Here is a 55,389-nt window from a genome sequence, read left to right on the forward strand (position 1 = left end):
CACATAGAGCCAATGCCAGAGCTGCTGTACACGCATCTTTTGCTGGCGTTCAGGCACAATGCCGGCGCCAACCAGCGCTTCGCCCATCTCCGCGCGGGTGAGGCCGACCAAGGATTGCTTGACGGGCGCTGCCGAGCGCGCGCGCAGCGCGTCGCGGGCCGTGTCGGTTGTGAGATCGAGCGAGAGAGCCATGTTACCGGGTTCGAAGCTGTTCGGCCCCCTATGCGGACCTTTGCGGCGCACATATCACGAGATCGCCGCGCCGTCACCTCGGCTGCATATGGCAACGCCGCCGGCGTTTCGCCAGCGGCTCGTTACGCTAGGACCAATCCGATGCCGTGCCTTACTTGCAGTTGGCGATGGAGGTCAGGGCCGCCGAAATGCCTTTCAGGGAGAAGGTGTAGTTGGTCGGATTGCCGCGCCCGGACTTCGCCGCCACCTTCATGTCGGCGCCGGCCTTCATGGCTGCGATCAGAACGGGCTCCTCGGCAGCGTTTTCCACCCAGGCCGACTTGCCGCGCGTGAACATCGAGAACGACTTGTCGCCGACGGTGACCGAAACCTTGGAATTCGCCTGGAAATCGTAGGAGGCGATGAATTGCGGCTCATAGGAAACGGACTGGCCGGGCCGCTGGCTGACGAAGAAGAAGATGTCGCCGTGATCGAGACTCGAGGGTTGCTTGTCGGTCGGCACGGTCAGCACGTAGCAAACCTTGCCGGTGTTGGCCTGGTAGCTGTAGGTGCCCCATGCGTTGTGCTGGCCTATCTTCGTGGCCGACTGGGCCAGCGAGGGCATGGCGCTCGCGACCAGCATCAGGCTCGAAAAAAGGGCAATCGATCCACGCATCGGCTTCGTTCCTGTCATTCGTATGTATTTGGCGTATGTGTTTCGGCGCATGTATTTGCAATGTGCGGCGGGCGGGCCCGAAGCGACCAACCCGTTTGGTTCATTTTGATTTAATCTGGGTTACCAAACCGTGAATGATCCTCGCAAAGAAGATCATTTGCACCGATCCTATCCGCCACCTGCCTTCGATCCGTCGCCGGATACTCACGCTTCGTCCCTGAAGCGAGTTGAAAACCACGAAAAAGGCGACATTTTGTCAGGCCTTAGCACGCAGACTGTCCTCCGGACACACGGAGTTGCAGGTGCGAGGGCTCAGGCGATATCGTCAAGCGCCTTTCTGGCGGCGAGGCGATGGGCAGGGGTGACATGGGCGCGCACGGCCGCGATCGCAGTCGTCAGCACCGCAATATCGTCGGTGAAGCCAAGGCCCAGGATGATATCGGGTATGGCGTCGGTCGGCAGCACGAAATAGGCCAGCGCCCCGAAGAGGATTCCCTTGGTCCGCAGCGGCGTCCGCCGGTCGAGCGCGCAATAATAGGCGGCGACGACCTCCTCCATGAAGGGGATGTGACGTGCGGCGCGCTTGGCGGTGTGCCAGAACTTTTCGCGCACGCTCGTTTCGTCACGTTCGAAACGATGGTTTTTTTCGTCATGCTCGAAATGACGATCGAACTTGCCGGTATTGGGCATTCGTTGTCTCCTCTGCGCGCAAATGTGGTATTGCAGGCGAGCGGCTGCAAGATATTCCTGGCTGCATCACCACGGCGCCGGATCGATGATCGAAAAATCCCAGAAATCCATCCTATTTGTCTGTCTCGGCAATATCTGCCGCTCGCCCCTGGCCGAAGGCGTGTTTCGCGCCGTGGTCTGCGAGCGCGGCATCGAAGACGGATTCACGCTGGATTCAGCCGGCACCGGCGGCTGGCACATGGGATCGGCGCCCGATCCGCGCTCGATGGCGGTTGCGGCCGAGCACGGCATCGACATCTCCATGCAGAAGGCGCGCAAGGTGGTGCCGGCGGACTTCCAGCGCTTCGACTTGATCCTGGCGATGGACCGTTCGAATGTCGACGACCTGATCCGTATCGCACCGACGGAAGCCCGCGACCGGGTGCACCTCTTTCTTGATTTCGCAGCCGGCGAAATTGGCGACGTGCCCGACCCGTATTATGGCGGGCCTGATGGTTTCGTCTCAGTCTACCGCATGATCCGGAATGCTTCGGAACTGCTCGCCGACACGCTGGAGCGCAGGTCCGCGCCTGAGAGCGGCCAGGCCTCCTCGATGAGATAAGGTCCGCCGCCGACCGAATCGCGCGATGACATCAGCACGAAGCGACTGACCTTGAAGGGGGCGGTTGAGAAATTCCCGCGGGCCGACAGATAGCGGGCCACGTCCTCCGCCGTCGAATTGCGCAGCCGCGCCAGCGTGACATGCGGCATGAACTTGCGCGGATCGGCGGGTATGCCCAGCCGTTGGCAGATGCGCTCGATCTCGGCTTGAAGGGCAGTCAATTCCGGCGAGGCCGAAACTCCCGCCCACACGGCATGTGGCTTTTTCGAGCCGAATGCGCCGACGCCGGCGAGTTGCAGTTGGAACGAGGGCCTGTGAACGCGATCGAGCGCGTTGGCGATCTCGTCGGCGACATGGCCTTCCACATCGCCGATGAAACGCAAGGTCAGGTGATAGTTCTCGACATCGATCCAGCGGGCTCCGGGCAGACCTCCCCGGAGCAGAGAGAGCGAAAGCGTCGCATCTCGTGGAATTTCGAGGGCGGTGAAAAGTCGCGGCATACGCAGCCTCCTCGAATCGAATTCATGACTACAGCGAATCATCGATCCTTGCGGTGAGCAAGCTGATTGTTGCTCATGTCGGAGCGATGACGATTTCTCTCCTACGTGTTGGGTCGTCCCTCGGTGATCACGCGTTCGACGACGGGCAATATATGCTTGACCAGGCGCTCGATGCCGGCGGCGTTGGGGTGCATGCCATCCTCGAGCAGCAGCGTATTGTCGGCCACCACCCCATCCAGAAAGAAAGGATAGAGCGGAACGTCGTATTTTTTGGCGAGCCTCGGATAGATGGCGTCGAAGGATGCCGCGTAGGCCGCGCCGAGATTGGGTGCGGCGCGCATGCCGGCAAGCAGCACGGGAATGTTGCGCTCTTGAAGCCGGGTCAGCATCTCGTCGAGATTCTTCTCGGTGATGTCAGGTGAAACGCCGCGCAGCATGTCATTGGCCCCGAGTTCGAGGATGACCAGTTGCGTGCCGTCCGGCACCGACCAGTCGAGCCGTGACAGGCCGCCGCTGGTGGTGTCTCCGGAAACGCCGGCGTTGGCGATCACGACATCGTGACCGTTTGCGCGTAGCGCCGCCTCGAGCTTTTCGGGAAAGCTCTGGCCGGCATCGAGGCCATAGCCGGCCATCAGGCTGTCGCCGAAGCCGACGATGCGCATCGGCTCTGCCCTGGCGGCGGTCAATACCGCGAAAAGGGCGAGGAGTGCGACGAAAAGGAGAGAACTTGGTTGTTTGAATGCCATGATCCAAAGCCCATATGACGACGGTCCCGCTTCTTCTTTTTCCATATAGGACAGTTCTGCCGTGACAGAAGCCGTCATCGACCTTTCCGACATATCGTTGACCTTGGGCACGGGGGCGTCTTCGGTGCATGTGCTGAAGGGCGTCAGCTTGAAGGTGACGTCAGGCGAGGCAACCGGCATCGTCGGGCCTTCAGGTTCCGGCAAATCGACGCTGCTGATGGTGATTGCCGGGCTGGAAGGTGTCGATTCCGGGCAGGTGCGCATTGCCGGCGAAGTTTTGAACGGCAGAAGCGAGGATCAGGTCGCCGCCTTCCGCGGCCGCAATATAGGCATCGTCTTTCAATCATTCCATCTCATCCCCAACATGACGGCGCTTGAAAATGTCGCGGTCCCGCTCGAGCTTGCGGGTCATCGCGACGCCTTCGAGATCGCCGCGCGCGAGCTGGATGCTGTCGGGCTTGCCGATCGTGTCACGCATTATCCCGGCGAATTGTCGGGCGGCGAGCAGCAGCGCGTGGCGATCGCCCGCGCGCTGGCGCCGGGGCCACGCATCCTGATCGCCGACGAGCCGACGGGCAATCTCGACCAGGCGACCGGCCGCCAGATCGCCGATCTATTGTTTTCCAAGGCGGCCGAACGCGGCATGACCCTGGTTCTGGTGACGCACGACCCCGTACTTGCGGCGCGCTGCACGCGCCAGGTGGCGATGCGTTCGGGGCGGATCGAACAAGCCGCGGCGGTTTCCGCTCGGGCAGGTTGAAACAGGATGTCGCGGCTGGAACAAACCTCCCCCTCATCCGGCGCTTCGCGCCACCCCCTCCCCAGCGGGGAGAAGAGCGCAGCGGTCATGCCTTTTTCATCTCCCCAGCGCGGAGAGGGTGGCTTGCGCAGCAGGCCGGGTGAGGGGGGTGGCAACACCGCCTTTTTGCGTACCCTGCAACTCGCCATCCGCTTCTCGCTGCGCGAAATGCGTGGCGGGTTTTCCGGCTTCCTGATCTTTCTCACCTGCATTGCGCTGGGTGTCGCTGCCATTGGCGGCGTCAATTCGGTGGCACGCTCGATCACCGCAGGCGTTGCCAATGAAGGCCAGGTTCTGCTTGGTGGCGATCTGCGTTTTCAGCTCAACCAGCGCGAGGCGACGCCCGAGGAGATAACCTTCCTGCGGCAACTGGGAAGCTTGTCCGAGAGCGCCAGCATGCGGTCCATGGCGCGGCTGGAAGATGGCTCCGACCAGTCGCTCGCCGAGGTCAAGGCGGTGGACGACGCCTATCCGCTGTTCGGCGCGCTTGCGACCGAACCGGTGCTGTCGCGAGACGAACTTTTCGGTAAAAACGAGGGCGTCTATGGTGCCGCGGCCGCCAGCCAGTTGTTCGAACGGCTGGGCCTGAAGCCGGGCAGCCGCGTAAAGCTCGGCGATGCGACATTCGAACTTCGCGCCGCTATCGTTACCGAACCGGATGCCGTCTCCGAGGGCTTCGGCTTTGCGCCGCGTCTGCTGGTGTCGCTGGAGGGGCTGCGCGCGTCCGGTCTGATCCAGCCGGGTAGCCTCGTCGAATATGCATACAAGGTGCGGCTGGCCGATAGCGGCGGCGAGGCGGCGCTGGCGTCCATTCGCGAGCAGGCGGCCGAGCGGTTTCCGCAGGCCGGCTGGAGCATCCGCACGCGCACCAATGCCGCACCGGCGCTTTCGGCCAATATAGAACGGTTCTCGCAGTTCCTTACGCTGGTCGGCCTGACTTCGCTGGTCGTCGGCGGGGTAGGCGTCGCCAATGCGGTGCGCGCCTATCTCGACGGCAAGCGCGGCGTCATCGCGACCTTCAAGAGCCTCGGAGCTTCGGGAGCTTTCGTCTTCACGGTTTATCTGGTGCAGATCATGATGATCGCCGCTGTCGGCATCGTCATCGGCCTGTTGCTCGGGGCGTCGATGCCGTTCGCGGCGAATGCGGTCTTGTCGTCGGTCGTTCCGGTGCCGGCCGAAGGCGGTATCTATCCGGGCGCGCTGGCAATCGCGGCGCTGTTCGGCGTGCTGGTGACGCTGGCCTTCGCGCTGCTGCCGCTCGGTCGCGCACGGGATATTCCCGCGACCGCGCTGTTTCGTGAGATGGGATTCGGCGGCGCGGGGCTGCCCCGCCTCGTCTATGTCGCCACCGCCGTCGGCATTGCTGCCCTTCTGGCGCTGCTGGCGATCTGGTTTTCGGGCGACCGCCGCATCGCGGCGATCTTCGTCGCGGCGACGATCTTCGCCTTTGCGGTGCTGCGCAGCGTCGGGCTTCTGGTGCAGTGGGCGGCGCGCAAAAGTCCGCGCGTGCGCTCGACCGCGTTGAGGCTGGCGATCGGCAACATCCACCGGCCCGGCGCGCTGACACCGTCCGTCGTGCTCTCGCTCGGCCTTGGGCTGACGCTTCTGGTGACGCTGGCATTGATCGACGGCAATCTGCGCCGGCAGATCGCCGGCAGCCTGCCGGAGCGCGCCCCGAATTTCTTCTTCGTCGACATCCAGGCCGCCGACGTCGATGCCTTCGCGAAAGTGGTGGAGCACGAGGCGCCGGACGGCAAGCTGGTGCGCGTGCCGATGCTGCGGGGGCGGGTGATGGCGCTGAATGGCGTCGAGGTGCAGAAGTTGAATGTACCGGCAGGCGGCCGCTGGGTGTTGCGGGGCGACCGAGGGCTGACCTATGCGAAGAATGTCCCGGAAAACTCCACGTTGAGCGAAGGCCAATGGTGGCCGGAGGATTATACGGGCGAGCCGCTTGTGTCTTTTTCGGCCGAGGAAGGGCGCGAACTCGGGCTGAACCTCGGTGACACGGTGACGGTCAATGTGCTTGGCCGCAATGTGACGGCGAAGATTGCCAGTTTCCGCGAAGTGCAGTGGGAATCGATGGGCATCAATTTCGTCATGGTGTTTTCGCCCAACACCTTCGCCGGCGCGCCGCATTCCTGGCTGGCGACACTCTTGACCCCGGACGCTACGGCGGCTGAGGAGGCGCGTATCCTCAACGCCGTCACGCGCGCGTTTCCGGCCGTCACCACCGTGCGCGTCAAGGATGCGCTGGACGTGGTCAACCGTATCGTCGGCCAGATCGGCAGCGCCATTCGCGCTGCCGCCAGCGTGGCGCTGATCGCCTCGGTTCTGGTGCTGTCCGGAGCGCTCGCGGCAGGCAATCGGGCCCGTGTTCACGATGCGGTCGTGCTGAAGACGCTTGGGGCGACGCGAAGGACGCTGATTGCCGCGTTCTCGCTCGAATATATGCTGATCGGGCTCGCGACCGCCGTGTTCGCCATCGCGGCCGGCGGGGTCGCTGCGTGGTTTGTTGTCGCACGAATCATGAATTTGCCGTCGCATTTCCTGCCGGAAGTGGCGGTGGCGACGATTGTCATCGCGCTTGTCGTGACGGTTGGAATCGGTCTTCTGGGAACCTGGAGAGTGCTCGGCCAGAAGGCCGCGCCGGTGCTGCGCACGCTGTGAAGCCATCGAAATGAAGCGCGGCATTGCGAATTTTTAATGTAATCACAAGGCATTTCGCGGCGTAACGGGTCTTGTTCTTGCCAGAAAGAAACATCATATTCTGCCGCAGGCATGCTGGAGTCCCGCCAGCGGCGCCTGGGTCCGTATCCGTCGCAGGCCCGACACCGGACGGGGCAGAAGCAACAGAGGAATACAATGGCTGACCTTCGCAACTATCAGACACGTGTCGCGGGTGCGCATACCCGCGCCGAGCAGGTCATCGACGAGGGCCTGCGCGCCTACATGCTCAAGGTTTACAACCTTATGGCGCTGGGCCTGGCAATCACCGGCGTGGCGGCACTCGCCACCATCATGATGGCAACCACCAACGACCCGGCCAGCGCGGTCGCTACGCTCGCCAACGGCAAGATGCTGACCAATCTCGGCGTGGCGCTCTACGGCTCGCCGCTGAAGTGGGTGGTCATGCTGGCGCCGCTCGGCATGGTGTTTTTCCTGAGCGCCCGCATCCAGGCAATGAGCGTCTCCGGCGCGCAGACGGCTTTCTGGGTCTTCGCCGGCCTGATGGGCCTGTCGCTGTCGTCGATCTTCCTGGTGTTTACCGCGCAGAGCATCACGCAGACCTTCTTCATCACCGCCGCTGCCTTCGGCGCGCTGTCGCTGTGGGGCTACACGACGAAGCGTGACCTGACCGGCATGGGCACGTTCCTGGTGATGGGTGTATTCGGCCTGATCATCGCCATGATCGTCAACATCTTCCTGCAGTCTTCGGCGCTTCAGTTCGCGATCTCGTCGATCGGCGTGCTGGTGTTCGCAGGCCTCACCGCCTACGACACGCAGAAGATCAAGGAAATGTATTTCGAGGGCGACGACGTTCTGGTCGCCGGCCGCAAGGCGATCATGGGCGCGCTGACGCTCTATCTCGACTTCATCAACCTGTTCACGTTCCTGCTGCAGTTCCTGGGCAACCGCGAATAGGAATGAACATCTGACGGCATGGAAGGGCCGGAACCGGAAACGGTTCCGGCCCTTCGCGTTTAAAGGGGAAGGCGGCGCCGATCAGCCGGCGCTGACGATTTTGCTGATTTCCGCCACTTTGCTGGCAAGCAGGTCAGGGTCGGCCCGCGTCTCGACATTCAGACGCAGCAGCGGCTCGGTGTTGGAGGCGCGCAGATTGAAGCGCCAATCGTCGAAGGCCATGCTCAAGCCGTCCAGCTTTTCGACCACAGGGTCGAGCCGCAGATAGGCTTCGGCGACTTTCTCCTGCGACCGCGCGGCATCGGCGACGGTGAAGTTGATTTCGCCCGAACATGGGAAGGCAGCGATACGGCTTGCGACGAGATCGGCAAGCGTTTCGCCGGTGGCCGATAGTTCCGCCACCACGGTCAGCCAGGGCAGCATGCCGGAATCGCAGAAGCTGAAATCGCGGAAATAATGGTGGGCGCTCATCTCGCCGCCATAGGCTGCATTTTCCTCGCGCATCATCCGCTTGAAAAAGGCGTGTCCCGTCGGGCAGGCCTTGGCGACGCCGCCGGCCGAGGCAACGAGATCGATCGTGTTCCAGGTGAGCCTGGGATCATAAAGGATGGTAGCGCCGGGGTCGTCGCGCAGCATGGTTTGCGCAATCAGCCCGACCAGATAGTAACCCTCCACGAAGCGGCCGTGATGATCGTAGAGGAAGCAGCGGTCGAAATCGCCGTCCCATGCAATGCCGAGATCGGCGCCATGGTCGATGACGGCCTGGCTGGCGCGCATGCGCTTTTCGGGCAGAAGCGGATTGGGAATGCCGTTCGGCAGCGTCGCGTCCGGTTCGTGGTCGATCTTGATGAATTCGAAAGGCAGGTGCTTTTCCAGAAGATCGATAACAGGGCCGGCGCAGCCATTGCCTGCATGACAGACGATCTTCATCGGTTTGAGCGTTTTGCCGGCGACTTGCGCAAGCAGGCGCTCGATATAGGCGGCGCGGTCGAGTGTCCGATGCAGCATTCCGCGCTGTGCATAGTCGGGGACGGCGGCAAGCGGCTTGTTTGACAGAACAAGTTCCTCGATGGCCGTGAAGGCGTTTTCGCGTGTCGCGGCAGTGGCGCCCTTCAGCACCATCTTCATGCCGTTGTAATCTTCGGGATTGTGGCTTGCCGTCACCATCAGCCCGATATCGGCGCCGGTGTGGGCGGTGTGGAAGTACACTTCTTCGGTGCCGCATTGCCCGAGCGGCAGGACGCTTGTGCCGCTGTCGAGAAGCCCTTGCGCCAGGGCCTGGGCGAGCGCCGGGCTGTCGCGGCGCATGTCGTAGCCGACGACCGCCGTCGCCGGATCGAGCAGGTGCGCTGTCGCCTGACCGAACCGGTAGGCGAAAGGAGCATTGATCTCCTGCGGAATGCGGCCGCGGACGTCATAGGCTTTGAAGGGTGACGGCATGATATTCCTTCGGTTCAGGCGCACTCGGTGCCGAGGCAATACTCCGGTTGTGTAGGGGAGAAATGCCGCCGCTGGCAACTGGTCACGCCCAAACCCTGATGTCGATTGGTCATGGAACACGCCGATATGACGCGAGGCCATATTTCCAACGAACTTTCAGCCTCTGCATATCGGAACTCTTTTGGACTTGGAGACTTAATCCCGTCACCGGAAGCGGGAACTCGTACAGGAATTCTCGAATGTGGAAGCTGTTCGATCTGCTCTTTGCACTTGGCGCGCGTCCCTGGTTCGCGCGTTGGCCCGACGAACCGGCCGATTTTTCTCCCTTGAAGAAGAGACGTTGAATGATGCGGGCCTTGTTCATTGCCTTGGCGGCCTATGCCGTCTACCGGATCATTGAGGAAAATCGCAGCCCCGTGCCTGCGAGTCCGCCAAATCCGCTGCCTCAACCTGCGCCCCGGAACTCCATGCGGAATACAAATACATGACATCCCTTCAGATGACGATTTGCCTGGCGATCTGCGGTTTCGCCGGGACCGCTATCGGTGCGATGATCGGAAACCCGGATTCCGGCTTCGCCGTCGGGTTGGGTGCGGGCGCGGCGATCGCCGGCGTGTTGATCGCGCTCAAAGACGAAGCGGTCTGACCGAGCGTTTTCCGCTTGAAGTTCATGCGTGACTGGCGGATCGCCTCCTGCTTTATTGGGCGGAGACGGCAAGCCACAAGCGCAAGATGAACCACATCCATATCCGATCCGCCGAAACTTCCGACCTCGACGCGATCACCGCAATCTACGCCCATGCCGTCCTTAACGGGACGGCAAGCTACGAACTGGATCCACCGTCATGCAGCGAGATGCAGGCGCGGTTTTCCAGGCTGCGCGACGGAGGGTTCCCCTACATCGTCGCGGAACTCGGCGGGCACATTGCGGGCTACGCCTATGTCGGGCCTTTCCGCCCGCGCCCTGCCTACCGCTTCATCGTCGAGGACTCGATCTATATCGCGCCGGATCGACAAGGCCTGGGCCTCGGGCGGGCGCTGCTGGAGAGACTGGTTTCCGACACTCAGGCGCTCGGCTTTCGCCAGATGCTGGCGGTGATCGGCGACGGTAGTGCGCAAAGCGCGTCGGTCAAGCTGCATGAGGCGCTGGGCTTTCGCCATTGCGGTACGCTCGAAGGTTCCGGTTTCAAGCATGGCCGCTGGCTGAACACGGTTCTGATGCAGCTTTCCATGAATGGCGGGAACACGACGTTGCCCGACGGCGAGACTGGTAATTCGTCGACGTTTCCGCCATATAGGCCGCAATGAACACCAATGCGCCTTTCGCCAAGATGAACGGACTCGGCAACGAGATCATCGTTGCCGATATGCGCGGCCGTGCCGATCGCATCGCGCCGGCGGCGGCGGTCGCCCTCAATGCCGATCCGGCGACGAAGTTCGATCAGATCATGGCTATTCACGATCCGCGCACGCCCGGCACGATGAACTATGTCGAGATCATCAATTCGGACGGCTCGATGGCGCAGGCCTGCGGCAATGGCATGCGCTGCGTGGTGCAGGCGCTGGCCGCCGAGACGGGTGAAAAGATATTCACCTTCGAGACGATCGCCGGCATTCTGAGCGCCGAGGAACATGCGGACGGCCTGATCTCGGTCGATATGGGGCAGCCGCGCTTCGGCTGGCAGGAGATTCCGCTTGCCGAGGAGTTTCGCGACACGCGCGTGATCGAATTGCAGATCGGACCGATCGACGCGCCGGTGCTGCATTCGCCTTCCGTCGCCTCGATGGGTAATCCGCATGCGATCTTCTGGGTCGAGAACGACGTCTGGTCCTACGATCTGGAACGTTTCGGTCCGCTGCTCGAAAATCACCCGATCTTTCCCGAACGCGCCAATATTTCCATAGCGCAGGTCACTTCGCACGAGGCGCTGACGCTGCGCACCTGGGAGCGCGGCGCCGGGCTGACCCGGGCCTGCGGCTCGGCCGCCTGTGCGGCCGCGGTATGCGCTTCCCGCACCAATCGCACCGGCCGCACTGTAACGGTCACGGTCCCGGGCGGGCCGCTGTCGATCGAGTGGCGCGAGGAGGACGGACATGTTGTCATGACCGGCCCGGCCGAGTGGGAATTTTCCGGCACGTTCGATCCCGCCACGGGCGCCTGGGTCCGCGAGCGTCAGGACGTGGCCTGATGGGAATCGAAGTCGTCACTTTCGGCTGTCGGCTGAACACCTATGAATCCGAGGTGATGCGCCGCGAGGCGGAGGCGGCCGGACTTGGCGGGCTGAAGGATGGCGCGGTCATCTTCAACACCTGCGCGGTCACCGCCGAGGCGGTGCGCCAGGCCAAGCAGTCGATCCGCAAGGCACGCCGCGAAAATCCGCAGGCCCGCATCATCGTCAGCGGCTGCGCGGCGCAGACCGACCCCACCGCCTTCGCGGCGATGGACGAGGTCGATCTGGTGCTCGGCAATGAGGAGAAGCTGAAGGCCCACAACTACCGTGCCTTGCCGGACTTCGGCGTCAACGACACCGAGAAGGTGCGCGTCAACGACATCATGAGCGTACGCGAGACGGCCAGCCACATGGTCGACGCCATCGAGGGCAGGGCGCGCGCCTTCGTGCAGGTGCAGAACGGCTGCGACCATCGCTGCACTTTCTGCATCATTCCCTATGGGCGCGGCAATTCGCGCTCGGTGCCGATGGGCGCCGTGGTCGAGCAGATCAAGCGCCTGAGCGGCAACGGCTATGCCGAAATCGTGCTGAGCGGCGTCGATATGACCAGCTATGGGGCCGATCTGCCCGGCAAGCCGAGACTTGGCAAGCTGGTGAGGACGATCCTGCGCGAAGTGCCGGAGGTGCGCCGGCTCCGGCTTTCTTCGATCGATTCCATCGAAGCCGACGACGATCTGATGGAGGCGATCGCGACGGAAAGGCGCCTGATGCCGCATCTGCACCTGTCGCTGCAATCCGGCGACGACATGATCCTGAAGCGCATGAAGCGGCGTCACCTTCGCGACGATTCGATCCGCTTCTGCGAGGACGTGCGCAAGTTGCGCCCCGAGATTGTCTTCGGTGCCGACCTCATCGCCGGTTTTCCGACCGAGACGGAGGAAATGTTCGAGAATTCGCTAAGAATCGTTGCCGAATGCGGGCTGACCCATCTTCACGTGTTTCCGTTTTCGCCGCGCGAAGGTACGCCTGCCGCGCGAATGCCGCAGGTGGCGGGCGGCGCGATCAAGGAGCGGGCTGCCCGGCTCCGCGCAGCCGGCGAGGCGTCCTATCGGCGCCATCTGCAATCGCTCGTCGGTACCCGGCAATCAGTGCTTGTCGAGCGAAACGGGCTCGGCCGCACGGAAGGCTTCACGCTTGTCGCGATTGACGGCGGTGTGCCGGGCGACATCGTTGATGCGACGATCGCCGGTCATGATGGCGCCCGCCTCGTCGCCGGTCCTGCCGCCCAGCGCGCGGCCTGAGAAGGGCTGACAGCATGGCATTCGGCTTCATCAAGAAAGTTTTCTCCTTCGGCAAGAAGCCGGCCGATGAGGCCGTGCCCGAAGAGAGTGTGCAAGCGCCGGCGATTGACACGCCGGCAGTCGATGAAGCCGCGGCCGGACACGGTCCGCTTCCGGACTTCCTGCGTCCTGCCGAGGCGGACGATGCGTCCCCGCAAGCTCCGCCCGCTGAGACAGAGACCGCTGCTTCGGAAGTCAAAACCCCCGAACCAGAACCAGAGCCGGTCCAAACCCCGCCGGCCGAGCCGGAACGAGGCGAGCAGGAGGCCTCGGCGGTAGCGGAAGCCCCTGCTGCGACTGAAATTCCCGAAGCCGAAACTGTTTCGCCGCCAGCCGAGGAAGCGGCGGCGGCGCCCGCACCCGTCGAGAGACCACAGGACGAAAACAGGAACCAGGAAGAATCGCCAGCGGCGCCCGAGACTGCATCCGCCGGGGCTTCGCCGAAACAGCCGGCGCCCGCCGCCGAACTACATGAGGCGGCTCCGGCAGCGGAAATTTCTCCGCCCTTGCGCCAGCCCGATCCGATCGAGGCCGAGCCGCTGCGCGACGAGATCGCCCCTGAACCGGCACCCGTGCCGCCGCCACCGCCGCCATCGGCGGCAGGCAAGGTCACGGTAGCGAAAAAGGTCGCGCAGAAGGCCGAGCCGATTGCGCCCGCACCTCAGGCATCGAGACAAAGCTGGTTCCAGCGCCTGAAATCCGGCTTGGCGCGCTCGTCGAAAGAGCTCGGCGACAATATTTCCGGGGTCTTCACCAAGAGCCGGCTCAACGAAGACATCGTCGATGATCTCGAGGAGGTGCTGATCCGCGCCGATCTCGGCATGGAAACAGCGATGCGCATCACCGATACGCTGATGTCCGGCCGCTACGGCCGCCAGACGACGGAAGCCGACGTGCGCCGCATCATGGCCGATGAAGTCGAAAAGGTGCTGGCGCCCGTCGCCATGCCGCTCGAACTCGACCTGTCGCACAAGCCGCATGTCATTCTCGTGGTCGGCGTCAACGGCACCGGCAAGACCACCACGATCGGCAAGCTTGCCGCCAAACTGACTGAGGGCGGTCTCTCGGTGATGCTGGCGGCGGGCGATACGTTTCGCGCCGCCGCGATCGAGCAGTTGAAGATCTGGGGCGAGCGCACCAACTCGCCGGTGGTCGCCTCGAAGCTCGGCGCGGATGCGGCCGGCCTTGCCTGGGACGCTTTCGAGAAGGCGCGCCAGGCGGGCTCCGACGTGCTGATCATCGATACGGCCGGCCGGCTGCAGAACAAGGCCGAGCTGATGGCCGAGCTTGAGAAGATCGTGCGCGTGCTGAACCGGCACGACGCGCAGGCACCCCATACCGTGCTTCAAACGGTCGACGCCACGACCGGCCAGAATGCCATGAACCAGGTCGAGATCTTCCGCAATGTCGCCGGCGTGAATGGGCTGGTCATGACCAAGCTCGACGGCACGGCACGCGGCGGCATTCTCGTCGCCATCGCCGCCAAGCACAAGCTGCCGGTCTATTTCATCGGCGTCGGCGAACAGGTCGATGACCTCGAGCCATTTTCCGCAAGCGATTTCGCCAAGGCGATCGCGGGAGTAGCCTGAAGCCATGAACGCTCCGATCCTCGAACGCGACCCCTCCGATCCGAAGAAGAAGGAGATCAACCCGCTGCTCAAGCTGGCGCTCGAGCTCGGGCCGTTGATGGTGTTCTTCTTCGCCAATGCGCGCGGCGAGTGGCTGGTCGGAAAGTTTCCGACCCTCGGCGATCTGGGTGGGCCGATTTTCGTGGCGACCGGCCTGTTCATGGTCGCTACGGCGGTCGCGCTCGCCGTTTCCTGGATCCTTACGCGCACATTGCCGATGATGCCCCTGGTCTCGGGCATCGTCGTCTTCGTTTTCGGTGCGCTGACGCTGTGGCTTCAGGACGACGTGTTCATCAAGATGAAACCGACGATCGTCAACACGCTGTTCGGCGCGACCCTGCTTGGCGGGCTGCTGTTCGGCAAATCGCTGCTTGGCTATGTGTTCGATTCCGCCTTCCGTCTCGATGCCGAGGGCTGGCGCAAGCTCACCTTACGCTGGGGTGTGTTTTTTCTGTTCCTGGCCGTGGTTAATGAAGTGGTGTGGCGGTCTTTCTCCACCGACGCCTGGGTGGCGTTCAAGGTCTGGGGCATCATGCCGATCACGCTGGTCTTCACCTTCTTCCAGATGCCGCTGATCATGCGCCACTCGCTCGACGAGCGTATCCGGAAGTAATCCGCAGATCTCCGCACCAAACGACTGTCAAATCGACATGCGGCAAACGCATTGGTGCGTTGCACATTGCTTGTTGCATTGCAGCACCAGAAGGCCAATCTAAGTCAAAGGATCAGGGAGGAAACCGGGCGCCGGTCAAGGCGTCGCTCTGAAAGGAGAGCCTGTCATGATCTTTTCCAACGCAGTTGCCCGCATCAGGGAACGAGCCGAAAAGCGCCGTCGCTTCAACCGCCTTGTTGCCGAAATCGAGGGGATGACAGAGCGCGATCTGGCCGACATCAACGGCAATCGTGGCGAGATGCTGTACAACGTCTATCGCGAAATCTACGGCTGAGGCGCGGCACACGTCATGGCGTTGCGGCCAGCGCCTTCTCGATCTGCGGCAGCAGCGCCGTTTGCACGGATTGCACCGTCAACGGCCCGACATGCTTGAAGGCGATTTTGCCGTCCTTGCCGATGACGAAGGTCTCCGGTACGCCGTAGACGCCCCAGTCGATGGCGCCGCGTCCCGCCTCGTCGGTGCCGATAGCGCCATAGGGGTTGCCTAGGTCGCCAAGGAAGCGGCGCGCGTTCTCGGGCTTGTCCTTGTAGTTCAGTCCGACGATGCCAAAGCGTTTGTCCTGCGCCAGCGCCATCAGCACTGGATGCTCCTCGCGGCACGGTGCGCACCATGACGCAAAGACGTTGAGCAGCGTGACCTTGCCGGCAAATTGCGTGGATTCGATGCCGGGCAACGAAATGCCCTCCAGCGGCGGCAGGCTGGTCTTCGGGGCCGGCTCGCCGATCAGTGCCGACGGCACCGTCGAAATGTCACGGCCCGACAGCAACTGCATCAGGAAAATGCCGGCCAGCGCCAGGAAGATTGCCAGCGGCAAAAGCACGATCAGCCGTCGGCGCGGCTTCTGTGTTTGAGATTCCGTCGTCATTGTTCCTCGCCGCGACGGTCGGAGCGTCGACGCAGACCGCTGGCTTCGAGTTCAGCCATTTCGCGCTGGCGCGCGCGCTGGTCGGTGATGATCCAGACCACCAATCCGGCCAGCGCCAGGGCAGATATGGCGTAGGCCGCCGAAACATAGAGCGCATGTGCCGTCATGCAGGCCTCCGGAATGGCGGGCACGCAAGTCAATCGAACATCCCGCCCGATGCCGGCCCGCCGGTCAATCGATGTCTCATAACCGTCGTGCCGCATATTCGCAATCGAACAGCGATGCGACGGATTCGCATTTCATACTCAATCGACGCCTGATCTGAGTGCAAGCGCTGCGGCGACCGGCCCGATCACGGCGAGGAATAGCGTGAGCGCACAAAGAATGAGAAACGGCGGCAGAAAAGGGTCCGGGTCGTTGACCGCGCCGTAACTTGCCGAGACGCCGAAGATCAGGACGGGGATGACCAGCGGCAGAACCAGCACCGAAACCAGCAGACCGCCGCGCGGCAACGCCACGGCGACGGCGGCCCCGGCGGCACCGATGAAGGTTATGGCCGGGGTGCCGACGAGAAGCGTCGTGGCCGCGGCGCCAATTCCCACCGCTTCCATGTTCATGAACAGGCCGAGCAGCGGGGCGGCGACGACCAGCGGCAGGACGCCCGCCGTCCAGTGCGCAAGGCATTTGACGAAGACCGTCAGCGCAAGCATGTGGCGGTCGGCGGTGAGCAGAAGCTGATCGAGCGAGCCGTCCTCGCGGTCGGCCTGAAACAGACGGTCGAGTCCCAGCAGCGAGGCAAGCAGCGCGCCGATCCACAGGATGGCCGGGCCGATTCGCCCGAGCAGGTTGAGGTCGGGCCCGATGCCGAAAGGAATGGTGGCAATAACGGCGAGGAAGAATAGAACGCCGGTCAGCGCGCCGCCGCCGGCGCGGATGCCAAGCCTGACATCGCGGAGATAAAGCGCGAGCATCAGGAGGCCACACCGAAAATTCGCGCGATGTGCATCGAATGTGAGCCTGTCGACCCGGCCAAGGATGGCATCAGTGATGCTCCCCCATCTTCAGTTCCGACACATTGTCGAGGCCGAGCGGCAGATGCGTCGCGGCAATGATGATGCCACCATCATCGAGATGGGCGCGCATCAGCGCGATGAATTGCATCTCGGAGGCCTTGTCGAGACCCGAGGTCGGTTCGTCGAGCAGCCAGACCGGGCGATAGCTGACGAGTAGCCTGGCGATCGCAATGCGCCGCTTCTGTCCGGTCGACAAATAACCGAAGGGCAGATGGCCGATCGAGTCGAGCCCGACCATCTCCAGCGCTTCAATGACGGGCAGGTGAGCGGTGCCGAGAAAATCCTGCCAGAAGGCCAGGTTCTCCGCGACGGTCAGCGCCGTCTTCATTCCGTTCTCATGGCCAAGATAGTGACAGGCGGAGGCGACGGAGGGGCAGTCCGCTCCGCCACCCTCAAGGCGAATTGCACCATCGGCCGTTGGCAACAAGCCGGCAACGACGCGAAGCAGCGTCGATTTGCCCGCGCCGTTCGGTCCGGTGACGATCAGCCCTTCGCCTTCCGCCAAGGCGAAGGAAACGCCCGAAAAGATCGTTTCGCCGCCGCGCTTTCCGCCAAGATCATCGGCAACAAGCCGCATCCGCCCCCCAATCATCTAGAATCCGACGCCGACCGGCGCCGCCCGGAAATCTTCTGCTTTCAGCCTGAATCCCGATCGATTCGGCCTGAATCAATTCGAATTCGCAAAGCTGATCGATTCTAGCAGTTTAGAACAGGATGGGGCGGAAAACCTCGGCATAGATTTCGTCACATCGCCTCATATCGGTCTAGAACTATTCCAGAAAAGCCTTTATATGCGAGCCACCACGCCAGCGGTCGGCATGGAAACCTATATAGCGCCGAACCAGCTAACGAGCCGCCTTGAACGGCCGGACGCTTGGGAGCGGACAGCGGAAATGGCCGTACCCGCACCTTTGCGCGTGATTTGCATGCCACAGGAGTCCGTTCCCGCTTAGGCAGAACGACCAGGATGGGATCGCAAATGTCCAAATCACTCGACAGTTTCAAGTGCCGCAGAACACTTCAGGTGGATGGCGCGGATTATGTCTATTACAGCCTGCCGGAAGCTGAGAAGAACGGCCTGACCGGCATCGCGCAACTGCCTTATTCGATGAAGGTGCTGCTGGAGAACCTGCTGCGCAACGAGGACGGCCGCTCGGTGACCAAGGAAAGCATCCAGGCGCTGGCCGGATGGCTGACCGACCGCGGCACGGCGGGCGTCGAGATCGCCTATCGCCCGGCGCGCGTGCTGATGCAGGATTTCACCGGCGTTCCGGCAGTGGTTGATCTGGCGGCGATGCGCGACGCCATGGTGTCGCTCGGCGGCGACCCGCAGAAGATCAATCCGCTGGTGCCGGTCGACCTGGTCATCGACCATTCGGTCATCGTCGATGAGTTCGGCACGCCACTGGCCTTTGCGCGCAATGTCGAGCTTGAGTATCAGCGCAACCAGGAGCGCTACAAGTTCCTGAAGTGGGGCCAGCAGGCGTTCCGCAATTTCCGCGTCGTGCCGCCGGGCACCGGCATCTGCCACCAGGTCAATCTCGAATATCTCGGCCAGGTCGTGTGGACCAGCGTCGATGAAGGCGAAATCACCGCCTATCCGGACACCTGCGTCGGCACCGATTCGCACACCACCATGATCAACGGGCTTGGCGTGCTCGGCTGGGGCGTGGGCGGCATCGAAGCGGAGGCTGCCATGCTCGGTCAGCCGGTTTCCATGCTCCTGCCGGAAGTCATCGGCTTCCGTCTCACCGGCAAGCTCAAGGAAGGCGTCACCGCCACCGACCTGGTGCTGACCGTCACCCAAATGCTGCGCAAGAAGGGTGTCGTCGGCAAGTTCGTCGAGTTCTTCGGACCCGGCCTGTCGAACATGACGCTTGCCGACCGCGCGACCATCGGCAACATGGCGCCCGAGTACGGCGCGACTTGCGGCTTCTTCCCTGTGGACGGGGAAACGGTGCGCTATCTGTCGATGTCGGGCCGTGCCGAGAACCGCATCGACCTGGTCGAGGCCTATTCCAAGGCGCAGGGCATGTGGCGGGACAATGATTCGGCCGATCCGGTGTTCACCGACCTGCTCGAGCTCGATCTTTCGGAAGTCGTGCCGTCGATGGCCGGGCCGAAGCGTCCCGAAGGCCGCATCCCGCTCGAGGGTATCGCCTCAGGCTTCGCCAAGTCGCTGGAGACCGAATACAAGAAAACCGTCGACACGACGAAACGCTACGCGGTCGAAGGCGCCGACTACGATCTCGGCCATGGCGACGTGGTGATCGCGGCAATCACCTCCTGCACCAACACCTCCAATCCAAGCGTGCTGATCGGCGCCGGCCTGTTGGCCCGCAACGCCAATCGGCTCGGGCTCAAGCAGAAGCCGTGGGTCAAGACCTCGCTTGCTCCCGGCAGCCAGGTGGTCGCCGAATATCTGGAGAAGTCGGGTCTGCAGAAGGAACTCGATCAGATCGGCTTCAATCTCGTCGGCTTCGGCTGCACCACCTGCATCGGCAATTCCGGCCCGCTGCCGGCGCCGATCTCCAAGACCATCAACGACAAGGGTCTGATCGGGGCGGCGGTGCTCTCGGGCAACCGCAACTTCGAGGGCCGCGTTTCGCCGGACGTGCAGGCCAACTATCTCGCCTCGCCGCCGCTGGTCGTTGCTCATGCGCTGGCCGGCACGGTGAGGAAAGACCTGACTACCGAGCCGCTCGGCGAGGACCGCGACGGCAACCCGGTGTTCCTCAAGGATATCTGGCCGAGCTCGGCCGAGATCCAGGAGTTCATCGAAAAGAACGTCACCCGCGAGCTCTTCGCCCGCAAATATGCCGACGTCTTCAAGGGCGATGAGAACTGGCAGGCGGTGCAGGCGCCCGAAGGCCAGACCTACACCTGGGACGACGCCTCGACCTATGTGCAGAACCCGCCCTACTTCGTCGGCATGGGCGCGCGGCCGGGCCACGTCGGCAAGATCGAGGGTGCGCGCGTGCTCGGACTGTTCGGCGACAAGATCACCACCGACCACATCTCGCCGGCTGGTTCGATCAAGGCGGCTTCGCCTGCCGGCAAGTACCTTACCGATCACGGCGTCGGTGTTGCCGACTTCAACCAGTACGGCACGCGGCGCGGAAATCACGAGGTGATGATGCGCGGCACCTTCGCCAATATCCGCATCCGCAACCACATGCTGGGCGAAAACGGCCGCGAGGGCGGCTACACCATCCACTATCCAAGCAAGGAGGAGATGCCGATCTACGACGCGGCGATGGAATATCGTCGCGAGGGCGTGCCGCTGGTCATCTTTGCCGGCATCGAATACGGCAACGGTTCGTCGCGTGACTGGGCCGCCAAGGGCACCAACCTGCTTGGCGTGCGCGCCGTCATCGCCCAGTCCTTCGAACGCATCCACCGCTCGAACCTGGTCGGCATGGGTGTCATTCCCTTCGTCTTCGAGGAGAACACGTCGTGGGCTTCGCTCGGGCTGAAGGGCGACGAATTGGTGACCATCGAGGGGCTGGAGACGATCCGTCCGCGTCAGAAGATGCATGCAACGGTGACGTTTGCCGACGGTACGGTGAAGAATGTGCCGATCGTCTGCCGCATCGATACGGTTGACGAGCTCGACTACTTCAAGAATGGCGGCATTCTGCAATATGTGCTGCGCGATCTCGCCGCATAAACCCAGCCGCCGGTGTGCTGCGCCGGCAACTTGAACAGCATCTGGACGCCGCCGGGTCATGCCGGCGGCGTTTTTCATGGCGGCGCATTCGCGCCCAAAGTGATCCGTGTCACCGCAACGTGACTTTCCGTTGATGCCGGGGTCTGGCTATTGTTCCTGCAATAATCACAAGAAGCCCGGTCTTCCCGGCCGGGCCGTGCTGGAATGGCCATGAGTTTTCGATTTGTCTTCTGGATGATGCTGGCGGTGCTGGCATCGCCGGCCGCCTCCGGGGCGGCCGAGACCGGTAAAGCCGCGCGTCCCACTGGCGTTATCGAACTGTTTACCAGCCAGGGATGCAGTTCCTGCCCGCCGGCCGATGCCGTGTTCCAGGAATTCGCCACCAGCCCCGATTACGTGGCGCTCGCCTATCATGTCGATTACTGGGATTATCTCGGCTGGCGCGACACATTGAGTCACGCCGACAATACCGAGCGGCAATATTCCTATATGCGCGCCTTCGGGTCCCGCTCCGTCTATACGCCGCAGGCCGTCATCAACGGGCGTATCCATGTCAACGGCGCCAAGCGGGCCGATGTGATGGACGCGTTCGACGAGTTGAACAATTCCGGCAAGGGCATGGCGGTCGACGTGAAGCTCAGGCAATCGGGCGACAGCCTGATGATCGAAGCCGGCGGTGCACCCAATGCCGTTGGCGAGGCGCATGTCATGCTGGTCTATTTCGGGCCGACCCAGCGCGTGGGCATCGGCAGGGGCGAAAACAAGGGCCGCCAGGTGACGTACTGGAATCCGGTCACCGGCATACAGAGCGCCGGCATGTGGCACGGCGAGGCGGCAAGCTATGAACTGCCCGCCGACAAGATTCCCGACGAAGGCGGATGCGCGGTCCTGCTGCAGGCGGTGGGCAAGGGCGGGCTGCCGGGTTCGATCTTCGGCGCTGCGATCATGCGCTATTCTGAGGCTGAAGGTCAGGAGCAGCAGCAAAAATAAAACCGGCGCGCGCGAAGCAGCACCGGTTCAGGTGACCTTGGGATCGTGGCTCCCGTTTGAGCACGGGCAGCCGAGGTTGGTTCGATCCGACCCAGACCCGTGGGCGGGGGGCTTGGGGTTACAGGCCAGTGCCGGACCGAACCGTCTCAGGCAACACCCGTAAAGTCGGCTGACAATGGGGCGGGAGCTTGGATAAAAGACGGCGGAAATAAGGCAGGCGGTCACCAATGGATACAGTCTGTACAGGTTTGTGACCGGGCGAGGCGCCCCGTATGCCGTTTTCAAGCGGTCGTACTTAGCGGGCTTGCAATTGGAAGGCGAACGCGCGACGCTGTTCGAACGACAGGCCGATATGGAAGGCTGTGGTGAATGACTGATCGCGGAGATTCGACGGAGGGTAGGGAAGAGTCAGCGATATTGATACGTCTCCACGAGGCGCGATCCGACAGGCAGCCCCTGTTCGTCGCCTTCGATCGGCGTGAGCTTGACCAGATCCTGCAACTCTACGGACGCATGGTGGCGGCCAATGAATGGCGCGACTACGCCATCGATCATCTGTCCGACCGGGCCGTCTTCTCGGTATACCGACGGACCAGTGAAACGCCGCTTTTCCAGATCGTGAAGAACCCGAAACTCGCCCGCAAGCAGGGCGCTTTCAGCGTCGTGGCGGCTGGCGGCCTGATCCTCAAGCGCGGTCATGAGCTGGCCCGCGTGCTCGGCGTATTCGACAAGAAGCTGAGATTGGTCGGGGCCTGAGGCTTGCACATCGACTGGAGGCGACGACCCGAAAGGACGGGAGCAGGTTCCGGCGATCTCGCGGCCGATCCCGGCTCCGCGATTGAGGGTGATTTCGGCTGCGATATTTATGCAACACTTTGCTGCACAAACCGGATTTTAACCATATGCGGTTGAAATTTCACCAACATGGCCATGTTTGTTTGTGGATATGGCGAGTTGTCGACGGTCCGACGGAGGTTTGGAATGATCGTTTCGGTTTCGAAGGCGGGTCTGCTGGCCCTGACGCTGGCGGCTCTCGCGGCGAGCGGCTGCCAAAGCTCGCGCATGTCCTCGTTGGACACGCAGCCAGCGCCGCTTCCGCCCGCACCGGCGGGACAGGTAACCAGCGGCCAACTGCCGCCTCCGGCAGCGCCCGGCACAGCCAATGCGGCGCAGTTTCCGACAGCACCGGGCGGCACTCAGGTCGCCGCATTGCCGACACCCGACGCCAATGCGCCGGACCTGACGGCCGGCAGCGTGGCCGGCGTTTGGAACGCATCCGTGGCCGGCCAGAACTGCCGTGTAGCGACCCCTCAGACCAAGTTCGGTCAAGGCTTCCGTGCCGGGCCGCTGCGTTGCCCCGCGCCGATCGACGGCGTCAAATCATGGAATGTCGCCGGCAAGCAGCTCACCCTCTATGATGAGAATGGCGGCACGCTAGCGCGGCTCTACGCCTCGGGAGCCGGGAAATTCGACGGCCAGACCGAAAGCGGCGTGCCGATCTCGCTGTCGCGCTGACCCAGGTAAAGGCCCGGCCCGGCGAATGTCGGGCTTCGAAGCGGAATGGGTAGCGCGGCACGGTTGCCGGCGCGCCCTTTTTTCGTAGGCAGCAGGCAGTTGACTTCCAGAGACATGACCGATGCATCTGCGTGACGGTATCCAGACACGAGCCACCGTCGTGCAGCGCTATCGGCATCTGGCGGAACTCGGCAAGCTTGATCCCGATCCGGCGCAGGAGGAGATCGCGGCGGCGCTGGATCGGCTGATCGACGATATTTGCGCCAAGCGGCTGGCGAAGAAGTCGAGCGCGCTCGGCTGGCTGTTCGCGAAAAACCGCAATGTGCCGGCATTCGTGAAGGGCCTCTACATCCATGGCGATGTCGGGCGCGGCAAGTCCATGCTGATGGACATGTTCTTCGAGCTGGTGCCGGTGCGGCACAAGCGCCGCATCCATTTCAACGATTTCATGGCCGATGTGCAGGACCGCATCCAGAAGCATCGCCATGCCCGCAAGAACGGCGCGGTAAAGGAGGACGATCCCATTCCTCCGGTGGCGGCGGCGCTGGCGGAGGAGGCCTGGGTCCTGTGCTTCGACGAGTTTACCGTCACCGACATTGCCGACGCGATGATCCTGTCGCGGCTGTTTTCGGCGCTGTTTGCGCGCGGCGTCGTGCTAGTGGCGACTTCCAACGTGAATCCCGACGATCTCTATCGCGACGGGCTCAATCGCGGATTGTTCCTGCCATTCGTTTCACTTCTGAAACAGCATGTCGACGTGCTCGATCTCGATATCGACAAGGACTACCGCCTCGAAAAGCTCGATAGGCTGCCGGTCTATGTCACCCCACTCGGCGAATCGGCCGAGCGGCAGATGGACACCGCATGGAAGGCGATGACGCATGGCAAGGCAGCCTTGCCAACGACGCTCACCGTCAAGGGGAGGCAGATCGCAGTGCCGATCGCGGCGGGCGAGGTGGCGCGCTTCAGCTTCGCCGACCTCTGCGAAAAACCGCTCGGCGCCCGCGACTACCTGGCGATCGCGGCACGGTTCTCGACGATCTTTCTCGATCGGGTTCCGGTGCTGGCCGAGGGCAAGCGCAACGAAGCCAAGCGCTTCATACTGCTGATCGACACGCTATACGACCAGCGCACGCGTCTGGTTGTGAGTGCCGAGGCCGAGCCGCAGGCGCTCTACCGGAGCAAGCGGGGCACCGAAGGCTTCGAATTCGATCGCACGGTGTCGAGGCTGATCGAAATGCAGAGTCAGGACTGGCGCGATAGCTGGGCGAAACGCCACACCGCGGCGCCGGCATCCCTCGCCAGGTAAAAACCTTTCCCGTGATTGAACACTTGGCGAAAAATTTTGACGTTTACGTAATTCCATTTTGTTCTAAACGATTGAAATGTTTGACGTCCAAATAATCGGTTGAATTTTGCGGGCGGCAGGGCTATTCCAGCTTCCGAGCTTTTCTGGCCGCATACTCCGCTTGATCTGGCACAAATGTCCCTCCGGCACCGCGAAGTCCGGACACAGACAAAGGAAAAATCCCCAAATGGCACGCAACAAGATAGCCCTCATCGGTTCCGGCATGATCGGCGGTACGCTGGCGCATATGATCGGTCTCAAGGAGCTCGGCGACGTCGTTCTGTTCGACATCGCGGAGGGTATCCCGCAGGGCAAGGGCCTCGACATCGCCCAGTCATCTCCGGTCGACGGCTTCGATGCGCGCTACAGCGGCGCCAATGACTATGCCGGTATAGAGGGCGCCGATGTCTGTATCGTGACGGCCGGCGTGCCGCGCAAGCCGGGCATGAGCCGCGATGACCTGCTCGGCATCAACCTGAAGGTGATGGAGCAGGTCGGCGCCGGCATCCGCAAATATGCGCCGGACGCTTTTGTCATCTGCATCACCAATCCGCTCGATGCCATGGTCTGGGCGCTGCAGAAGTTTTCAGGCCTGCCCAAGACCCATGTCGTGGGCATGGCCGGCGTGCTCGATTCGGCCCGCTTCCGTTATTTCCTGGCGGAGGAGTTCAAGGTGTCGGTCGAGGACGTGACGGCCTTCGTGCTCGGCGGCCATGGCGATTCGATGGTGCCGCTGACGCGCTATTCGACGGTGGCCGGCATTCCGCTGCCGGACCTGGTCAAGATGGGCTGGACCTCGAAGGACAAGCTGGAACAGATCGTGCAGCGCACCCGCGACGGCGGTGCGGAGATTGTCGGTCTGCTCAAGTCCGGCTCCGCCTACTACGCGCCGGCGGCCTCCGCCATCCAGATGGCCGAGGCCTATCTGAAGGACAAGAAGCGCGTCCTGCCGGCCGCTGCTCATCTATCCGGTCAATACGGCGTCAAGGACATGTATGTCGGCGTGCCGGTGGTGATTGGCGCCGGCGGCGTCGAGCGCGTCATCGAGATCGATCTCAACGGCGCCGAGCAGAAGATGTTCGACAAGTCGGTCGGCGCCGTGGCCGGTCTTTGCGAGGCTTGCGTCAAGATCGCCCCCAATCTCGGCAACAAGTGAGCGCCGGCGATGAACATCCATGAATATCAAGGCAAGCAGCTGCTGAAAGGCTTCGGTGCGCCGGTGGCCGAAGGTGTTGCGATCTTCAGCGCCGCCGAGGCCGAGGCAGCGGCGAAGAAGCTGCCCGGGCCGCTTTATGTGGTGAAGAGCCAGATCCATGCGGGCGGCCGCGGCAAGGGCAAGTTCAAGGAGCTTTCGCCGGACGCCAAGGGCGGCGTGCGGCTGGCGAAGTCCGTCGAGGAGGTCGTCGCCAACGCCAGGGAGATGCTCGGCAACACGCTGGTGACCAAGCAGACCGGGCCGTCCGGCAAGCAGGTCAACCGCCTCTATATCGAGGACGGCGCCGATATCGACCGCGAACTCTACCTCTCGATCCTCGTCGACCGCACCGTCGGCCGCGTCGCCTTCGTAGTTTCCACAGAAGGCGGCATGGACATCGAGGCGGTGGCGCATGACACGCCTGAAAAGATCATCACGCTGGCCATCGATCCCGAGAAGGGCGTAACTGCCGCCGACGTCAAGAAGCTGAACGGCGCGTTGAAGCTCGGCGGCGAGGCAGCCAAGGACGGGGAGAAGCTGTTTCCCCTCCTCTACAGGGCCTTCATCGAGAAGGATATGAGCCTTCTGGAAGTCAATCCGCTGATCGTCATGAAGAACGGCCGGCTGCGCGTGCTCGACGCCAAGGTGTCGTTCGATAACAACGCGCTGTTCCGGCACCCGGACATAGCGGAATTGCGCGACACGACGGAAGAGGACGAGAAGGAGATCGAGGCGTCGAAATACGACCTCGCCTATGTCGCTCTCGACGGCAATATCGGCTGCATGGTGAACGGTGCCGGCCTTGCCATGGCTACCATGGACATCATCAAACTCTACGGCGCGGAGCCGGCGAACTTCCTCGATGTCGGCGGCGGCGCGTCCAAGGAGAAAGTCACGGCCGCCTTCAAGATCATCACCGCCGATCCGAATGTGAAGGGCATCCTCGTCAACATCTTCGGCGGCATCATGCGCTGCGATGTCATTGCCGAGGGCGTGATTGCCGCGGTCAAGGAGGTAGGACTGAAGGTTCCGCTGGTGGTGCGCCTTGAAGGGACCAATGCCGAACTCGGCAAGAAGATCATCAACGAAAGCGGCCTCAACACCGTGTCGGCCGACGATCTCGACGATGCGGCGCAGAAGATCGTTTCGGCGGTGAAGGGAAACTGAGCGGATGTCCATTCTGATCGACAGGAACACCAAGGTTCTCGTTCAGGGCCTGACCGGCAAGACCGGTACCTTCCACACCGAGCAGGCGCTGGCCTATCACGGCACCAAGATGGTGGGCGGCATCCACCCGAAAAAGGGCGGCGAGACCTGGGGCTCGATCGAGAGCGGCGCGCAGTTGCCGATCTTCGCCAGCGTGGCCGAAGGCAAGGAGAAGACCGACGCCAATGCATCGGTGGTCTATGTGCCGCCGGCAGGCGCCGCCGAAGCCATCATCGAAGCGATCGACGCCGAAATCCCGCTGATCGTCTGCATCACGGAAGGCATTCCGGTCGCCGACATGATCAAGGTCAAGGCACGGCTCGATCGCTCGAAGTCGCGGCTGATCGGGCCGAACTGCCCGGGCGTCGTCACGCCGGACGAGTGCAAGATCGGCATCATGCCCGGCAACATCTTCCGCAAGGGCTCGGTCGGCGTCGTTTCACGCTCCGGCACGCTTACCTATGAAGCGGTGTTCCAAACCACCAATGCCGGGCTCGGCCAGTCGACGGCCGTCGGCATCGGCGGCGATCCGGTGAAGGGAACGGAATTCATCGACGTGCTGGAAATGTTCCTGGCCGACGACGAGACCAAGTCGATCATCATGATCGGCGAGATCGGCGGCTCGGCCGAGGAAGACGCCGCCCAGTTCATCATCGACGAGGCCAAACGCGGTCGCCGCAAGCCGATGGCCGGCTTCATCGCCGGTCGTACCGCGCCTGCCGGCCGCACCATGGGCCATGCCGGCGCGGTGATTTCCGGAGGCAAGGGCGGCGCCGAAGACAAGATTTCAGCAATGGAAGCGGCGGGCATCCGCGTGTCGCCCTCGCCGGCAAGGCTAGGCACGACGCTTGTCGAAGCAATCAAGGGTTGAGCTCGAAATGTGCCGGGTCGTCATCTGTTCGGCACATTCAACAGGAACAGGAATGGTCAACCGTCCGCTTGCGGAGGGACCGTAAACAACAGGAGACGGAGCCAGAGGCTCCGGTGACGAGATGGCGCGACAGGATCAGGCCAACGACCAATTTTCCCTCACGTCATTCCTCTATGGCGGCAATGCCGACTATATCGAGGCGCTACATGCCGCCTATCAGGAAAACCCTTCTTCCGTCGATCCGCAGTGGCGGGACTTCTTCGCGTCGCTGAAGGACGACGCCGGCGACGTCGCACGCAACGCCAGGGGCGCCTCATGGGCGAGGCCGAGCTGGCCGCTCCGGGCCAATGGCGAGCTGGTGTCGGCGCTCGACGGAAATTGGGGCTTCGTCGAAAAGCACATCGAAAAGAAGGTGAAGGACAAGGCAGCCGCCAAGGGCGCAGTGCTTTCCGATACCGACGTGCTGCAAGCGACGCGGGATTCGGTGCGGGCCATCATGATGATCCGCGCCTACCGCATGCGCGGTCACCTGCACGCCAATCTCGATCCGCTCGGCCTTGCCAAGCCGCTTGAGGATTATAACGAGCTGTCGCCGGAAGCCTATGGCTTCAAGGAGGAGGACTACGACCGGCCGATCTTCATCGACCATGTGCTGGGGCTGGAATACGCCACCATCCGCAACATGCTCGACATTCTCAAGCGCACCTATTGCTCGACGCTCGGCGTCGAGTTCATGCATATTTCCGACCCCGAGGAAAAGGCGTGGATCCAGGCGCGCATCGAGGGGCCGGACAAGGGCATCGCCTTCACCGCCGAAGGCAAGCTGGCGATCCTGCAGAAGCTGATCGAGGCGGAAGGCTTCGAACAGTTCATCGACGTCAAATACAAGGGCACCAAGCGCTTCGGGCTTGACGGCGGCGAATCGCTGATCCCGGCGCTGGAGCAGATCGTCAAGCGCGGCGGCTCGCTCGGCCTGAAGGAGATCGTGCTCGGCATGGCCCATCGCGGCCGCCTGAATGTGCTCTCCCAGGTGATGGCAAAGCCCCACCGCGCCATCTTCCACGAGTTCAAGGGCGGCTCTTATGCTCCCGACGACGTCGAAGGCTCGGGCGACGTGAAGTACCATCTCGGCGCCTCCTCGGATCGCGAGTTCGACGGCAACAAGGTGCACCTGTCGCTGACGGCCAATCCCTCTCATCTGGAAATCGTCGATCCCGTCGTCATGGGCAAGGCGCGCGCCAAGCAGGACCAGCTTTATGGCCGCACGCCGCGTGACGAGATCGTGCCGCTGGAGGAGCGTTCCAAGGTGCTGCCGCTGCTGCTGCACGGCGACGCGGCCTTTGCCGGCCAGGGCGTGATCGCCGAAATCCTCGGCCTGTCGGGTCTGCGCGGCCACCGCGTTGCCGGTACGCTGCACTTCATCATCAACAACCAGATCGGCTTCACCACCAATCCGCGCTTCTCGCGCTCCTCGCCCTATCCGTCGGATGTCGCCAAGATGATCGAGGCGCCCATCTTCCACGTCAATGGCGACGATCCTGAAGCCGTGGTCTATGCCGCCAAGGTGGCGACGGAATTCCGGATGAAGTTCCACAAGCCGGTGGTGGTCGACATGTTCTGCTACCGCCGCTTCGGCCACAATGAGGGCGATGAGCCGGCCTTCACCCAGCCGATCATGTATCGCAACATCCGTGCGCATAAGACCGCGGTGCAGATCTACGCCGACAAGCTGGTGGCGGAGGGTCATGTCACCCAGGACGACATCGACAAGATGAAAGCCGACTGGCGCGCGCATCTGGAATCGGAATGGGAGATCGGCCAGCACTACAAGCCCAACAAGGCCGACTGGCTGGATGGCGCGTGGTCGGGCCTGCGCATAGCCGACAATCAGGACGAGCAGCGGCGCGGCAAGACCGCCATGCCGGTCAAGACGCTGAAGGAGATGGGCAAGAAGCTGACCGAGGTGCCGCAGGACTTCGAGGCACACAAGACCATCAGCCGCTTCATGGAGACGCGGCGCAAGATGATCGATTCGGGCGAGGGCATCGACTGGTCGACGGCCGAGGCGCTCGCCTTCGGCTCGATCCTGCTCGATGGCAATCCGGTTCGTCTCTCCGGGCAGGACTCCGAACGCGGCACCTTTTCGCAGCGTCATTCGGTGCTCTACGACCAGCGCGACGAGAGCCGCTACATTCCGCTGAACAATCTCAGTGCGGCCCAGGCGCCGTTCGAGGTCATCAACTCGATGCTGTCGGAAGAAGCCGTGCTTGGCTTCGAGTATGGCTATTCGCTGGCCGACCCGAAGGCGCTGACGCTGTGGGAGGCGCAGTTCGGCGACTTCGCCAATGGCGCGCAGGTGGTGTTCGACCAGTTCATCTCCAGCGGAGAGCGCAAATGGCTCAGAATGTCCGGGCTGGTGTGCCTGTTGCCGCATGGCTATGAGGGGCAGGGGCCGGAGCACTCTTCCGCAAGGCTCGAGCGTTTCCTGCAGCTTTGCGCCGAAGACAATATGCAGGTCGCCTATTGCTCGACGCCGGCCAACTACTTCCACATATTGCGCCGCCAGCTGAAGCGCGATTTCCGCAAGCCGCTGATACTGATGACGCCGAAATCGCTTCTGCGCCACAAGCGGGCGGTGTCGACGCTGGCGGAACTTTCCGGCGAAAGCTCGTTCCACCGCCTGCTGTGGGACGATGCCCAGTATCCCGGCAAGGACAGCGTCAAGCTCACCCGGGATTCGAAGATAAGGCGTGTCGTGCTGTGTTCGGGCAAGGTCTATTACGACCTCTACGAGGAGCGTGAGAAGCGCGGCGTCAACGACATCTATCTGCTGCGCGTCGAACAGCTTTATCCGTTCCCGGCCAAGGCGCTGATTACCGAGCTGTCGCGCTTCCGCAACGCGGAGATGGTGTGGTGCCAGGAAGAGCCCAAGAATATGGGTGCCTGGGCCTTCATCGATCCCTATCTGGAGTGGGTGCTTGCCCATATCGACGCCAAGCATCAGCGCGTACGCTATACCGGAAGACCGGCGGCGGCTTCGCCGGCCACCGGGCTGATGTCCAAGCATCTGGCGCAGCTCCAGGCTTTCCTCGACGACGCGCTCGGCGAATAATCCTCAGATCAGAAACGGACAGGCAAAGAAATGGCTACCGAAATCCGCGTCCCGACCCTCGGCGAATCCGTCAGCGAGGCGACCATCGGCAAGTGGTTCAAGAATGTGGGCGACGCCATCGCCGCCGATGAGCCCGTTCTCGAGCTGGAAACCGACAAGGTGACGATCGAGGTTCCCGCTCCCGCGTCCGGAACTCTGTCTGAAATCACCGCGCAAAACGGCGAGACCGTGGGCGTCGGTGCGCTTCTCGGCGCCATATCGGAAGGCGGGGTAAAGCCCGCGCCCGCCAAGGCGGAGGCGGCAAAGCCCGAGGCTGCGAAAAGCGATGCGGTTGCGCAGGCCGCCGGTACCGCCGGCGCTTCGACCACCAAGGAAGCGGCTGAAAGGACTGCGCGGATTGCCGGCGACGGGCCGATTGAGGAACGCAACATGCCCCCGGCTCCGGCCGCTGCGAAATTGCTCGCCGAAAGCAACGTTTCCGTTGACCAGGTCCGCGGCAGCGGCAAGCGCGGACAAGTGCTGAAGGGCGACGTTCTCGAAGCGCTCTCCAAGGGGTTTGCCGCGCCGGCCGCGACCGCGACCGCTCCGGCTCCTGTGGCGGCGCGCGCGCCGTCGACCGCCGACGATCAGGCGCGGGAGGAGCGGGTGCGCATGACCAGGCTGCGCCAGACCATCGCGCGCCGCCTCAAGGAAGCACAGTCGACGGCGGCTATGCTGACCACCTTCAACGAGGTCGATATGAGCGCGGTGATGGCGCTGCGCACCAAGTACAAGGAGGTCTTTGAAAAGAAGCACGGCGTGAAGCTCGGCTTCATGGGCTTCTTCACCAAGGCGGTGACCCACGCGCTGAAGGAAATCCCGTCAGTCAATGCCGAGATCGATGACAGCGACATCATCTACAAGAACTATGCCCATATCGGCGTGGCGGTCGGAACCGACAAGGGGCTCGTCGTGCCGGTTGTGCGTGATGCCGATCAGATGTCCATCGCCGAGATCGAGAAGGAGATCGGCCGGCTTGGCCTGGCGGCGCGCGATGGCAAGCTTTCGGTTGCCGACATGCAGGGCGGCACCTTCACCATCTCCAATGGCGGCGTCTATGGCTCGCTGATGTCGACGCCGATCCTCAACGCTCCGCAATCGGGCATCCTTGGCATGCACAAGATCCAGGAGCGGCCGGTGGTGGTCGGCGGGCAGATCGTCATCCGGCCGATGATGTATCTGGCGCTCAGCTACGATCACCGCATCGTCGACGGCAAGGAAGCCGTCACCTTCCTGGTGCGGGTCAAGGAAAGCCTGGAAGATCCGGAAAGGCTGGTGCTGGACCTTTAGGGCATCGGACCGAAAAAAAGTGGAGCCGGTTTTCGGATTGTTCCGATGCTCAGTTAAAGCGTTAGAGCGTCCCTTGTGCGTCCGATTGGCCGCACGGCGCTCCAAGGTCATGCGCAATGGCGTCGCGGCACTGTCGGCCGGGTTGCTTGTCGCCTCACCGGCCCATGCCGCCTGCCCGATGGAACTTTCGGTCTATGGAGACCGCGATAAGGCGGCCGAGATCGACTTCATGCCGCGCGGCGAGGCGGCGGCGGTGACCAACCGGTTCCGCATGGTGCTCGGCGAGGCGATGGTTCTCGACGGCATCGTCATGTGGAGCGAGGATGTCGCGCGGCCCAACGGCATGCTCACCCATAAATGCCCGGAAGGCGATGTGACCGGCGATGAGATCGCGGCCTGCACCGTCTGGGAAGGGGTCATCTACACAAGCGACAAGGCCGGCAATATCGGACTGTTGCCGGCCGATGGAAGCGCCGCGCCGGAAAAGCTGATTTTTCCCGATCTCGCCTATTCGCTACACCATTCGGCGGTCTTTGGCGAGGCTGGCTTCTCGAAACTGCCGTGGGATGTTTTTCAATTGCAGGGTTGCCAAGAATAGAGCCTGCACGCATGACGGGATGCGTCCAAGGGTTCATAATTCAACAGGCGGCCGGACTGGGAACGCATGCAAAAGGATTTGAGAAATGGCTTATGACGTCGTGGTGATCGGATCGGGACCGGGCGGTTATGTGTGCGCCATCAAGGCAGCGCAGCTCGGGCTGAAGACCGCGGTGATCGAGAAGAACGAAACCTTTGGCGGCACCTGCCTCAATATCGGCTGCATTCCTTCCAAGGCCCTGCTGCACGCTTCGGAGGTCTTTGCCGAAGCCGCCCACTCCTTCGACGCGCTCGGCGTCGAGATCGGGCAGCCGAAGCTCAATCTCAAGAAGATGATGGCGCACAAGGACGCGACGGTGACGGCCAATGTCAACGGCGTCTCCTTCCTGTTCAAGAAGAACAAGATCGACAGTTTCCATGGGCTTGGCAAGGTGCTGGCGGCCGGCAAGGTCTCGGTTACCGGCGCGGACGGCAAGGAACAGGTGATCGAGACGAAAAACATCGTCATCGCCACCGGGTCCGATGTTGCCGGCATTCCCGGCGTCAAGGTCGACATCGACGAGAAGGTGATCGTTTCATCGACCGGGGCGCTCGAACTGGCCAAAGTGCCGGCGCATCTGGTGGTCGTCGGCGGCGGCGTCATCGGACTCGAACTCGGCTCGGTCTGGGCGCGGCTTGGCGCGAAGGTCACCGTGGTCGAATATCTCGACATGATCCTCGGAGGCATGGATGGCGAGGTGGCCAGGCAGTTCCAGCGAATGCTGGCCAAGCAGGGCTTCGATTTCAAGCTCGGCTCGAAAGTCACTAATGTCGCCAAGTCGAAGAAGGGAGCGACGGTAACCTTCGAGCCGGTCAATTCTGCCAAAGGGGGCGGCGATGCCGAGACGATCGAGGCCGATGTGGTGCTGGTCGCCACCGGCCGCAGCCCCTACACGGACGGGCTCGGCCTTGCCGAAGCCGGCGTGGCGCTCGACGAGCGCGGGCGCGTGAAGACCGACGGCCATCTCAGGACCAATGTCGCCGGCATCTATGCGATCGGCGACGTGATCGCCGGGCCGATGCTCGCGCACAAGGCCGAGGATGAGGGCGTCGCTGTCGCCGAGATCATCGCGGGGCAGGCCGGGCATGTGAACTACGACGTCATTCCTGGCGTCGTCTACACCAGCCCCGAAGTCGCCTCGGTCGGCAAGACCGAGGAGGAACTGAAGAAGGCCGGGATTGCCTACAAGGCCGGCAAATTTCCCTTCACCGCCAATGGCCGCGCCCGCGCCATGCTGCACACCGACGGCTTCGTGAAAATCCTGGCCGACAAGACAAGCGACCGTGTGCTCGGCGTCCACATTGTCGGCTTCGGAGCCGGCGAGATGATCCACGAGGCGGCCGTGCTGATGGAATTTGGCGGTTCCGCCGAGGACCTCGCTCGCACCTGCCATGCTCATCCGACGATGTCGGAAGCAGTCAAGGAGGCGGCGTTGGCCACCTTCTTCAAGCCGATTCATATGTGAATCAGTCGAACCCGTGAAAGCAAACGGCCCGCTCTGAAGCGGGCCATTCGTGTCTTAAGTCAGCCTGCCGCCTTATTGCGCGGGAGCGGGCTCGGCCGGCGCCGGCGCAGGTTCGGCTGGCGCTGTGGATTCGGGTGCCGGCGTCGCAGGTGTCTCAGGCGCGGGGGCAGGTGCCGTGGCGTCCGGAGTAGCCGGCGCGGTCGTATCAGGCGCTGGCGTCGTTGTTTCCGGTGCTGCCGGTGCGGTGGCATCCGGCGCGGGAGTTGCCGGCTCAGTGGTGGTCGCGGGCTCGTCGGTCGGAGCCGGGGTATCGGGCGTGCCGGGCACGAAGATGAAATAAGCGATTACAGCGAGCACCAGGACAACGGCTGCGATCAGCAAGCTGCTTCCACCGCTCGAACGCACGACCGGGCGGTCGTCCAACGATCGCGGGCGCGGGTTGGCCGCCGGATCGTTGCGTGGATCGGCAGGGTCTGCGCCAAGAGGCGCCGTATTGCGGGGTTCGTTGAGGCGCGGATCAGGGCTGGCCATCATGCTTCTCCGTCAGTTGCAATGTTCCCCAAACGCATCAGATGCGATTAGGTTTCATTTGCGGGTCTTTGCGCGCTCGCAGGCGCAGCCGCCCCGCGCGATCTAATCAACGGAAGTCGCCGTGAAGCCCTGCCTGCGCAGCAGCTCGATCAACCCTTTGGGGCCCGGAAGATGCATGGCTCCGACCGCGATGAAGGCGTTGCCGCGCGCCAGGATGGGCTCGGCGCGATCCGCCATCACCTTGTTGCGCGCTGTGATCATCGCCTCCTCAAAAGCCGCATAGCCGGCCTCGTCATCGTCGTCATCGGGCAGCACGGCGCGAAACAGCGGCCAGAACATGCCGGTGTCGCCGTTTTTATAGAGCACGATCATTGTTTCGGTGATGTCGTCTATCCTGTCGCCGAGCTTCAGCGTCTGGACAAGTCCCTTCATGTGGAAGTCGATCGGCAACGAGGCCATGGCCCGCAACTGATCGGCGACGGTTTCGAGGCCTTCGAGCTTCTTGCCGGCCGCCTGGGCATCTTCAGCCAGCTTGATGTCGAGTATCGGCGCGCCGGACGCCTTGCGCGCCAGTTCGCAAGCCGGCAGCGTCACCATGGCCGCCAGCATCCATGGCTTCATCTTCGACACGCTCTCGGGCGGAATGCCTCTCGCCTGAAGCGCGTCGGCGACGATGGCGGCATCCTGCGGCGATAGCCGCGACATCAACGTGGTGCCGTCGGTGAACATGGTCAGGTCCGGCTCGCGCATCAGCCCGGCCATCATCTTCGCGGGGTCGAGGATTTCCGTCGTTTCGATGACAACCGTAGCGGCCGCATCGAAGGCCTGCTCGGCGGCGGGCGTCAGCGAGACGACGCGCGGATCGGTCATATGCATGGTGCCGAACAGGAAAGACGGCTCATGGCCGGGCTTGTCTATCCGCCACAGCAGGCCTTTGCCGTTGAGCGTGGCGGCAGCCTCGGCCCCGATCCTTGCGGCGAGCCCCGGATCGCGTTTTTCAAGGGCCGCCAGCATGTCCGTGCCGGTGCAGGCGGGCACGTCCTCGGCCTGTGCCCGCCCCATGGCGACCAGGCTGATGACCAGGAAGGAAAGCAGGAACAGCATGTGGAGCGCGACGACCAGCACCAGTGCTGGCAGCGCGGCGCGGTCGACGATGGCAAGGGCGCGTTTCATGACCAAATTTTCTAGGCGCAAATCAAGGCAAAACGGTTAATCCCGAGGTGAAAATTGTCAGTCCGGATCAGGCCCGAGGGTGAGCGGCCTCATAGATGTCGAGCAGTCGGGCGGTATCGACCCCGGTATAGATCTGGGTCGTCGACAGACTGGCGTGACCGAGCAGTTCCTGGATGGTGCGCAGGTCGCCGCCGCGTCCGAGCAGATGGGTGGCGAAGGAATGACGCAACGCATGCGGCGTTGCCGTATCCGGCAGGTTGAGCGCCGAGCGCAGCCGTCGCATCTCGCGCTGGACGATGGCCGGATTGAGCGGCCCGCCGCGGGCGCCGCGAAACAGCGGAGCCTGTGAGTCGATTGTGTATGGGCAGAGCCTTCGGTACTCCGCAACCGCCTGCAGCGTCACCGGCAAAACCGGCACCAGCCGCGTCTTGCCGCCCTTGCCGGTGACGCGCAGGACCGTGTCGGCGGGGCCTGCGAGATCGGCGCCTGTAAGGCCCAGCGCCTCCGAAATGCGCAGGCCAGAGCCGTAGAGCAGGATGAGCACCGCCACGTTGCGCGCCGCGATCCACGGCTCTTCGGCAAGCTGCTCCTCGTTCGAGACGACACGCAGCGCATCACTTGCAGTCAGGGGTTTAGGCAGGGATTTCGGCTGGCGCGGCGCGCGCAATGCCGCCGCCCCCGCCGCATTGGCGAGACCACGACGTTCTAGAAAGCCTAGGAAAGAGCGGACGCCGGCCAAACTCCGGCCAAGCGTGCGGGCGCCCGCACCATTTGCGCGGCGGAAGGCGAGAAAGGCGCGCAGATCGGCCGGGCGAAGCGTTTTGACATCGGTGATGCCGGCTGGTCCGCCAAGATGCCCGGTCAGGAACTGGAAGAACTGCCGCGTGTCACGTTCATAGGCTTCGACGCTGAGCGGCGAAAGCCGGCGTTCCGTCGCCAGCATCTTCAGCCAGGCTTCGCGCGCCGACTGAAGGTCGGGTCTGACGGAAATGAGGAATTCCTGCATGTGGCGGTCTCGAGTTTCGCCCGATGTTGCCCCATCGGCGTTAGCAAGCGGTGAAGGCGGCGGCGATTGAAATGGCGGCAAGCTAGCGATAGAGACGCAAGGCGAAGGAACACCAATGTCAAAGCTTGAAAATCCGATCCAGATGGCCGTGATCGGCGCCGCCCACGGCATACGGGGCGAGTTGCGCGTCAAGACCTTTACGGGCGATCCGTTGGCGCTTGGCGACTATGGCCCGCTATTTTCCCGCGATGGGCGGGCCTTCGAGGTTGTCGACATCCGACCCGCGAACACGGTGGTCGTCGTGCGCTTCAAGGGGGTGGACGACCGCAACGCGGCCGAGGCACTGAGCGGCACGGAGCTTTTCATCGCCCGTTCGGCGCTGCCGGACGATGGCGACGAGGACGACTATTATCAGGCCGACCTGATCGGCCTCCAGGTGCGCGACGAGATCGGCGGCGTGCTTGGCAAGGTGACCGCAGTGCAGAATTTCGGCGGCGGCGACATACTGGAAATCACCCATGCCGGGCGGAAAGGCGTTCTGATCCCGTTCACCCGGGCGGCGGTGCCGGAGGTCGATGTAGCCGGGGGGTTCGTGCGGATCGACGCGGTTGCCGCCGGGCTGGTCGAGGATGAAGAGGACGAAGGCGGTAGGGGAGGCAGCCGGTGAGCGGCTTTCGCGCCAGCGTGCTGACGCTCTATCCGGAAATGTTTCCCGGCGCACTCGGCCTGTCGCTGGCCGGTCGGGCGCTGGAGGCGGGCGTCTGGTCGCTGGAAGCGGTGCAGATACGCGACTTCGCCACCGATCGGCATCGGACGGTGGATGATACGCCGGCCGGTGGCGGCGCCGGCATGGTGATGCGCGCCGATATTCTGGCGAAAGCCATAGACCATGCGGCACCCGCAGGCGATCCGCGCCCGCGACTGCTGATGAGCCCGCGCGGCAGGCCATTGACGCAGGCGCGCGTGCGCGAACTCGCAGCCGGTCCTGGCGCCGTCATCGTCTGCGGGCGGTTCGAGGGCGTCGACCAGCGGGTGATCGAAGCGCGCGGTCTTGAGGAAGTGTCGATCGGCGACTTCATCCTTTCCGGCGGCGAGCCGGCGGCGCTGGTGCTGCTCGATGCGGTGGTGCGGCTGCTACCGGGCGTCATGGGCAACGAAGCCTCGGGCGAGGAGGAAAGCTTCGAGAACGGACTTCTCGAGCATCCGCATTACACCAGGCCGCAGGAATTCGAGGGCAGGGCCATACCCGAGGTCCTGACTTCGGGAAACCACAAGAAGATCGCGGCCTGGCGGCGCGAGCAGGCCGAGGAATTGACGCGGGAGAGGCGACCGGACCTGCGCCGCGGTCCGGAAAAGGCGGCCGGCGCCAAAAAGGACGCGCACAGGACGTGACAATCGGCGCAGAACCGTGTATGTGCGCGCTCGCAACCGGCAGAACAATCTTCCGGACCCGTCAATGAAAGACGTGAATTCGCCCCTGCCCTGGTTCTCGATGAGAAGCAAGGCATAGCCAAGCGGTCATCGAACTGCGAAGCAAGCGCGGGCGCTCTGGCTGTCGAGAAGCAAGAAGAGGTCATTGCGATGGATATCATCCGTCAGATCGAGGCCGAACAGGCCGCCAAGATCGAAGCGAAGCGCAAGCTTCCAGAATTTCAGCCGGGCGACACGGTCCGCGTCCTGGTGCGCGTCACCGAAGGTTCGCGCACGCGCGTTCAGGCCTATGAAGGCGTAGTCATCGCCCGTTCGGGTTCCGGCTTCCAGGAGAATTTCACTGTCCGCAAGATCTCCTACGGCGAAGGCGTGGAGCGCGTGTTTCCGGTTTTCTCGCCGATGGTCGAGGGTGTCGAGATCGTTCGCCGCGGCAAGGTGCGTCGTGCCAAGCTCTATTACCTGCGCGATCGTCGCGGCAAGTCGGCGCGTATTTCGGAAAACACCGGCGTGCGTGCCCGCAAGCTCAATGATGCGGAGCGCGACGCGATGAACGCCGAGAAGGCGCGCATCGAGGCTGAGCGCGTCGCCGCTGCCGAAGCGCTGGCTGCGGAAAAGGCCGCCCAGGACGCAGCCGAAAAGGCCGCAGCCGCCGAGACCGAGCAGGCCGCCGAATAGGCGTCGCAGTAACGATCTTTGAAGAAGGCGGCTTCGGCCGCCTTTTTTATTGCGTCGGTATCGCTTCAATTTTCAGGCACCCGGCCTCGGGAACCGCCGTCACCGCCGCGCGTTAGATCGCCGTGCGTCGGTTCCGGCGCAGATTTCACTTTCGGTCCGATGCTCCAGCGACCGAGCGTTTCAGAGGGGTCGATGGAACAGCTTATCGAGGAATTCGGTCATCCGACATGGACACCGTTTCCGGTGATTGCTGCGCGCCTGCTGCTTGCCGCGATCTTCGGCGCCATCATCGGTTTCGAGCGGGAATGGCGCAATCGGCCGGCCGGCTTGAGGACTCACATTCTGGTGTGCCTGGCGGCCGCGACCTTCGGCATATTGACGATCGAGATCGTCCACGCGCCGATGTTCAGGCTTGAGGGCGCCCGCTTCGATCCAATAAGGGCGGTCGAAGCGGTGACTGCCGGGGTTGCCTTCCTCGCGGCAGGAACGATCCTGTTTTCACGTGGCCAGGTACAGGGGCTGACGACCGGCGCGGGCATGTGGCTTGCCGGGGCCATCGGCGTTGCCTGCGGGTTTGGTCTCTGGCAAATCGCGGGCTTCGCGACGATCGTCGGCCTGATCGTACTTGGTGCGTTGCAGAGCCTCGAGCCGAGGCCGGATGCCGATCGCGAGCGGCGTGAAGCCGAAGTGCCCAAGCCGCGGGATAGCAAAAAGGCAGCTCCGCGGTAACAAGCGGCCGATTGCCGAAATCCCAAAACGTTGGTATCTAACGCGGCATGGAAGAGCTCTTTGGCGATCCGGCCTATAAAGGCTTCGTGCTGCAGGACCATAAGCGCCTGCCCGGCCGGTTCTTTGCCCGCATTTCCGGCGCGCGCAGCTGCCGACTTAGCTGAGCCGACTTTCCGGCCTCGGTCGCGAGGCCTGTGGCGGAATGCCCGCTCTCTTTTAGATTTTGATTCATCGACGGATGTCAGACCATGAACGCACCGCGTACCCTCTACGACAAGATTTTCGACGATCACGTCGTCGACCGCCAGGAAGACGGCACCTGCCTGCTCTATATCGACCGTCATCTCGTCCACGAGGTGACAAGCCCGCAGGCTTTCGAGGGTCTTCGCATGGCGGGGCGTAAGGTGCGCCATCCGGAGAAGACGCTTGCCGTGGTCGACCACAATGTCTCGACTTCTCCGGACCGCAAGAACGGCATCAAGAACGAGGAAAGCCGCATCCAGGTCGAGGCGCTGGCGCAGAATGCCCGCGACTTCGGCGTCGAATATTTCAACGAGGTCGATCGTCGCCAGGGTATCGTCCATATCATCGGACCCGAGCAAGGCTTCACGCTGCCCGGGATGACCATCGTTTGCGGCGACAGCCACACCTCCACGCATGGCGCTTTCGGCGCGCTGGCCCACGGCATCGGTACCTCGGAAGTGGAGCACGTTCTGGCCACGCAGACGCTGATCCAGTCTAAAGCCAAGAACATGCTTGTGCAGGTAGACGGGCAGTTGCCGGCAGGCGTGACGGCAAAGGATATCATCCTGGCGATCATCGGCGAGATCGGCACCGCCGGCGGCACCGGCTATGTCATCGAATATGCCGGCGAGGCCATCCGGTCGCTCTCCATGGAAGGACGGATGACCATCTGCAACATGTCGATCGAGGGCGGCGCGCGCGCCGGCCTGATTGCGCCTGACGAAACCACCTTCGCCTATGTCAAGGACAAGCCCCGCGCGCCGAAGGGCGAAGCCTGGGAGCAAGCGCTCGCCTACTGGAAGACGCTGAAGAGCGACGAGGGCGCCCATTTCGACAAGATCGTGCGGCTCGACGCCGCCAATTTGCCGCCGATCGTCAGCTGGGGTTCGTCGCCCGAGGATGTCGTCTCGGTGGAAGGCATCGTTCCCGATCCGGCGCTGATCGCCGACGAGGCCAAGCGCGCCTCCAAGCAGCGCGCGCTTGACTATATGGGGCTGACCGCCGGCACCAGAATTACCGATATCGAACTCGACCGCGTCTTCATCGGCTCCTGCACCAATGGCCGCATCGAGGATTTGCGCGAGGCGGCGAAGGTGGTCGAAGGCAAGACGGTCAATCCACGCGTCAATGCGATGATCGTGCCGGGCTCCGGCCTGGTGAAGGAACAGGCCGAGGCCGAGGGCCTCGACAAGATCTTCATCGCCGCCGGCTTCGACTGGCGCGAGCCCGGATGCTCCATGTGCCTGGCGATGAACGACGACCGCCTGAAGCCGCATGAGCGTTGCGCATCCACTTCGAACCGCAACTTCGAGGGAAGGCAGGGCTTCAAGGGGCGCACGCATCTAGTGTCGCCCGCCATGGCGGCGGCAGCGGCGATCGCCGGAAGGTTCGTCGACATCCGCAACTGGCGGTAAATGGCGCTTCGTAGAGCCTGATCCCGCCCGCAAGCTGGCGTTCCGCTGCGCCGGCTTGGCGGCGGGCGAACGGCTTCGCAATCCCGAAAGGGAAGAATTGCTGCTACCGGCTTAACCGCTTATTTGCCCCTTTGCCTCTACTGTCCCGCCACCGGTGCGGGATAGAGACGGGCTTTGGATTCAAGACTTTTCATTGCGCTGCTGACGCCGGCACTGACGCTGATCTTTGCCTTGGCGTTCGTCGTGCTTTGGACCTATCAGCGTCGCCGGCATTATATACTGGGCCTGGCCTTCGCTTATACGGCATGCGCGCTCGGCTTCGTGCTGCAAAACTTTCCGCAGCCGCTGGGGGAACTCGCATCGAGTATCGCCAGCAACCTGCTTCTCACGGCCGCCATGCTCAGCCTCGCGATCGCGGCGGTCACCAGATACGGGCGGCGAGTGCCGCTGGTGGCACTCGGGCTGCTCGGCTTCGGTGGCATGGCGGTTTGGGGCTGGTTCAGGATTGTCCAGCCGGATCAGATGGAACGCATATTCGCACTCAACTTCGCCTTCGGTGCAATTAGCCTGCTGATCGCTGCCGAATTGCGTGCGGTGAAGAACAAAGGGGGTGCCGACAAGGTCCTCATGATCCTGGCGCTTATGGCGGCGGCGGATTTCTATATACGTCCGGTGGGTGCGTTCTGGATCGACGGGTCATATCGCGATCAGGACGATTTCTACCTGTCGTCCTACTGGATCATGACCAATTTCTCCACGGCGCTGTTTTCGGTCCTGATTGCGCTGTCGCTGGTCGGAGCGGTCGGGCTCGACGTGTTGCGGGAGCTGCAGGTCGAATCGCGCACCGATCCGTTGTCGGGACTACTGAACAGGCGCGGCTTTCACGAAAAGTCGGCAGTCTGCCTCGGCGGAGCGGCCGGCTACCGGCTGCCGGTGGCACTCGTCCTTGCCGACCTCGACCATTTCAAATTGGTGAATGATACCTATGGCCATGCCGTCGGCGACAGGGTGATTGCGGCTTTTGCCGCGCATCTGCGCGCCCTCGGCGGACCGAAAGCGATTGTCGGGCGCATCGGGGGCGAGGAGTTTGCGGCGATCCTGCCGGCCAGTGACCTGGGCGCGGCCCGGCTTTTTGCCGAGGGCGTGCGAGCCGCCCTTTCGCAGGAGGCAATTGCCGGCCTGCCCCTGCACGCAACTCAGATCACCGCAAGCTTCGGAGTTGCCGCCCGTCACGGCAATGAGGATCTTGGCTCGTTGATGCGGCGGGCCGACGACGCGCTCTATCAGGCCAAGAACAATGGCCGCGACAGCGTGCGCCTGGCCGGCCATTCCGAAGACGTGCTTTCCCTCGCACCAAAACCTCTGCGGAGCGGGTGAGCGCGTTTTTCGCGGGTCAAGCAGGCTTCGTTCCCATCATCGTTAACGGCTTTTTTGCGTGGGTGTGATTGAACGTTCGGCGAGTGAGGGATGCACGGCCGAATGAGCGGAGCAGGCTTTATCCTTGCAATCAATATGGTCGTCGCCGGTTTGCTGGTGTCTGCCTTCATGATGATTGCCGCCTATGATTCAAGGCAGGCCTGCGCACGGTGGATGGCGTTGGCCTACGGACTTGGCATGCTCTATGCGTTGATCGAGTTCGGTATAACCACGCTCGAAACCACCCGGCTGGCCGTCGTTCTTTCCTTCGCCGTGCTGCTGGCCGCCATGGCGGTGCTGAATGTCGGCGTCGCCAGGAAATACGAGGCGCCGGCGCCGCGCCGGCTGATGATCCTGGTTTTTGTCGTTTCGACGATCATGATCTATTTCGTGCAGGATCTGCCGCGCCAATCGTTCTGGCGGATAATGGCCTATCAGGCCCCCTATGCGCTGATCAGCCTATTGGGGGCGAATATCGTCTGGTCGAAACGTCGGCCTGGCAGCAAGCTCGATCTGGCCTTGGTCGCCCTCTTCTGCCTGGGCGCGTTGCAGTTCCTGAGCAAGCCGTTCATCGCCTATGCCGCCGGCGGATGGGGTGCTAATCCGCAATTTTACCTGCAGAGCAACTACGCCTTGTTCTCGCAGTCGCTCGGAACCGTTTTCACATTGGCGGTCGCTTTGATGATAATGGCCATCATCATTCGCGACATGCTGTCCGATGTCACCTTGCGCTCGGAGCTGGACGCGCTTTCAGGAGTGCTCAACCGTGGCGGCTTCGAGCGACGCGCCGAGGCGGCTCTCAACGACGCCAGGCGCCAGGGCCTGCCGCTGGCACTGGTGATCTGTGATTTGGATCATTTCAAGGACATCAACGACAATTTCGGCCACGCTGCCGGTGATGGCGTGATCAGGACCTTTGCCGGGTTTCTACGGGCGGTCGCCGCCAACAACTATGTCGCCGGCCGTATCGGCGGCGAGGAGTTCGCAATTATCCTGCCCGGCGCCAATCTCGCCGCGGCACGGCTGTTTGCCGAAGGCTTGCGCAGCGCATGCGCCGGAGTGACGATCGAGGGCGCCCCCGAAGCCTGCCGGTTCACCGCAAGCTTCGGCGTGGCCGAGCTTGCGCCGAACGAACAGGTGTCCGACATTCTGGTTCGCGCCGACAAGGCGCTCTACGATGCCAAGAAAAGCGGGCGCGACTGCGTGCGGATTTCGCTGCCAAGAGCAGGCGGCACGAGCACCGATGGCGGTTTTTCCAACCAATCGGCCTGATCGCCGATGGCCGATTAACGGCAGGGACCGCCCTGCAGCGGGATCTCACCTTGATCGAAGCCGTACATGTAGCTGCGGCCTTTGACCAGAACCGGTGGCCTGTAGCAGTCGCCGTAGATGTGAGCGTGCTCGTCGAAATAAGCGACCTTCGGCGCGCCCGAGCGCGTGTACTGCCTCAGATTCCGGGCAAGATGACCCTGTCCGACGACGATCCGCTTGTAGCCTGCGGCGCTATCGACGATGAGATTGCCGAAACTGTCGGCATAGACCCGGTCGTGGTCGCCGCCGGCCAGCGCCGGTGTGCCGGCACCAAAAGCCAGCAGCATCGCGGCCAGAATGCCCGAACTGAAATTCGGTCGCATGGCGTGTTCCTCCTTGATCCGAGGCAAATCGCTCCAATGCGAGCTTAATGAATTATTAACCTTTGTTAAGGGCGGGGTCGCTGAGGGCGCCGGCAATCAACGAATATAGTTAACGATTTTGCTGCGGTCCGTCCTCGCGGCCGCCCGGGTTGAAGCGTCCAGCAAGGGTTACTTCGCGCTGCCTGCGACAATTCAAGGGCCGCGACAGTTCGTCTCGGCTACAAGCTAAACCTTCAATCGATTGAACGTCAGATATGGGACTAAATGTGGATGATCGTACAATTTTGCAGCTTTGACGCGATGCAAAAAGCGCATTAGAACGCCGCTGTCTGAGGTCGCATTCCGGGGAGCGAACGCCGCATACGCGCGCCAGCCGCCGGCGCGCCGAAAGGGGGAGCCATTGAGCAAATCACCAGCCACCCAGGCCCGGCCACTCTCGCCGCATCTTACGGTCTATCGATGGCCGATCACCATGACGATGTCGATCCTGCACCGGGTCACCGGCGCGGCGCTCTATTTCGGCACGCTTCTGGTGGCATGGTGGCTGATCGCTGCGGCGGTTTCCGAGGAATATTTCGAGTTCGTCAACGGCCTGTTCGGCTCCTGGTTCGGGCGTCTGGTGCTGTTCGGCTACACATGGGTGCTGATGCATCACATGATGGGCGGGTTGCGTCACTTGGTCTGGGACACGGGCGCGGGGCTTGAAAAGCACACCGCTTCCAGAATTGCCTGGGCGACGATCGTCGCTTCGGCGGTGCTGACCGTTCTTATCTGGATCGCCGGCTACATGGCGCGGGGGATGTGACGATGGCCGATATGCGCACCCCTCTGAGCAAGGTCCGGGGCCTCGGTTCGGCCCGCGAAGGCACCGAGCATTTCTGGCGCCAGCGGCTGACGGCGGTCGCCAATGTGCCGCTTATCCTGTTTTTCGTCGGGCTGCTGATCGCGCTCAACGGCGCCAGCTACGCCGAGGTGCGGGCGGCGCTGGCCAATCCCTTCGTGGCACTGGTGCTGCTTCTGGTGCTGCTTTCGGCCCTCTACCACATGCGGATCGGCATGCAGGTCATCATCGAGGATTATGTTCATGGCGAAGGCGCGAAGATCGTCCTGATCATGCTCAACACCTTCTTCGCCATTGCCGTCGGCGTCGCCTCGGCTTTCGCCTTGCTCAAACTTGCATTCGGGGGCTGACAGGTGGCCAAGGAACAGAATGGAACGGCATCGGCCGGCAAGGGCTATAGCTTCGTCGACCATAAGTTCGACGTGGTGGTGGTCGGTGCGGGCGGTTCGGGCCTGCGCGCAACGCTGGGCATGGCGGAGCAGGGACTGAAGACGGCCTGCATCACCAAGGTGTTCCCGACGCGCTCCCACACGGTCGCGGCGCAGGGCGGCATCGCCGCCTCGCTGTCCAATATGGGCCCCGATTCCTGGCAGTGGCACATGTACGACACCGTCAAGGGGTCGGACTGGCTCGGCGACATGGATGCGATGGAATATATGGTGCGCCAGGCGCCTGCCGCCGTCTACGAGCTCGAACATTACGGTGTGCCCTTCTCGCGCACCGAAGAAGGCAAAATCTACCAGCGGCCCTTCGGCGGCCACATGATGAATTTCGGAGACGGGCCGCCGGTGCAGCGCACCTGTGCCGCCGCGGACCGTACCGGCCACGCCATATTGCACACGCTCTACGGCCAGTCGCTGAAGTACAATGCCGAGTTCTTCATCGAATATTTCGCGCTCGACCTGATCATGAGCGAGGATGGCGTCTGCACCGGTGTCGTCGCCTGGAATCTCGATGACGGCACCATCCACCGCTTCTCTGCCAAGATGGTGGTGCTGGCGACCGGCGGCTATGGCCGCGCCTATTTCTCGGCGACCTCGGCCCACACCTGCACGGGAGACGGCGGCGGCATGGCCGCGCGCGCCGGCTTGCCCTTGCAGGACATGGAATTCGTGCAGTTCCATCCGACCGGCATCTATGGCGCCGGCTGCCTGATCACCGAAGGCGCGCGCGGCGAAGGCGGCTATCTTGTCAATTCCGAAGGCGAGCGCTTCATGGAGCGTTATGCGCCCTCAGCCAAGGACCTTGCCTCGCGCGACGTGGTCTCACGCTGCATGACGCTGGAAATTCGCGAGGGACGCGGCGTCGGCAAGAACAAGGACCACATCTTCCTGCATCTCGACCACCTCGATCCGGCGGTGCTGCATGAGCGACTTCCCGGCATCTCGGAATCAGCGAAGATCTTTGCCGGCGTCGACGTCACCCGCGAGCCGATCCCGGTGCTGCCGACCGTCCATTACAATATGGGCGGTATCCCCACCAACTACTGGGGCGAGGTGCTCAATCCGACGGCGCTCGATCCGGACCGGATCCAGCCTGGCCTGATGGCCGTGGGCGAGGCGGGCTGCGCTTCCGTGCACGGCGCCAACCGGCTCGGCTCCAACTCGCTGATCGATCTTGTGGTGTTCGGCCGCGCCGCCGCCATCCGTGCGGGCGAAGTGGTCGATCGCGCCGCGCCCGTGCCGTCGCTCAACGAAAAGTCGGTTGACCGGATCATGGATCGCTTCGACCGGCTGCGCCACGCCAATGGCGGCTCGCCGACCGCGGTGTTGCGCGAAAAGATGCAACGCGCCATGCAGGAAGACGCCGCCGTCTTCCGCACCCAGGAAACGCTCGAGCAGGGTTGCCGGCGCATTTCCGCGATCTGGTCGGAGCTGAAGGACATCAAGGTGTTCGACCGCTCGATGATCTGGAATTCGGACCTCGTCGAGACGCTGGAACTCGAGAACCTGATGGCCTGCGCCATAACCACGGTCTATGGCGCGGAAGCCCGCAAGGAGAGCCGCGGGGCGCATGCGCGGGAAGATTATTCCGAGCGCGACGATGCCAACTGGCGCATGCACACGCTGGCTCATCTGGATGGCGAGGGCAGGGTGACGCTGAGCTACCGGCCGGTGCACACCGAGCCGCTGCTCAAGGAAGAAGACGGCGGCATCAGCCTGGCAAAGATCGCGCCCAAAGCGCGCGTTTATTGATCGAGAGACAGTCGCATGGTTGAACTCGCACTCCCGAAAAACTCGCAGATGCGCCAGGGAAAAACCTGGCCGAAGCCGGAGGGCGCGACCAACCTGCGCGAATACAGGATTTACCGCTGGTCGCCCGACGATGGCGAAAATCCACGCATCGACACCTATTTCGTTGACATGGACGATTGCGGGCCGATGGTGCTCGACGCGCTGCTCTGGATCAAGAACAACATCGATCCGACGCTGACCTTGCGCCGCTCTTGCCGCGAGGGCATCTGCGGCTCCTGCGCGATGAACATCGACGGCTCCAACACCCTTGCCTGCACCAAGGGCGCCGACGACATTTCCGGCCCGGTCAAGATCTATCCGCTGCCGCACCTGCCCGTGGTCAAGGACCTGGTGCCGGACCTGAATAATTTTTACGCCCAGCATCGCTCGATCGAGCCTTGGCTGCAGACTGTTTCGCCCGAGCCCGCCAAGGAATGGCTGCAGAGCCATGACGACCGCGCCAAGCTCGACGGCCTCTATGAGTGCATCCTGTGCGCCTGCTGCTCGACCTCCTGCCCAAGCTATTGGTGGAACGGTGATCGCTATCTCGGTCCAGCCGTGCTGCTGCAGGCTTATCGCTGGCTTATCGATTCCCGTGACGAGGCGACGGGCGAGCGTCTCGACAATCTCGAGGACCCGTTCCGGCTCTATCGCTGCCACACCATCATGAATTGCGCCCAGACCTGCCCCAAGGGTCTCAACCCGGCCAAGGCGATCGCCGAAATCAAGAAGATGATGGTCGAGCGGCGGGTGTGAGCCGGCGATCGGCTTTCCGTTTGCGCGCCTGCGGCGACGCGGTGGCCGAAATCAAGAAAATGATGGTTGAACGGCGGGTCTGAGCGGCGATCGGTTTTTCGCTTGCGCGCCTGCGGCGACGCGGCAGCCGAAATCAAGAAGATGATGGTCGAGCGGCAGTCGGCGGCGAGGCTGCCATTCACGTGAGCGTGTTGCGACGTGATTTTGAAACCACCGGCCGATAGGCTAGGTCTTGGCGGCAGGAGGGTTTCCCCCATGTTCGCCAAGGCTTTCTTTCTAAGCGCAGCTACAATTGCCGCGGCCCTGACCACGTTGGTGGGCGTGGCGTCGGCAAAGACGCAGCAGGCGATTTTCGCCGGTGGATGCTTCTGGTGCGTCGAATCCGATTTCGACCAAGTGCCGGGGGTGATCTCCACCACCTCGGGCTATACCGGCGGCACTTCCGACAATCCGACCTACGAGGATCATACCGCCGCCGGTCATCGCGAGACGGTGCGGATCGAGTTCGATGACAGCAAGGTCAGCTACGAGAAGCTGCTTGACGTCTTCTGGCACTCGGTCGACCCGACGGATGGCGGCGGCCAGTTCTGCGATCGCGGCCACAGCTACACGACTGCGATCTACGCTGTCGGCAAGGACCAGTTGGCGGCTGCGCAAAAGTCAAAAGCGCAAGTTGCAGGCGTGCTGAAGCAGACCATTGCGACGGAGATTGCCGCCGCCCCGGCCTTCTGGCCGGCTGAAGCCTATCATCAGGATTATTACCGGAAGAACCCGCTTCGCTACAAATATTACCGCTATGCGTGCGGCCGCGATGCTCGTATCGAGACCGTGTGGGGAGAGGCTGCACACCAGGGCATTGCCACCCACTGAATTTTGCGGTTTTAGAGCGCCGCGCGTCCAGTCGGATGCACAAGGACGCTCTGACACTTTGATTGAGCGTCCGATTGTTCCGAAATCGGATTCACTTTTCAGTCCGGTGCTCTAGCTGTCCGGACAGGCGCTCGCCGGCGCCCATCCCTATTCTTGCGGGCGAACTACGCCAGGCGCGCGTCCAGCGAAATCTTGATGGCGCCGAGCGCCTTGGAAACCGGGCAGCCGGCCTTCGCCTGATTTGCCAGTTTCTTGAACTTCGCCTCGTCGATGCCGGGCACCTTGCCGACCAGCGTCAACGCGCTTTCGGTGATCTCGAAACCGCCGCCGGCCGCCGGACCATATGTCACCACCGCCTTGGCTTCGAGATTTTCGGCGGGCGTGCCGTTCTCCGCCAGGAAATGCGAAAGCTGCATGGCGAAGCAGCCGGCATGCGCGGCGGCGATCAGCTCCTCCGGATTGGTGCCGGACTTGCCGCTTTCGTCCTGAAACCGGCCCTTGAATGAATAAGGCGTGCTCGCGAAGGAGCCGCTCTGCGTATCGAGCGTGCCGCTTCCTTCCGTCAGGCTTCCCTTCCAATTGGCTGTAGCGGTGCGGTTCATTTCTGTCTCCTTCAGTTCGCTTCCGAGCCGGCATTGCGGCGACATCCGACTATAGAACCAAACTCGCCCTTGGCCATGACGGTATGCTGCAAGTGATTTGCGGTCCTTGACGGATTCGCCACAGCCGACGCGTCAAAGGTCTGTCAAATCGCTTCGCCGCGAAGCAGGCGCGGGGCCTCTCGCGACAGACCTGCGGCCTGGCGGATGAAGAAATCCTTCAGGCGCGGCATGCGGTCGACCAGTCCAAGGCCGATGTCGCGAACCGCCCTGATCGGCCCCAGATCGTTCGAGAACAGCCGATTGAGCACGTCGGTGGTCACGCCCATCTGCACCGTATCAAAGCGACGCCAACGCTCATACCTTTGCAGCACGTCGAGCGCGCCGATGTCCTGGCCGAGCCGATCGGCCTCGACGATGGTTTCCGCAAGGGCGGCCGCGTCCTTGAAGCCGAGATTAAGTCCCTGGCCGGCGATGGGGTGGATGCCGTGCGCCGCGTCACCGGCAAGCGCAAAGCGCGGCGCGACGAAGGCGCGGGCAAGCGTCAGGCCGAGCGGCCACGAACGCGGCTTGTCGTCCACATGGATTTCGCCGAGCTTGAGGCCGAACCGATGTTCAAGTTCGATCTCGAAGACCAGTTCGTCGCTCGCTATCAGTCTTTCCGCATCGGGCGTCCTCTCGGTCCAGACGATCGAAGAGCGGTTGCCGGTAAGTGGCAGGATGGCGAATGGTCCGGCAGGCAGGAAATGTTCCTCGGCGCGGCCGTGGTGCGGACGTTCATGGGCGACCGTGCAGACGATGCCGGATTGGCCGTATTCCCAACGCACGGTCTTGATGCCGGCCATGTCACGCAGGCGCGAGTTGACGCCGTCGGCGGCGACCAGCAACCGTGCATTGAGCGAGGTTCCGTCGGCGACATGCACCGCGATCCCGGCGATGCCAGCCTCGAAGGCGCGCACGGCGACACCCTCGATGATGTCGATGCCGAGTTCGGTCGCGCGGCGGCGAAGCGCGCCGTTGAGCACGCGGTTTTCCACCATATGCGCGAAGGGTTCGCCGGGCGCGACCTCGCCGCCGAAGGTCAGATAGACCGGGCGCACCGGATCGGCGCTGCGCGAATCGGTGATGATCATTTCGGTGATCGGTTGCGCCTCGGCCGCGATTTCCTCCCAGCAGCCGAGGCGGCCAAGCATGCGGCAGGCGGCGGCGGCAACCGCCGAAGCGCGGCTGTCGCGCTGCCAAATTCCCTCTGGAGCGGCGTCGACGACGGCGACCGTCAGGTCAGGCCGCGCCTGCTTCATCGAGACCGCCGTGGCGAGGCCCACATAGCCCGCGCCAGCCACGAGAACGTCGATGGTCGGCAACCGTTCGGCGGAGTACTTTTGTGCCATCGTTCTCTTCCTCGTCCGTTTGGCCTTGCTTGACTTGACCGAAGGTTCCTGTTGCAACCTTGCCAATCTCGATCCTCGAAGGGGGCGAAAAAATGTCGGCCGCCATGCAAGAGCTCCTTACCATTCTCGACCTCGAGAAGTTGGAACACAACCTGTATCGTGGTCGCAGCCCAAAGCTCGACTGGCAGCGCGTATTCGGCGGACAGACGATCGCGCAGGCGCTGGTGGCGGCCCAGCGCACCGTCTCGCCCGACAGGCATGTCCACTCGCTGCATGGCTATTTCATGCGGCCGGGCGATACCAGCGTGCCGATCATCTATGAGGTCGATCGCATCCGCGATGGCGCCAGCTTCACCACCAGGCGTGTCGTCGCCATCCAGCATGGCCAGGCGATCTTTTCGCTCGAAGCCTCGTTTCAGCTCGACGAGGGCGGGCTCGAACATCAACTGTCCATGCCGCTCGGCGTGCCGCATCCCGACACGCTCGGCACCCAGCAGGACTTGATCGGACAGTTCGGCGATGCGGTGCCGGAAGGCATTCGCCGCTATTGGGAGCGCGATCGCCCCGTGGAAATGAAGCCGGTGATGCTGAAGCATTATACCAGCCGCGAGAAGCTCGACCTGCACCAGCATATCTGGATACGCACCACAGGCGCTGTTCCAGCCGATCGGGCCAGCCAAGCGGCGGTGCTGGCCTATCTGTCCGATATGACGCTGCTCGACACTTCCACTTTCGCCCACGGCCGCGCCGTTTTCGATCGCGACATCCAGGCTGCCAGCCTCGACCACGCCATGTGGTTCCACCGCCCCCATCCGCTGAACGGCTGGCTGCTTTACACGCAAGACAGCCCTTCGACTTCCGGCGCACGGGGCTTCACCCGCGGTGCGCTCTATGGCCAGGACGGCACGCTGATTGCGTCGGTGGCCCAGGAAGGCCTGATCCGGCTGCGGCGTTTGCCTGCATGATGTGCATTGAAGTAATTCTGCCTAAAAAATAGTCATCTGCTTTGCCGCCGCTGCGGCTGGCAATCAGCAAACCATTTAATTTGCAACAACTTACTTGTTTGTTGCCGAACTGGCACAAAGCTTGATTCACCCCTGAATGTGTGCCGGCGGTTCGCGCCGGAGCGCCATGCAACGCGGGTTTCCGCATCAGCAAAGGGTGACATCGCATGAAGATCGTGATGGCGATCATCAAGCCGTTCAAGCTCGACGAAGTACGCGAGGCCCTCACCACCATGGGCATCGAGGGGCTGACCGTGACCGAAGTCAAAGGTTACGGGCGGCAGAAGGGTCATACAGAAATCTATCGCGGCGCGGAATACGCGGTCTCCTTTCTGCCGAAGGTGAAGATCGAGGTGGCGGTGGCCGCCGACATGGTCGAGCCGGCGGTGGAGGCGATCAGCGACGCCGCCCGAACAGGCCAGATCGGCGACGGAAAGATTTTCGTGCTCGGCATCGAGCAAGCCGTACGCATCCGCACCGGCGAAACAGACACCGCCGCGCTTTAGCACCGTTTCCATGGAGGTTCCTTCAATGAAAGTCCATTTCACATTGACGTCGGCGGCGTGCGCCAGTCTGCTCGGCGCATTCGGCAGCGTCGCGGCCATTGCCCAGGAAGCGATGCCCGCTCTGCCCGTGCCTGACAAAGGCGATACGAGCTGGATGCTGGTTTCGACCATCCTCGTGCTGTTCATGGCGCTGCCGGGCCTGGCGCTGTTTTACGGCGGGCTGGTTCGCGCCAAGAACATGCTGTCCGTCTTGATGCAATGCACGATGATCGTCGCGGTGGTGATCGTCATATGGGCGGCCTACGGCTATTCCTTCGCTTTCGGCGGCGGCACCAATCCGTTCTGGGGCGGGTTGGGCAAGCTGTTCCTGTCGGGTGTGACGCCTGAAAGCACGGTCGCCACCTTTTCGGACGGCGTGGTCATTCCCGAAATGGTGTTCATCTGCTTCCAGATGACATTCGCCTGCATCACGCCGGCGCTTATCGTCGGCGCCTTTGCCGAACGGATCAGGTTTTCGGCGGTTATCCTGTTCGTGGCGCTGTGGGTGAGTTTTATCTATTTTCCCATCGCCCATATGGTCTGGGATACCAGCGGCCTGATCTTCGGGTGGGGCGCGCTCGATTTCGCCGGCGGCACTGTCGTCCACATCAACGCAGGCGTCGCGGCCCTCGTCGGCGCCATGATGATCGGCAAGCGCGCCGGCTACGGCCGCGACAACATGGCGCCGCATTCCATGACGCTGACCATGGCTGGCGCCTCGATTCTCTGGGTCGGCTGGTTCGGCTTCAATGCGGGCTCAAACCTGGAAGCCAACGGCGGAGCAGCCCTCGCCATGATCAACACCTTCACGGCAACGGCCGGGGCGATCGTTGCCTGGGCGGGTATGGAAGCAGTTGCGCGCAAGAAGGCCTCGATGCTCGGCGCGGCCTCCGGCATGATCGCGGGTCTGGTCGCGGTCACGCCTGCTGCAGGTATCGTCGGCCCGATCGGCGCCATCGTGCTCGGTGCCGCGGCAAGTGCTGTCTGCTATTATTTCGTCACGGTGGTGAAGATCCGCGCCGGTTACGACGACGCCCTTGACGTCTTCGGCATCCACGGCGTCGGCGGCATAATCGGCGCCATCGGCACCGGCATCTTCGCGTCGACTTCGCTTGGCGGCATCGGCTATGCGGATGGCGTGACCATGGTCGGCCAGGTGTGGACGCAGATCATGGCGGTCGCCGTTACCATCGTCTGGTGTGGTATCGGATCGGCAATCCTCTACAAGGTCGTCGACGCAATCGTCGGCCTGCGTCCGAGCGCCGAAGCCGAATCGCAAGGGCTCGACCTGTCGTCGCATGGCGAGGTCGCCTACCACGCGTGAGCCTATCGAGCGGAAGCTCCGCGGAGCATGATTTTCGTTGTTATTTCCGACGGGGGTCATGCTCCAGGCCGCTCACTCCAGCCGCGGCATATCGCGCCTTGCCGACGAGTGGCTACGCACATATTTCGCCATCCGCTTAGGCAATCCGGCGACTAACGGCAAATATGCAAATCTGCTTACGTTGACTGCGCCGTTCGGATATGAACACGGAAACTTGCCTTCGCGTGAGGCAATCGGGACAACGGGAATGAAGCTGGTGAGATGCTGCCGACCCTGGTGATCAATCTCGCCAGGTCCAAGGAACGCTGGACAAAGCTTGCCGAAAGCGGACGCGGCACCGGGTTGGAGGTGCGGCGGGTGCCGGCGATTGACGGAGCCGCAGTTCCCGAAGGTCTGCGCGGCGACCTCGACGCCGCAAAATTCCGGGCAAATCATGGACGCCAAGTTCTGGCGGGCGAGTATGGCTGCTACCAAAGCCATCTGAGCGCGCTCCAGACCATCGTTGACGAAGGCTACGAGCTCGCCATCATTGCCGAGGATGATATTCGCCTCAATAGCGATCTGGAAAAAAGGGTGGAGGCGATTTTCCGGACTTCGCCATCGATTGATCTTCTTAAGCTGGTCAATCATCGCACTACCGGGTTCATCCGCTATGGAATTTCTGCGCTCGGAGACGAGTTTGGCCGCTGCATTCACGGTCCACAGGGTTCGGCCGCGTGTTATGCCGTGACACAGCAGGGCGCCCGGCGGCTTTTGGTTGCGCTCAAGCCAATGTGGCTTCCTTACGATCTAGCCCTTGAACGCGGCTGGTCCACTGGTGTCAGCACCTTCACCACCCGTGTTCCGTTTGTGGCATTCGAGGAAGTCACCCGAGCAGACACGACGATCGCAACCCGAACGCAATATCGTGAGGTTAAACTCCCGAAATTCAAGCGTTGGAGCGTCCTGAAATTCCGATTTGGCGACTATGTCTCGCGAATCGCTTACGGATTGAAGCGACCATGAGTTTCCTCGTCATGAGGAAATTTTGGAAGAAGCGGCGGCGATCGTCCTGTTCCTGACACTCGTTTCCGCCGTCCGGATTGAAAGCGACGCATATCGTTATGCTGCGGCCCTGTGGCTGCACATCGGCGCGCGGACTTCGAGCCGTCGATCGGCTGGATGGCTTGGCTGCGTCGGATGGGTCACGTTTGTCGCCATACGCTATGGTCTGATGTA

The 55,389-nt window shown here is 62.8% G+C and carries 55 protein-coding genes (1 of these 55 cut by a window edge); 39 read left to right on the forward strand and 16 right to left on the reverse strand.

Annotated features, from left to right (window positions below; all coding sequences use genetic code 11):
- From rlmN to ACLKMW_RS16395, 3 genes are all read right to left on the reverse strand, one after another.
- On the reverse strand, positions 1-192 hold the beginning of the coding sequence (gene rlmN / locus ACLKMW_RS16385) for a 23S rRNA (adenine(2503)-C(2))-methyltransferase RlmN (protein ID WP_415725557.1). 1,044 nt of this gene lie to the left of the window's left edge; the window shows 192 of its 1,236 coding nt (coding positions 1-192); it begins with the start codon at positions 190-192; the stop codon falls past the left edge of the window.
- A 151-nt stretch (positions 193-343) separates the two neighbouring features.
- Positions 344-847: an invasion associated locus B family protein gene (locus ACLKMW_RS16390; protein WP_415725558.1), complete on the reverse strand. Its 504-nt coding sequence runs from the start codon at positions 845-847 to the stop codon at positions 344-346.
- A 312-nt stretch (positions 848-1,159) separates the two neighbouring features.
- Positions 1,160-1,537, reverse strand: a complete 378-nt coding sequence (locus ACLKMW_RS16395; protein ID WP_415725559.1) for a YkvA family protein — start codon at positions 1,535-1,537, stop codon at positions 1,160-1,162.
- Between the two features lie 85 nt (positions 1,538-1,622).
- On the opposite strand from ACLKMW_RS16395, the gene ACLKMW_RS16400 reads away from it, so the two are divergent.
- Positions 1,623-2,138, forward strand: a complete 516-nt coding sequence (locus ACLKMW_RS16400; protein ID WP_415725560.1) for a low molecular weight protein-tyrosine-phosphatase — start codon at positions 1,623-1,625, stop codon at positions 2,136-2,138.
- On the opposite strand, the gene thpR is transcribed toward ACLKMW_RS16400, so the two are convergent.
- A complete protein-coding gene (gene thpR, locus ACLKMW_RS16405; RefSeq protein WP_415725561.1) occupies positions 2,045-2,638 on the reverse strand; it encodes an RNA 2',3'-cyclic phosphodiesterase in 594 nt (197 codons plus the stop codon). The two genes, ACLKMW_RS16400 and thpR, sit on opposite strands and share 94 nt — an antisense overlap.
- Positions 2,639-2,739: 101 nt before the next feature.
- A complete protein-coding gene (locus tag ACLKMW_RS16410) occupies positions 2,740-3,384 on the reverse strand; it encodes an arylesterase (RefSeq protein WP_415725623.1) in 645 nt (214 codons plus the stop codon).
- Between the two features lie 61 nt (positions 3,385-3,445).
- Between ACLKMW_RS16410 and ACLKMW_RS16415 the strand changes: the two genes are divergently transcribed.
- The 3 genes from ACLKMW_RS16415 (at position 3,446) to ACLKMW_RS16425 (ending at position 7,825) form a co-directional block, all read left to right on the forward strand.
- Positions 3,446-4,144, forward strand: coding sequence for an ABC transporter ATP-binding protein (locus ACLKMW_RS16415; RefSeq protein WP_415725562.1), 699 nt, complete (start codon positions 3,446-3,448; stop codon positions 4,142-4,144).
- A 207-nt stretch (positions 4,145-4,351) separates the two neighbouring features.
- The gene (locus ACLKMW_RS16420) at positions 4,352-6,850 is read left to right on the forward strand and encodes an ABC transporter permease (protein ID WP_415725624.1); all 2,499 of its coding nucleotides are present in this window, start codon (positions 4,352-4,354) and stop codon (positions 6,848-6,850) included.
- Positions 6,851-7,045: 195 nt separating this feature from the next.
- On the forward strand, positions 7,046-7,825 hold the full coding sequence (locus tag ACLKMW_RS16425) for a Bax inhibitor-1/YccA family protein (RefSeq protein WP_415725563.1): 780 nt from the start codon (positions 7,046-7,048) through the stop codon (positions 7,823-7,825).
- A gap of 81 nt (positions 7,826-7,906) precedes the next feature.
- On the opposite strand, the gene ACLKMW_RS16430 is transcribed toward ACLKMW_RS16425, so the two are convergent.
- A complete protein-coding gene (locus tag ACLKMW_RS16430) occupies positions 7,907-9,265 on the reverse strand; it encodes a phosphohexomutase domain-containing protein (protein ID WP_415725564.1) in 1,359 nt (452 codons plus the stop codon).
- A gap of 484 nt (positions 9,266-9,749) precedes the next feature.
- On the opposite strand from ACLKMW_RS16430, the gene ACLKMW_RS16435 reads away from it, so the two are divergent.
- The 7 genes from ACLKMW_RS16435 to ACLKMW_RS16465 all read left to right on the forward strand — a co-directional run bounded on the left by ACLKMW_RS16435 (position 9,750) and on the right by ACLKMW_RS16465 (position 15,351).
- Complete coding sequence (locus ACLKMW_RS16435) at positions 9,750-9,911, forward strand: hypothetical protein (protein ID WP_415725565.1); 162 nt, start codon at positions 9,750-9,752, stop codon at positions 9,909-9,911.
- Positions 9,912-9,997: 86 nt separating this feature from the next.
- Positions 9,998-10,573, forward strand: a complete 576-nt coding sequence (locus ACLKMW_RS16440) for a GNAT family N-acetyltransferase (protein ID WP_415725566.1) — start codon at positions 9,998-10,000, stop codon at positions 10,571-10,573.
- Complete coding sequence (gene dapF, locus ACLKMW_RS16445) at positions 10,570-11,454, forward strand: diaminopimelate epimerase (protein WP_415725567.1); 885 nt, start codon at positions 10,570-10,572, stop codon at positions 11,452-11,454. Before ACLKMW_RS16440 ends, dapF begins: the two co-directional genes overlap by 4 nt.
- Entirely contained in the window at positions 11,454-12,737 is a 1,284-nt protein-coding gene (mtaB, locus tag ACLKMW_RS16450) for a tRNA (N(6)-L-threonylcarbamoyladenosine(37)-C(2))-methylthiotransferase MtaB (protein ID WP_415725568.1), read from the forward strand. Before dapF ends, mtaB begins: the two co-directional genes overlap by 1 nt.
- A 14-nt stretch (positions 12,738-12,751) precedes the next feature.
- Entirely contained in the window at positions 12,752-14,365 is a 1,614-nt protein-coding gene (ftsY, locus tag ACLKMW_RS16455; RefSeq protein ID WP_415725569.1) for a signal recognition particle-docking protein FtsY, read from the forward strand.
- Between the two features lie 4 nt (positions 14,366-14,369).
- Complete coding sequence (locus ACLKMW_RS16460; protein ID WP_415725570.1) at positions 14,370-15,017, forward strand: septation protein A; 648 nt, start codon at positions 14,370-14,372, stop codon at positions 15,015-15,017.
- 166 nt (positions 15,018-15,183) lie between these two features.
- Entirely contained in the window at positions 15,184-15,351 is a 168-nt protein-coding gene (locus ACLKMW_RS16465) for a hypothetical protein (protein ID WP_415725571.1), read from the forward strand.
- A 13-nt stretch (positions 15,352-15,364) separates the two neighbouring features.
- Here ACLKMW_RS16465 and ACLKMW_RS16470 read toward each other — a convergent pair whose 3' ends face one another.
- From ACLKMW_RS16470 to ccmA, 4 genes are all read right to left on the reverse strand, one after another.
- Positions 15,365-15,943, reverse strand: coding sequence for a DsbE family thiol:disulfide interchange protein (locus tag ACLKMW_RS16470; RefSeq protein ID WP_415725572.1), 579 nt, complete (start codon positions 15,941-15,943; stop codon positions 15,365-15,367).
- Positions 15,940-16,110 carry a heme exporter protein CcmD gene (ccmD, locus tag ACLKMW_RS16475; protein ID WP_415725573.1) on the reverse strand — a complete coding sequence of 57 codons (171 nt, stop codon included), beginning with the start codon at positions 16,108-16,110 and terminating at the stop codon, positions 15,940-15,942. Before ccmD ends, ACLKMW_RS16470 begins: the two co-directional genes overlap by 4 nt.
- Before the next feature lie 138 nt (positions 16,111-16,248).
- Positions 16,249-16,914 carry a heme exporter protein CcmB gene (gene ccmB, locus ACLKMW_RS16480; RefSeq protein WP_415725574.1) on the reverse strand — a complete coding sequence of 222 codons (666 nt, stop codon included), beginning with the start codon at positions 16,912-16,914 and terminating at the stop codon, positions 16,249-16,251.
- Positions 16,915-16,984: 70 nt separating this feature from the next.
- The gene (ccmA, locus tag ACLKMW_RS16485; RefSeq protein ID WP_415725575.1) at positions 16,985-17,593 is read right to left on the reverse strand and encodes a heme ABC exporter ATP-binding protein CcmA; all 609 of its coding nucleotides are present in this window, start codon (positions 17,591-17,593) and stop codon (positions 16,985-16,987) included.
- Between the two features lie 402 nt (positions 17,594-17,995).
- On the opposite strand from ccmA, the gene acnA reads away from it, so the two are divergent.
- The 12 genes from acnA to lpdA all read left to right on the forward strand — a co-directional run bounded on the left by acnA (position 17,996) and on the right by lpdA (position 34,354).
- On the forward strand, positions 17,996-20,686 hold the full coding sequence (gene acnA / locus ACLKMW_RS16490; protein ID WP_415725577.1) for an aconitate hydratase AcnA: 2,691 nt from the start codon (positions 17,996-17,998) through the stop codon (positions 20,684-20,686).
- Positions 20,687-20,896: 210 nt separating this feature from the next.
- Positions 20,897-21,676 (forward strand): DUF1223 domain-containing protein, encoded by a 780-nt coding sequence (locus ACLKMW_RS16495; RefSeq protein WP_415725578.1) that lies wholly within the window; start codon positions 20,897-20,899, stop codon positions 21,674-21,676.
- A gap of 369 nt (positions 21,677-22,045) precedes the next feature.
- Positions 22,046-22,432, forward strand: a complete 387-nt coding sequence (locus ACLKMW_RS16500) for a DUF2794 domain-containing protein (protein ID WP_415725579.1) — start codon at positions 22,046-22,048, stop codon at positions 22,430-22,432.
- Between the two features lie 225 nt (positions 22,433-22,657).
- Positions 22,658-23,191 (forward strand): protease inhibitor Inh/omp19 family protein, encoded by a 534-nt coding sequence (locus tag ACLKMW_RS16505; RefSeq protein ID WP_415725580.1) that lies wholly within the window; start codon positions 22,658-22,660, stop codon positions 23,189-23,191.
- Positions 23,192-23,312: 121 nt separating this feature from the next.
- Positions 23,313-24,500 (forward strand): cell division protein ZapE, encoded by a 1,188-nt coding sequence (gene zapE / locus ACLKMW_RS16510; protein ID WP_415725581.1) that lies wholly within the window; start codon positions 23,313-23,315, stop codon positions 24,498-24,500.
- A 226-nt stretch (positions 24,501-24,726) separates the two neighbouring features.
- On the forward strand, positions 24,727-25,695 hold the full coding sequence (gene mdh, locus ACLKMW_RS16515; RefSeq protein ID WP_415725582.1) for a malate dehydrogenase: 969 nt from the start codon (positions 24,727-24,729) through the stop codon (positions 25,693-25,695).
- A 9-nt stretch (positions 25,696-25,704) separates the two neighbouring features.
- Positions 25,705-26,901: an ADP-forming succinate--CoA ligase subunit beta gene (gene sucC / locus ACLKMW_RS16520; protein WP_415725583.1), complete on the forward strand. Its 1,197-nt coding sequence runs from the start codon at positions 25,705-25,707 to the stop codon at positions 26,899-26,901.
- Positions 26,902-26,905: 4 nt separating this feature from the next.
- A complete protein-coding gene (sucD, locus tag ACLKMW_RS16525) occupies positions 26,906-27,811 on the forward strand; it encodes a succinate--CoA ligase subunit alpha (RefSeq protein ID WP_415725584.1) in 906 nt (301 codons plus the stop codon).
- Between the two features lie 121 nt (positions 27,812-27,932).
- The gene (locus ACLKMW_RS16530; protein ID WP_415725585.1) at positions 27,933-30,923 is read left to right on the forward strand and encodes a 2-oxoglutarate dehydrogenase E1 component; all 2,991 of its coding nucleotides are present in this window, start codon (positions 27,933-27,935) and stop codon (positions 30,921-30,923) included.
- Between the two features lie 30 nt (positions 30,924-30,953).
- Complete coding sequence (gene odhB / locus ACLKMW_RS16535) at positions 30,954-32,252, forward strand: 2-oxoglutarate dehydrogenase complex dihydrolipoyllysine-residue succinyltransferase (protein WP_415725587.1); 1,299 nt, start codon at positions 30,954-30,956, stop codon at positions 32,250-32,252.
- A 109-nt stretch (positions 32,253-32,361) separates the two neighbouring features.
- Positions 32,362-32,850, forward strand: a complete 489-nt coding sequence (locus ACLKMW_RS16540; protein ID WP_415725625.1) for a hypothetical protein — start codon at positions 32,362-32,364, stop codon at positions 32,848-32,850.
- An 85-nt stretch (positions 32,851-32,935) separates the two neighbouring features.
- Positions 32,936-34,354, forward strand: coding sequence for a dihydrolipoyl dehydrogenase (gene lpdA / locus ACLKMW_RS16545; RefSeq protein ID WP_415725588.1), 1,419 nt, complete (start codon positions 32,936-32,938; stop codon positions 34,352-34,354).
- 72 nt (positions 34,355-34,426) lie between these two features.
- Here the strand turns inward: lpdA and ACLKMW_RS16550 are convergent, their stop codons facing one another.
- The 3 genes from ACLKMW_RS16550 to ACLKMW_RS16560 all read right to left on the reverse strand — a co-directional run bounded on the left by ACLKMW_RS16550 (position 34,427) and on the right by ACLKMW_RS16560 (position 37,064).
- Entirely contained in the window at positions 34,427-34,888 is a 462-nt protein-coding gene (locus ACLKMW_RS16550) for a hypothetical protein (protein WP_415725589.1), read from the reverse strand.
- Positions 34,889-34,987: 99 nt separating this feature from the next.
- Entirely contained in the window at positions 34,988-36,058 is a 1,071-nt protein-coding gene (locus tag ACLKMW_RS16555; protein ID WP_415725590.1) for a TraB/GumN family protein, read from the reverse strand.
- Positions 36,059-36,125: 67 nt separating this feature from the next.
- Positions 36,126-37,064: a tyrosine recombinase XerC gene (locus ACLKMW_RS16560; protein ID WP_415725591.1), complete on the reverse strand. Its 939-nt coding sequence runs from the start codon at positions 37,062-37,064 to the stop codon at positions 36,126-36,128.
- A gap of 115 nt (positions 37,065-37,179) precedes the next feature.
- Between ACLKMW_RS16560 and rimM the strand changes: the two genes are divergently transcribed.
- The 7 genes from rimM (at position 37,180) to ACLKMW_RS16595 (ending at position 44,245) form a co-directional block, all read left to right on the forward strand.
- Positions 37,180-37,731: a ribosome maturation factor RimM gene (rimM, locus tag ACLKMW_RS16565; RefSeq protein WP_415725593.1), complete on the forward strand. Its 552-nt coding sequence runs from the start codon at positions 37,180-37,182 to the stop codon at positions 37,729-37,731.
- Positions 37,728-38,456: a tRNA (guanosine(37)-N1)-methyltransferase TrmD gene (trmD, locus tag ACLKMW_RS16570; protein WP_415725594.1), complete on the forward strand. Its 729-nt coding sequence runs from the start codon at positions 37,728-37,730 to the stop codon at positions 38,454-38,456. Before rimM ends, trmD begins: the two co-directional genes overlap by 4 nt.
- Before the next feature lie 189 nt (positions 38,457-38,645).
- A complete protein-coding gene (rplS, locus tag ACLKMW_RS16575; RefSeq protein WP_415725596.1) occupies positions 38,646-39,170 on the forward strand; it encodes a 50S ribosomal protein L19 in 525 nt (174 codons plus the stop codon).
- Positions 39,171-39,362: 192 nt separating this feature from the next.
- Complete coding sequence (locus ACLKMW_RS16580) at positions 39,363-39,899, forward strand: MgtC/SapB family protein (protein WP_415725598.1); 537 nt, start codon at positions 39,363-39,365, stop codon at positions 39,897-39,899.
- Positions 39,900-40,147: 248 nt separating this feature from the next.
- Entirely contained in the window at positions 40,148-41,557 is a 1,410-nt protein-coding gene (gene leuC / locus ACLKMW_RS16585) for a 3-isopropylmalate dehydratase large subunit (RefSeq protein WP_415725599.1), read from the forward strand.
- A gap of 174 nt (positions 41,558-41,731) precedes the next feature.
- Positions 41,732-42,934: a GGDEF domain-containing protein gene (locus ACLKMW_RS16590; RefSeq protein WP_415725600.1), complete on the forward strand. Its 1,203-nt coding sequence runs from the start codon at positions 41,732-41,734 to the stop codon at positions 42,932-42,934.
- Between the two features lie 102 nt (positions 42,935-43,036).
- Positions 43,037-44,245, forward strand: coding sequence for a GGDEF domain-containing protein (locus ACLKMW_RS16595; protein WP_415725602.1), 1,209 nt, complete (start codon positions 43,037-43,039; stop codon positions 44,243-44,245).
- A 14-nt stretch (positions 44,246-44,259) separates the two neighbouring features.
- Here ACLKMW_RS16595 and ACLKMW_RS16600 read toward each other — a convergent pair whose 3' ends face one another.
- Positions 44,260-44,607 (reverse strand): hypothetical protein, encoded by a 348-nt coding sequence (locus ACLKMW_RS16600; RefSeq protein ID WP_415725603.1) that lies wholly within the window; start codon positions 44,605-44,607, stop codon positions 44,260-44,262.
- A gap of 400 nt (positions 44,608-45,007) precedes the next feature.
- Between ACLKMW_RS16600 and sdhC the strand changes: the two genes are divergently transcribed.
- From sdhC to msrA, 5 genes are all read left to right on the forward strand, one after another.
- Positions 45,008-45,412, forward strand: coding sequence for a succinate dehydrogenase, cytochrome b556 subunit (gene sdhC, locus ACLKMW_RS16605; protein ID WP_415725604.1), 405 nt, complete (start codon positions 45,008-45,010; stop codon positions 45,410-45,412).
- Between the two features lie 2 nt (positions 45,413-45,414).
- Positions 45,415-45,798 (forward strand): succinate dehydrogenase, hydrophobic membrane anchor protein, encoded by a 384-nt coding sequence (gene sdhD, locus ACLKMW_RS16610; protein ID WP_415725605.1) that lies wholly within the window; start codon positions 45,415-45,417, stop codon positions 45,796-45,798.
- Between the two features lie 3 nt (positions 45,799-45,801).
- The gene (gene sdhA, locus ACLKMW_RS16615; RefSeq protein WP_415725607.1) at positions 45,802-47,643 is read left to right on the forward strand and encodes a succinate dehydrogenase flavoprotein subunit; all 1,842 of its coding nucleotides are present in this window, start codon (positions 45,802-45,804) and stop codon (positions 47,641-47,643) included.
- Positions 47,644-47,658: 15 nt separating this feature from the next.
- On the forward strand, positions 47,659-48,438 hold the full coding sequence (locus ACLKMW_RS16620) for a succinate dehydrogenase iron-sulfur subunit (protein ID WP_415725608.1): 780 nt from the start codon (positions 47,659-47,661) through the stop codon (positions 48,436-48,438).
- A gap of 255 nt (positions 48,439-48,693) precedes the next feature.
- Positions 48,694-49,308, forward strand: coding sequence for a peptide-methionine (S)-S-oxide reductase MsrA (msrA, locus tag ACLKMW_RS16625; RefSeq protein ID WP_415725609.1), 615 nt, complete (start codon positions 48,694-48,696; stop codon positions 49,306-49,308).
- Between the two features lie 164 nt (positions 49,309-49,472).
- On the opposite strand, the gene ACLKMW_RS16630 is transcribed toward msrA, so the two are convergent.
- The gene (locus ACLKMW_RS16630; protein ID WP_415725611.1) at positions 49,473-49,910 is read right to left on the reverse strand and encodes an OsmC family protein; all 438 of its coding nucleotides are present in this window, start codon (positions 49,908-49,910) and stop codon (positions 49,473-49,475) included.
- Positions 49,911-50,053: 143 nt separating this feature from the next.
- On the reverse strand, positions 50,054-51,298 hold the full coding sequence (locus ACLKMW_RS16635; protein WP_415725612.1) for a ubiquinone biosynthesis hydroxylase: 1,245 nt from the start codon (positions 51,296-51,298) through the stop codon (positions 50,054-50,056).
- A 92-nt stretch (positions 51,299-51,390) separates the two neighbouring features.
- Here ACLKMW_RS16635 and ACLKMW_RS16640 point away from each other — a divergent pair, with 92 nt between their 5' ends.
- From ACLKMW_RS16640 to ACLKMW_RS16655, 4 genes are all read left to right on the forward strand, one after another.
- Positions 51,391-52,263, forward strand: coding sequence for an acyl-CoA thioesterase (locus tag ACLKMW_RS16640; protein WP_415725613.1), 873 nt, complete (start codon positions 51,391-51,393; stop codon positions 52,261-52,263).
- Positions 52,264-52,469: 206 nt separating this feature from the next.
- Complete coding sequence (locus tag ACLKMW_RS16645; protein WP_415725614.1) at positions 52,470-52,808, forward strand: P-II family nitrogen regulator; 339 nt, start codon at positions 52,470-52,472, stop codon at positions 52,806-52,808.
- A 25-nt stretch (positions 52,809-52,833) separates the two neighbouring features.
- Entirely contained in the window at positions 52,834-54,171 is a 1,338-nt protein-coding gene (locus tag ACLKMW_RS16650; RefSeq protein WP_415725615.1) for an ammonium transporter, read from the forward strand.
- Between the two features lie 261 nt (positions 54,172-54,432).
- Positions 54,433-55,176, forward strand: a complete 744-nt coding sequence (locus ACLKMW_RS16655; RefSeq protein ID WP_415725616.1) for a glycosyltransferase family 25 protein — start codon at positions 54,433-54,435, stop codon at positions 55,174-55,176.
- Positions 55,177-55,389 lie beyond the last annotated feature (213 nt).

This window comes from Borborobacter xinjiangensis (assembly GCF_047739745.1).
Taxonomy (GTDB): Bacteria; Pseudomonadota; Alphaproteobacteria; order Rhizobiales; family Rhizobiaceae; genus Pseudaminobacter.

Excerpts from the sequence above, each read along its gene's own strand:
- ACLKMW_RS16390 (WP_415725558.1), bottom strand. The coding sequence starts at position 847 with ATGCGTGGATCGATTGCCCTTTTTTCGAGCCTGATGCTGGTCGCGAGC.
- ACLKMW_RS16395 (WP_415725559.1), bottom strand. The coding sequence starts at position 1,537 with ATGCCCAATACCGGCAAGTTCGATCGTCATTTCGAGCATGACGAAAAA.
- ACLKMW_RS16400 (WP_415725560.1), top strand. The coding sequence starts at position 1,623 with ATGATCGAAAAATCCCAGAAATCCATCCTATTTGTCTGTCTCGGCAAT.
- thpR (WP_415725561.1), bottom strand. The coding sequence starts at position 2,638 with ATGCCGCGACTTTTCACCGCCCTCGAAATTCCACGAGATGCGACGCTT.
- ACLKMW_RS16410 (WP_415725623.1), bottom strand. The coding sequence starts at position 3,384 with ATGGCATTCAAACAACCAAGTTCTCTCCTTTTCGTCGCACTCCTCGCC.
- ACLKMW_RS16420 (WP_415725624.1), top strand. The coding sequence starts at position 4,352 with ATGCGTGGCGGGTTTTCCGGCTTCCTGATCTTTCTCACCTGCATTGCG.
- ACLKMW_RS16425 (WP_415725563.1), top strand. The coding sequence starts at position 7,046 with ATGGCTGACCTTCGCAACTATCAGACACGTGTCGCGGGTGCGCATACC.
- ACLKMW_RS16430 (WP_415725564.1), bottom strand. The coding sequence starts at position 9,265 with ATGCCGTCACCCTTCAAAGCCTATGACGTCCGCGGCCGCATTCCGCAG.
- ACLKMW_RS16435 (WP_415725565.1), top strand. The coding sequence starts at position 9,750 with ATGACATCCCTTCAGATGACGATTTGCCTGGCGATCTGCGGTTTCGCC.
- ACLKMW_RS16440 (WP_415725566.1), top strand. The coding sequence starts at position 9,998 with ATGAACCACATCCATATCCGATCCGCCGAAACTTCCGACCTCGACGCG.
- dapF (WP_415725567.1), top strand. The coding sequence starts at position 10,570 with ATGAACACCAATGCGCCTTTCGCCAAGATGAACGGACTCGGCAACGAG.
- mtaB (WP_415725568.1), top strand. The coding sequence starts at position 11,454 with ATGGGAATCGAAGTCGTCACTTTCGGCTGTCGGCTGAACACCTATGAA.
- ftsY (WP_415725569.1), top strand. The coding sequence starts at position 12,752 with ATGGCATTCGGCTTCATCAAGAAAGTTTTCTCCTTCGGCAAGAAGCCG.
- ACLKMW_RS16460 (WP_415725570.1), top strand. The coding sequence starts at position 14,370 with ATGAACGCTCCGATCCTCGAACGCGACCCCTCCGATCCGAAGAAGAAG.
- ACLKMW_RS16465 (WP_415725571.1), top strand. The coding sequence starts at position 15,184 with ATGATCTTTTCCAACGCAGTTGCCCGCATCAGGGAACGAGCCGAAAAG.
- ACLKMW_RS16470 (WP_415725572.1), bottom strand. The coding sequence starts at position 15,943 with ATGACGACGGAATCTCAAACACAGAAGCCGCGCCGACGGCTGATCGTG.
- ccmD (WP_415725573.1), bottom strand. The coding sequence starts at position 16,110 with ATGACGGCACATGCGCTCTATGTTTCGGCGGCCTACGCCATATCTGCC.
- ccmB (WP_415725574.1), bottom strand. The coding sequence starts at position 16,914 with ATGCTCGCGCTTTATCTCCGCGATGTCAGGCTTGGCATCCGCGCCGGC.
- ccmA (WP_415725575.1), bottom strand. The coding sequence starts at position 17,593 with ATGCGGCTTGTTGCCGATGATCTTGGCGGAAAGCGCGGCGGCGAAACG.
- acnA (WP_415725577.1), top strand. The coding sequence starts at position 17,996 with ATGTCCAAATCACTCGACAGTTTCAAGTGCCGCAGAACACTTCAGGTG.
- ACLKMW_RS16495 (WP_415725578.1), top strand. The coding sequence starts at position 20,897 with ATGAGTTTTCGATTTGTCTTCTGGATGATGCTGGCGGTGCTGGCATCG.
- ACLKMW_RS16500 (WP_415725579.1), top strand. The coding sequence starts at position 22,046 with ATGACTGATCGCGGAGATTCGACGGAGGGTAGGGAAGAGTCAGCGATA.
- ACLKMW_RS16505 (WP_415725580.1), top strand. The coding sequence starts at position 22,658 with ATGATCGTTTCGGTTTCGAAGGCGGGTCTGCTGGCCCTGACGCTGGCG.
- zapE (WP_415725581.1), top strand. The coding sequence starts at position 23,313 with ATGCATCTGCGTGACGGTATCCAGACACGAGCCACCGTCGTGCAGCGC.
- mdh (WP_415725582.1), top strand. The coding sequence starts at position 24,727 with ATGGCACGCAACAAGATAGCCCTCATCGGTTCCGGCATGATCGGCGGT.
- sucC (WP_415725583.1), top strand. The coding sequence starts at position 25,705 with ATGAACATCCATGAATATCAAGGCAAGCAGCTGCTGAAAGGCTTCGGT.
- sucD (WP_415725584.1), top strand. The coding sequence starts at position 26,906 with ATGTCCATTCTGATCGACAGGAACACCAAGGTTCTCGTTCAGGGCCTG.
- ACLKMW_RS16530 (WP_415725585.1), top strand. The coding sequence starts at position 27,933 with ATGGCGCGACAGGATCAGGCCAACGACCAATTTTCCCTCACGTCATTC.
- odhB (WP_415725587.1), top strand. The coding sequence starts at position 30,954 with ATGGCTACCGAAATCCGCGTCCCGACCCTCGGCGAATCCGTCAGCGAG.
- ACLKMW_RS16540 (WP_415725625.1), top strand. The coding sequence starts at position 32,362 with ATGCGCAATGGCGTCGCGGCACTGTCGGCCGGGTTGCTTGTCGCCTCA.
- lpdA (WP_415725588.1), top strand. The coding sequence starts at position 32,936 with ATGGCTTATGACGTCGTGGTGATCGGATCGGGACCGGGCGGTTATGTG.
- ACLKMW_RS16550 (WP_415725589.1), bottom strand. The coding sequence starts at position 34,888 with ATGATGGCCAGCCCTGATCCGCGCCTCAACGAACCCCGCAATACGGCG.
- ACLKMW_RS16555 (WP_415725590.1), bottom strand. The coding sequence starts at position 36,058 with ATGAAACGCGCCCTTGCCATCGTCGACCGCGCCGCGCTGCCAGCACTG.
- ACLKMW_RS16560 (WP_415725591.1), bottom strand. The coding sequence starts at position 37,064 with ATGCAGGAATTCCTCATTTCCGTCAGACCCGACCTTCAGTCGGCGCGC.
- rimM (WP_415725593.1), top strand. The coding sequence starts at position 37,180 with ATGTCAAAGCTTGAAAATCCGATCCAGATGGCCGTGATCGGCGCCGCC.
- rplS (WP_415725596.1), top strand. The coding sequence starts at position 38,646 with ATGGATATCATCCGTCAGATCGAGGCCGAACAGGCCGCCAAGATCGAA.
- ACLKMW_RS16580 (WP_415725598.1), top strand. The coding sequence starts at position 39,363 with ATGGAACAGCTTATCGAGGAATTCGGTCATCCGACATGGACACCGTTT.
- leuC (WP_415725599.1), top strand. The coding sequence starts at position 40,148 with ATGAACGCACCGCGTACCCTCTACGACAAGATTTTCGACGATCACGTC.
- ACLKMW_RS16595 (WP_415725602.1), top strand. The coding sequence starts at position 43,037 with ATGAGCGGAGCAGGCTTTATCCTTGCAATCAATATGGTCGTCGCCGGT.
- ACLKMW_RS16600 (WP_415725603.1), bottom strand. The coding sequence starts at position 44,607 with ATGCGACCGAATTTCAGTTCGGGCATTCTGGCCGCGATGCTGCTGGCT.
- sdhD (WP_415725605.1), top strand. The coding sequence starts at position 45,415 with ATGGCCGATATGCGCACCCCTCTGAGCAAGGTCCGGGGCCTCGGTTCG.
- ACLKMW_RS16620 (WP_415725608.1), top strand. The coding sequence starts at position 47,659 with ATGGTTGAACTCGCACTCCCGAAAAACTCGCAGATGCGCCAGGGAAAA.
- msrA (WP_415725609.1), top strand. The coding sequence starts at position 48,694 with ATGTTCGCCAAGGCTTTCTTTCTAAGCGCAGCTACAATTGCCGCGGCC.
- ACLKMW_RS16630 (WP_415725611.1), bottom strand. The coding sequence starts at position 49,910 with ATGAACCGCACCGCTACAGCCAATTGGAAGGGAAGCCTGACGGAAGGA.
- ACLKMW_RS16635 (WP_415725612.1), bottom strand. The coding sequence starts at position 51,298 with ATGGCACAAAAGTACTCCGCCGAACGGTTGCCGACCATCGACGTTCTC.
- ACLKMW_RS16640 (WP_415725613.1), top strand. The coding sequence starts at position 51,391 with ATGTCGGCCGCCATGCAAGAGCTCCTTACCATTCTCGACCTCGAGAAG.
- ACLKMW_RS16645 (WP_415725614.1), top strand. The coding sequence starts at position 52,470 with ATGAAGATCGTGATGGCGATCATCAAGCCGTTCAAGCTCGACGAAGTA.
- ACLKMW_RS16650 (WP_415725615.1), top strand. The coding sequence starts at position 52,834 with ATGAAAGTCCATTTCACATTGACGTCGGCGGCGTGCGCCAGTCTGCTC.
- ACLKMW_RS16655 (WP_415725616.1), top strand. The coding sequence starts at position 54,433 with ATGCTGCCGACCCTGGTGATCAATCTCGCCAGGTCCAAGGAACGCTGG.